Source organism: Thauera sp. 2A1 (genome assembly GCF_009469595.2).
In the GTDB taxonomy this organism is placed as follows: Bacteria; Pseudomonadota; Gammaproteobacteria; order Burkholderiales; family Rhodocyclaceae; genus Thauera.
In genome coordinates, this window is sequence record NZ_SSXV01000006.1 from 115,343 (window position 1) to 170,132 (window position 54,790).

Here is a 54,790-nt window from a genome sequence, read left to right on the forward strand (position 1 = left end):
ATCGCGACGCTCGGCAACTCCAAGCAATCCAAGCACTTCAGCTTCTTGAAGAAGGATCGCTTTTGGGGCAAGACCGGCGAACCCGCACGCCACTTCACCGGAACGCTGACCTGGCGAGACGAAAGCACCGAGTCCAGGCCGTTGAATGAGTCGCCTTCAGAGGAGAAGGCGGAGCTTGTTCGCTACATCCCGCAGGGCTACTTCGAAGAGCTTTGCAATGAGCACGTATCGGGTAAGTCGAATGCATTTGAGAAGGAGCTGAGGTCAGTGATCTTCTCCCATGCGAGCGAAGAAATGAGGCTTGGCGCGCTCGACTTCGATCAATTGACCGAGCAGCAGGAGCAGTCGCTCAGGAATCGATTGGGTGAATACCGCAAGGAATTGGCATCGACCAACGCAGCCATCGTTCGCATCGAGGAGCAGCTTCAACCCATTGAGCTGAAGAAACTCACTGATCTGCTCTTGCTGAAGGGCAAGCAGATCGAGGAACACGATAAGCTGAAGCCTGCGGAGGTCGCGACGCCGACCGAAGCAATGAGCCCCGAGCAAAAACAAGCAGCTGAAGGCTTGGCGGCAGCAAGTCAACAGGCGGAAGTCGCCAGAAAGCGCAGCCAAGAGATCGCTGGCGAGACCACTGATCTGGCCAAACGTCAGAAGGCCATAGGGAATATTCGCGAGCAGTTGAGATTGCTGCAACGTTCTTTTGATCAAGCCGAAAAGACCGTCTCCGATGATCTCAAACTTCTCGGCTTCGCTTGGACCGATCTTGCTGCCATCGACATCAAGACCGCCGTTCTGGACGAGAAATCGACCGAGTTGGCTACGAAGCAAGGCGAGATAAAGATCGAGGCTGAAAAGCTGGCGGAAACCCGATCATCAACCCGGAACTCAACGCGGCGATGTTGGCCGAGGCGCTGGCCAAGCTGGAAGGCTTCACCTACGCGCCATCGGAAACACATTGGTGGCAGCACGGCCACTCCAGCGAGCGCGATTTCATCTACGTCACTACGCAGAACCTGTCCGCCGAACAACTGCAAGCGCTGTCCGATGAGGTCGGCCCGGAGCGGAGCCTGCTGGTGTGCTGCGCCGCTTTCCACGGCCTCGGGACCAATGGGACGACCAAAGCGGCAGAACGCTGGCCCAACCTGACGTTGAAGAAGATTCCTAAGATGGTGCTTGCCCGGTGCGAGTGGGGCCATGACGACTACAGCCTGAACGTAGCCAACCTGCCGATGGCGGAACCGGAACCGGAGCCTGCACCGAAAGCGCCCGCTGCCCGACCCGCTTCGGCACGCGGGAGAGGAAGAGGAACTGCACGCGAACCCGATCTGTTCGACGATGCTGGCGGAGAGGCGTGATGGCGAAGAAATCCATGGCGTCAGAGCCCTTTCCCGTCGGCGAAATGGCGCAGCCATCTGCTGCACAAGTGACCGGGCAAGGCGAGTTCCTGCTTTATCAGACGGAAGATGCGCAGACCCGAGTGCAGGTGCGTTTTCAGGACAGCGGTATCTGGCTTACGCAGGCGCAACTGGCCGAGTTGTACCAATGTTCATCGCAGAACATCACTCAGCATGTCCGCGCCATCTACGAGTCCGGGGAGCTGGTGGAGCAGGCAACCTGTAAGCCGTACTTACAAGTTCGCCAGGAGCGCGGACGGCAGGTTAGTCGCAGCCTCAAGCACTACAACCTCGAGATGGTGCTGGCAGTGGGTTACCGGGCAAAGTCTCATCGAGGCACGCAGTTCCGCCGCTGGGCCACGGAGCAGCTCAAGACCTACCTGTCAAAAGGGGTCTTGCTGGACGACGACCGCTTCAAGCGGGGCGATGACGCCGAGTATTTTGAAGAGCTGCTGGCACGCATCCGTGACATCCGCTCTTCGGAAAAGGTGTTCTGGCGCAAGGTGCTGGACATCTACGCCACCAGCATGGACTACGACCCGAACACGGAAACCTCGAAGCAGTTCTTCGCCACCGTGCAGAACAAGATGCACTGGGCCGCGCACGGCCATACGGCGGCGGAGCTGATCGTGCAGCGGGTGGATGCACAAGCGCCCAACATGGGTTTGACGGACTGGACGGGGGCCAATCGAGGCGCGCCGGTGCGCAAAGCGGATGTGGGCATTGCGAAGAACTACCTCAACGCCGATGAGCTGGACACGCTCAACCGTATCGTCACCGCTTACATCGAAGTGGCGGAGCTACAGGCCCAGGCACGCCAGCCGATGACCATGCGCGATTGGGCGCAGGAACTGGATAACTTCCTGCGCCTGACGCGCAAGGACATTCTGACCCACGCCGGCAAGGTGTCGGCCGAGACGGCGCTGGCGAAGGCGCAGGCGGCGTACGTCGAATACCGGACCCGGGTTCGCGATCTGCCGACACGGGCGGACAAGGATTTTGAGGACGCCATCGCGCAACCGGTCAAGCAGCTTCAGAAGAGCAGGAAGGCATTGCCGAACAAGAAAAAAGGGGAACAAGCATGAACGCCCGCGTACAGAACCACATCACGGGCCGTCTGTCGCTACGCCCGCCGCAGGCCGAGTCGCTTGCCAGGCTGAAAAAATCCCTGGATGCCGCGCCCGAACTCTTGGGCCACGAGCGTGATGTCTCGGCGATTCTCTCGACGCTGAAGGCCGAGTTTCCGACGCTTGCAGACTTCGAGCGCGACTTCCCCTCGTTGTGCTTCGCGCTGGCCACGGGCGTGGGCAAGACGCGCCTGATGGGCGCGTTCATCGCCTACCTGCATCTGGCGCACTGCATCAACAACTTCTTCGTGCTCGCGCCCAATCTCACGATCTACAACAAGCTCATCACGGACTTCACGCGCAATACGTCGAAGTACGTGTTCAAAGGCATTGCCGAGTTCGCGCAGCAACCGCCCCTGATCATCACCGGCGACAACTACGATCAGACCGGCGCGGCGGTGGATGAGCAGTCGATGGGCTTCGCCCACGACGTTCGCATCAACATCTTCAACATCTCCAAGATCAACTCCGAGGTGCGCGGCGGCAAGGAGCCGCGCATCAAGCGCATGAAGGAAGTGCTGGGCGACAGCTACTTCAATCATCTTGCGAATCTTCCCGACCTCGTGCTGCTGATGGACGAATCGCACCGTTACCGGGCCAGCGCCGGCGTGCGCTCCATCAACGAGCTCAAGCCGCTATTCGGCCTGGAGGTGACGGCGACGCCGTTCGTCGAGTCCAGCCGCGGGCCGGTGCCGTTCAAGAACGTGGTGATGGACTACCCGCTGGCGCGGGCGATGGAGGATGGCTTCATCAAGGAGCCGGCCGTGGTCACCCAGCGCAACTTCGACGCCAAGGCGCACACGCCCGAGGAGATCGAGAAGACGAAGCTGGAAGACGGCGTGCGCCTGCACGAAACGACCAAGGTCGAGTTGCTCACTTACGCCCGCGAGAACGGCGTCAAACCGGTCAAGCCTTTCATGCTCGTCATCGCTCGCGATACCACACACGCCGGGCAACTCTTGGCGCTGCTGGAGTCGGAAGCGTTCTACGAGGGGCGCTACCAGGGCAAGGTGATTCAGGTCGATTCCAGCCGCACCGGCGCGGAAGAAGAGGAGATGATCACGCGCCTGTTGGCGGTGGAGAGCGTGGACGAGCCGACCGAGATCGTGATTCACGTCAACATGCTCAAGGAGGGCTGGGACGTGACCAACCTCTACACCATCGTGCCGCTGCGCGCCGCCAATGCCCGCACGCTGATCGAGCAGTCCATCGGGCGCGGCCTGCGTCTGCCTTACGGCAAGCGCACGGGCGTCGCGTCGGTGGATCGCTTGAACATCGTCGCGCACGACAAGTTCCAGGAGATCATCGACGAGGCCAACCGCGGTGACTCGCCGATTCGCCTGAAGCAGGTCATCCTCGATGCGCCGAGCGCCGACGACAAGAAGATCAGCGTACAGGTCGAGTCGGGGGCGGCGGCGCTGCTTGGGCTGACTAAGGGTTTTACGCAAGCACCGGCCGTGATTGCAGGGGCTTCAGCCACTGACGGCGGAGCGGAAGTCCTCGCGCCAAAACCGGTGTTCACCACGGAGGCGGAGAAGCAAGCCGCACGCGTGGTCATGGACGTCATCGGCAAGTACGAGATCAAGCGTGATCTGGTGCCCACCAGCAGCGCGCTGCTAAAGCCTGAGGTGCAAAAGGAGATCCTGGCGGAAGTGGCGGAGCGTTTGAGGCCGCTGCAAGGCGATTTGCTGGCTGGAGTCGACGAATCAGTCCCCGCTCTCGACTTGTCCGTTGTGGTGGCGAAGACCACCGAGATCGTGGTGCAGCAGCACATCGACATCCCACGCATCGCGGTGGTGCCGACCGGCGAGGTAACGACGGGCTTCCACGCCTTCAAGCTGGATGTGAGCCAGCTCCATCTTCAGCCGGGCCAGCGCGAGATCGTCGGTCAGATGCTGCGCACCAACGAGCAGTTCACCCTGGCCGCCGAGGTCGGGCTCAAGGAACAGCGCCCGGAGGATTACATCGTCCACGCGCTTGTGGACTTCGACGACATCGACTACTTCACCCACGCCGATCTGCTCTACGACCTCGCAGGCCAGATGGTGCAGCACCTGCGCGGCTATCTGTCCGAGGACGAGGCCATCAGCGTGCTGGATCGTGACCGCCGCCTGATCGCACGCGAAATCCACGCGCAGATGATGGCCCACTTCTGGGAAGAGGCGACCGAGTACGAGGTGCAGGTCAGTCGCGGCTTCACGGAACTCAAACCGTGCAACTACACCGCCACGGCAGGCCAGACGGCCCACCACTTCCGGGAGACCGTGACCGAGACCAGTCGCATCAAGCAGATGCTATTCGGTGGTTTCGCGCGTTGCCTGTACCCGCTGCAGAAGTTCGATTCGGATACCGAACGTCGCTTCGCCATCATCCTGGAGCGCGATGCGACGAAGTGGCTGAAGCCCGCGAAGGGGCAGTTCCAGATCTACTACAAGCTCGGCACCGAGCAGCCGGAGTACATCCCCGACTTCGTCGCCGAAACGGACGTGACCATCTTCATGGTGGAGACCAAGGCACGTGCCGACATCAACACGCAGGAGGTGCAGGCCAAGGCAGCGGCAGCGGCACGTTGGTGTAAGCACGCGACGACCCACTCGGCGACTGTTGGTACGAAGCAGTGGCAGTACCTCCTCGTTCCTCACGATGAAGTTGTTGAATCGCGCCGCTTGACCGACTTTGCCCGGTTCCAAGTCAAGGTCTGATCGCGATAGGCAGTGCGCGGGTGCGATAGATGCGATCGGTCTGACCTGCGCACACCCTCCTGCGTCGCCCGTTTCAGCCCATCCCCTCCGTATTCCCCAGCCGTCGCGCGATCGCCTCGGCGCAGGCCTTGACGCGGCGGGCGGTGTTGCCGTTCCAGCCGGTGTCGAAGGTGCCGGCGGGGCCCATGGCGGTGAGGGCGAGCGTGAGCTTGCCGCTGTCGTTGAAGACGGGGGCGGAGAAGGCGTTGATGCCGGGGATGGGAAAGCCGAGGGCGCGGGCGAGGCGGTGGCGGCGCACTTCGGCAAGGGCCGCTTCGGTGTCCTCCGTGGGTGCCTGGCCGGAGGCGGCGGCTTCGCGCGCGAGGGCGTCCTGCAGCAGCGGGCGTACGACGCGGCCGGGCAGGAAGGCGGCGAAGCAGCGGCCGGTCGCCGACAGCATGAGCGGCATCATGACGGTGCCGGGGCGCATGTTGACGTGGATCTGCTTGTTGCATTCCTCGATGTGCACCACCGTCGGCCCCATGTTGCCCCATACCGCGATGGCGACGTTGAGCTGGATGTCGTCGGCCAGGCGCGCGACTTCGGGCATGGCGGCCTTCACCGGGTCGAGCGCGTGCAGCGCGGTGAGGCCCATCTGAAGCGAGAAGGGGCCCAGGCCGTAGCGGCCGGTGAGCGGATCCTGCTCGATGAGGCCGAGCTTGCCGAAACTGACGAGATAAGGGTGGGCCTTGGCCGGCGGCATGCCGGCCTCGCGCGCGAGATCCTTCAGCATCATCGGGCCGCCGTTGCGCACCAGCGCCTGCAGCAGCAGGCCGCCCACTTCGATCGACTGGATGCCGCGACGGTCGCTGCGATCGGCCGCGCGGCGGGTGGCGTCCTGCCCGTCGGCTTCGTGCTCGACAGCCGCAGCGGCGGCGCTGCCGTCCGGTCTGCCACGTCCTCGCCGGGTCGGGTCGCCCGGTGCGTCTTCTTCCTGCATGGCATCTCCTTGGTGGGCCGGAATCTTAGCAGCAATGGCGGCGCGGCCGAGGCGGCGGCACGGCGCCTGGATCGTCTAAAATTCAACAATAGAAAATAAATTGACGATAGACAAATTCGTGTCTAGGATTCGCAGCGTCCACCCGAAGCAGCAAATGGAGACCCCATGAACACCAAGAAATTTGCCTCCCAGGCCGACCTCGAAGAGAAGAAGATCAGTTGGGAGAAGCTGTCCGACAACGCCTACGCCTACACCGCCGAAGGCGACCCCAACACCGGCGTGATCATCGGCGACGATGGCGTGATGATCATCGACGCCACCGCCACCCCGGTGGCCGCGCAGGGGGTGATCGCCAAGGTGCGCGAGATCACCGACAAGCCGATCAAGTACGTGGTGCTGACGCACTACCACGCGGTGCGCGTGCTCGGCGCCTCCGGCTACAAGGGCGAGGGCCTGGAGCAGATCATCGCCAGCCAGGACACGTACGACCTGATCGTGGAGCGCGGCCAGCAGGACATGGATTCCGAGATCGGCCGCTTCCCGCGCCTGTTCCAGGCGGTGGAGAGCGTGCCCGGCCTGACCTGGCCGACGCTGACCTTCAGCGGCGAGATTACGCTGTGGATGGGCAAGCTGGAAGTGAAGATCAAGCAGCTCGGCCGCGGCCACACCAAGGGCGACACCATCGTCTATCTGCCGTCGCAGAAGATCTGCTTCTCGGGCGACCTGGTCGAGGCCGACGCCGCCTGCTACACCGGCGACGCCTATCTGGCCGACTGGCCGCAGACGCTCGATAACCTCGCCGCGATGAACTTCGACAAGCTCGTCCCCGGCCGCGGCCCGGCGCTGATGTCGCCGGAGCGTGTGCAGGCGGGCCTGGCCTACACCCGAGACTTCGTATCCACGCTGTATCGCAGCGCACAAGAGGCGGTGGCGCAGGGGCTGGACCTCAAGGGCACGATGGCGCACACGCGCCAGAACATGGACCCGAAGTTCGGCCAGGTCTTCATCTACGAGCACTGCCTGCCGTTCGACGTGACGCGCGCGCACGACGAGGCCAGCGGTATCCGCGACCCGCGCATCTGGACAGCCGAGCGCGATCAGCAGATGTGGCACGCGCTGCAGGAGTGAGCTCGGGCTGGCGGGCTGAAGCCCGCCCTACGGGGTGGTGAGGCTTCATCGTAGGGCCGGCTTCAGCCGGCCAGCAGCGGCAAGCAGGTCCGAGGTTCGGTTGGCGGGCTGAAGCCCGCCCTACGGGGGGAGCCCGTCGTAGGGCGGGCTTCAGCCGACCGGCAGCGACGATCAAACACAAGGAGGAGACACCCGTGCTGAGCACGTTCCAGTATCCGAAGTTCGACTTTTCGCGCCCGCCGCTTGATGACGACCGGCACGCGGGACATTTCCCTGTGGTGATCGTCGGTGCCGGCCCGGTGGGTCTGTCCACCGCGATCGACCTTGCGCAGCAGGGCCAGCGCGTGGTGCTGCTCGACGATGGCGACACGGTGTCGATCGGTTCGCGCGGTGTGTGCTACGCCAAGCGCACGCTCGAGGTGCTCGACCGCCTGGGCTGCGGCGAGCCCATGGTGCAGAAGGGCGTGTCGTGGAACGTGGGCCGCACCTTCTTCCGCGAGGACGAGGTGTTCAGCTTCAACCTCTGCCCCGAACCCGACCATCACCGCCCGGGCATGATCAACCTGCAGCAGTACTACCTCGAGGACGAGCTGGTGAAGCGCGCCCGCGCGCTGCCGAACCTGGAGATGCACTTCCTCAACAAGGTGATCTCGGTGGTGCCGGGCGAGGACGCCGTCACCGTGCGGGTGGAGACCGAAGCCGGCCCCTATTCGCTCACCGCCGGCTGGCTGATCGCCGCCGACGGCGCGCGCAGTCCGATCCGCACCATGCTGGGGCTGGACATCGAAGGCAAGATCTTCATGGACCGCTTCCTCATCGCCGACGTGGTGATGAAGGCGGAATACCCGACCGAGCGCTGGTTCTGGTTCGACCCGCCCTTCCACCCCAACCAGTCGGTGCTGCTGCACCGGCAGGCGGACAACGTGTGGCGCATCGACTTCCAGTTGGGCTGGCAGGCCGATCCGGAAGAGGAGAAGAAGCCCGAGAACGTCATCCCGCGCATCAAGGCGATGCTGGGAGACAACAGGGAATTCGACCTGGAGTGGGTCAGCGTCTACACCTTCCAGTGCCGGCGCATGAACCGCTTCAACCACGGCCGTGTGCTGTTCGTCGGCGATTCGGCGCACCAGGTCTCGCCCTTCGGTGCGCGCGGCGCCAACTCGGGCATCCAGGACGCCGACAACCTGGCGTGGAAGCTCAAGCTGGTGATGGACGGCAAGGCGCCGGCCACGCTGCTCGACACCTATTCTGACGAGCGCGGCTACGCGGCGGACGAGAACATCATGAACTCGACCCGCTCCACCGACTTCATCACGCCCAAGAGCAACGTCAGCAAGACCTTCCGCAACGCGGTGCTGGGGCTGGCCGAGCACTATCCGTTCGCCCGCGCGCTGGTCAATTCCGGCCGCCTGTCGGTGCCGAGCTTTCTCGCCGACTCTCGCCTGAACACCGCCGACGAGGCGGCCTTCGCCGGCAACATGATCCCCGGCGCGCCGATGGATGACGCGCCCATCGAGGCGGCCGGCGGCCTGCATTGGCTGCTCGAGGCGGTGGGCAACCGCTTCCAGGTGCTGCACTACATGGAGGACGCTGCCGCACTGGATGGCGCCACCGCCGCTGTGTTCGCGCGGTTGGCCGATGCGCCCATTCCGGTGGAAGCGATCGTCGTCGCCGCGCGCGGCACCGCGCCGGGCGGGCTGAAGACGCTGACCGATGCCAAGGGCCGCATCCGCGAACGCTACGACCTGCAGCCGGGCACCACCTACCTGCTGCGCCCCGACCAGCATGTGGCGGCGCGCTGGCGCAGCCTCGATGCCGTCAAAGTCCACGCCGCCGTCGCGCGCGCGACCTGCAACGCCTGAGGGAGAGCGCCATGCCGCTGAACACCCAACCCAACCTGTCCGAGCCTGGGAAGCGCTACTTCCGCGCCTTCAGCCCCGGCGACGACTTCTACGAAGCGCTGATCGAGACCCACCGCGACCTCAGCGACGAGCAGAGCGCGATGGTCAACGCGCGCCTGATCCTGCTGCTGGCCAACCACGTCGGCGATATCTCGGTGCTGCGCGAGGCGATGCGGATCGCGCGCGAAGGCGTCTGAGCGAACGCACCGGACAAGGAGACTGCAATGAATCCGATCGTCAAGAAGATCCACCATGTCGCGTACCGCTGCAAGGACGCGCTCGAAACCGCGCGCTGGTACGAGCAGCACCTGGGCATGAAGCTGGTGCTGTCGATCGCCGAGGACGCGGTGCCGTCCACCGGCGAGCCCGATCCCTACATGCACATCTTCATGGATGCGGGCATGGGCAACATCCTCGCCTTCTTCGAGCTGCCCACGCGCGCACCGATGGGCCGCGACGAGAACACGCCGGCCTGGACGCAGCACCTGGCGCTGGAAGTTGATTCGATGGACACGCTGCAGGCGGCCAAGGCGCGCCTGCAGGCTGCGGGCATCGACGTCGTCGGGCCGACCGACCATGCGCTGTTCCAGTCGATCTACTTCTTCGACCCCAACGGCCACCGCCTGGAACTCGCCTGCAACACGCACCGCCCCGGCATGCTGGAGGCGCTCGACAAGGTGAAGTGGGACATGCTGGAAGAGTGGGGGCGGACCAAGAAGGCGCCCAAGCACGCGGCCTGGATGCACGACGGCAGCTACAAGGAGATGTTCAAGTGAAACTCGCCACGCTCAAGCAAGGCGGCCGCGACGGCACGCTGGTGGTCGTCAATCGCGACCTGACCCAATGCCAGGCGGTGCCCGACATCGCCCGCACGCTGCAGGCCGCGCTCGACGACTGGGACACGGCCGCGCCCAAGCTGCGCGAGGTGTACGAGGCGCTCAACAACGGCCACGCCCGCCACGCCCAACCCTTCGACCAGGCTGCCTGTGCCTCCCCCTTGCCGCGCGCTTACCAATGGGCCGACGGTTCGGCCTACATCAATCATGTGGAGCTGGTGCGCAAGGCGCGCAACGCCGAGATGCCACCGTCCTTCTACACCGACCCGCTGATGTACCAGGGCGGATCCGACAGCTTCATCGGCCCGCGCGACGCGGTGGTGGCCGACGAGGCCTGGGGCATCGACTTCGAGGCCGAGGTCACGGTGGTGACGGGTGACGTGCCAATGGGCGCCACGCCCGCAGAGGCGGCGAAGGCGATCCGCCTGGTGATGCTGGTGAACGACGTCAGCCTGCGCAACCTGATCCCCAACGAGCTGGCGAAGGGCTTCGGCTTCTTCCAGAGCAAGCCGGCCTCCGCCTTCAGCCCGGTCGCGGTGACGCCGGACGAACTGGGCGACGCGTGGAAGGAGGCCAAGGTGCATCTGCCGCTGGTGGTGCATCTGAACGGCACGCTGTTCGGCAAGCCGGAGGCCGGCGTGGACATGACCTTCGACTTCGGCCAGCTCGTCGCCCATGTGGCGAAGACGCGCGAGCTGGAAGCGGGCTCAATCATCGGTTCGGGCACGGTGTCGAACAAGCAGGGCGACCTGTGGGGCTCGTCGATCGAGCATGGCGGCGTGGGCTACTGCTGCCTGGCCGAAGTGCGCACCTACGAGACGATCGAGCAGGGCAAGCCGGCCACCCCCTTCATGCGCGACGGCGACGTTGTGCGCATAGAGATGTTCGATCGCGAGGGACGCAACGTCTTCGGCACGATCGAGAACCGGGTGGCGGCGATCAAGGGCTGAGGCGATGAAGCTCTACACCTATTTCCGCAGCTCGGCCGCGTTTCGCGTCCGCATCGCACTGAACCTGAAGGGGCTTGCGTACGACGCGGTGCCGGTGCATCTGGCGCGCGGCGGCGGCGAGCAGCACCAGCCCGGCTACCGGGCGCTGAACCCCGCCGGCCTGGTGCCGGCGCTGGAGGTAGACGGGCAGGTGCTGACGCAGTCGCTGGCGATCATCGAGTACCTGGACGAAACTCACCCGCAGCCGCCGTTGCTGCCCGGTTCGCCGGCCGATCGGGCGCGCATCCGCGCCATCGCCCAGGCCATCGCCTGCGACATCCACCCGATCAACAACCTGCGCGTTTTGCAGTACCTGCAGCGGGAACTCGGGGCGAACGACGCGCAGAAGAACGCCTGGTACCGGCACTGGATCGAGGTCGGGCTTGCGGCGGTGGAAGCGATGCTGGCGGACGATGCGCGCACCGGCGCGTTCTGCCATGGCGACACGCCGACGCTGGCCGATTGCTGCCTGGTGCCGCAGGTGTTCAACGCGCGGCGCTTCGACTGCAGCCTCGAACCGTATCCGACGATCACGCGCATTGCGGCGCGCTGCGAGTCGCTGGAGGCCTTCCGCAAGGCGGCGCCGGCCAATCAGCCGGATGCCGAATAGGGGGAGGGTGGAGCAGGTCGCGCAGGCGAGGGCGCGAAGGGGCGCGAAGGATGCGCTCCCCGCGCCTAGACGCCCCAGGTGACCGGCACGCCTTCCTTCTGCGCCGCCTCGAGCATGTCGAGCAGCGGCCAGGCGCGTTGAGCGAAGCCGACCGGCGCGGCCATGCCGGTGCGCCCGGCTTCGCGGTCGGCGGCCTCGCTGGCTTCGGTGCGCGCGGCCTGGCGGGCGCGGTCTTCGTCGATGGCGGCGCGCAGGCTGGCGATGGCGGCCGGCAACTGCTCGACGGTGACGATGCCCTTGGCGTCCTCAGGGTCCTTGCCGAGGACGGCGATGAGCTTCTTCGCGGTGTCGCCGAACATGATGACGTCGGCGCTGGCAGCGGATTTGAACGTGACCAGCATGTCTCTTCCCCTCACAGTCCTTTCACGGCGTAGATGCCCGGCGCGTTGCGCCAGTAGCCCTTGTAGTCCATGCCACAGCCGAACAGGAAGCGGTCGGCGATGTCCAGGCCGGTGAAGTCGGCGCGCATGCCGGGGTAGGCCTTGCGTCCGTGCTCCTTGTGTACCAGCACCGCGGATAGCACCTCGCGCGCGCCTTCGGCCTTCAGGTAATCGATGATCGCGGCCAGCGTGTGGCCTTCGTCGAGAATGTCGTCCAGCACCAGCACCGTGCGGTCGCGCAGATCCAGCGTCGGGCGCACGCGCCAGTCGAGCATCGCACCCTTGAGCGCGTGGCCGTAGCGGGTGGCATGGAGGTAGCCGACTTCGAGCGGGAAGGGCAGGCGCGGCAGGATGCGGCCGGCAAGGATCAGGCCGCCGTTCATCACCGTATAGACGATGGGGTTGGTGTCGGCGAGGCGCGCGGTGATCTCGCCCGCCATGCGGTCGAGCGCGGCTTCGACGCTCGCGGCATCGGCGAGGCAGTCGGCCTCGGCCAGCGCGCGCTCCACTTCTTCGAGATTGATGGGCATGTCAGCCTTGTTTCCGTGTCCTGGTCGGTTCAGCCCAGCATGGCGCGCAGGCGCCCAAGCAGGCGCAGCAGCACCGAGGCGATGGCGGGATTGAGGGCGGCGCCACGGGCGCCGCGCAGGCGACGCCACAGCAGCCAGCCCACCCACGCGCGCTGGACCAGCCGGAAAGCGCGGCGCGGCCGTGTGGCGAGCAGCACCAGGGCGGCGATCGACAGCATCGGCGCCTTTTCGCGCGCCCATTGCACTCCACTGTGGAAGTGGTCGCGAAGGCGGTCGGCCGTGTCCAGGACGGAATCGACCGTCGCCAGGTGTCGCTGCAGCTCGCTGCGCTCGGCATCTGCCCGCATCTGCAGCCGCTGCTTGCGCAACGCAAGTTCGAGGATGCGCGGGTTCATTCCCTGTGCTGTGCTGCGTCGCGATCACGAGCGAGTTCGGCCAGGCTGGCGGCGAATAGCCGGCTGCCGCGTCGCAGCTCGCGCGCGGCATTGGTCGCCGTCAACAGGCCGCCGCCGAGAAACACTGCGCAGGCCAGCCCGAGCGCGAGCAGGCGGTGCGCTTCCCAGAACAGCACGGTGAGGAACACCGCCACGAAGACAAGGCCGAAGCCCAGCAAAACCGCCGACAACAAGGTGTTGAACAGCAGGCTGACGATGCGCAGCTTTTCTTCCTGCACCTCGACAGAAAGCAACTCGAGCCGGGTCTGCACGGCGTGCAGCCCGGTATCGAGGAGGCCGTGAAGGCTCTCGCTCAGGCGAGGTCTCGGCGCGTCACTCATGCTTGAGTCGGCTCGTGCAGCCGGCAGGGATGCCGCTGGAAAAAATCGAGCAGATCAACGACGGCCGGCCAGCAGGCCGAGCAGGAAGGCAACGCCGGCGGCGACGCCGACCGACTGCCAGGGGTGATCGTGCACATAGTCGTCGGTGGCACGCGCCGCCTTCTTGCTGCGGTCGATCAGCGCGGCCTCGGCGTCGGCGATGCGTTCCTTGGCCACGGCAAGACGATCGCCGAGGCGGCTGCGCACGTCGGTGAGCTTCTCGCCTGCCTGGCCGGCCGTGAGCTTGAGCAGCTCTTCCGCATCGGCGACGACCACTTTCAGGTCGCTGACGAGCTTGTCCCTGGACGGATTGTTGGTTTCACTCATGACATTCTCCATAACCTGGTTTTATGACGTTTGAGCTGCGCGGGCGTTTCAGGTCAACGCTAACCCCATTGGCCCGCGAAGGCAATTCCCGCTCGCCGTGAAGCAGTGGGGGCGGTGGCATGGAAAGGCCGAGGGGAATCCCGGGTGGCGGCGTGAATAAGTTACGATAATTTAATGATTAAATCCTATAATCTCGAAATTCTGGTCCTGCAGCATCGCCCACAAGAAGCGAGTCAGCGGCGACAGAGTTTCGAATACGCATTTCAACACCATCGTTCAACGAGACGAGGAGACAATCCCATGAAGCCCACCAAGCACATCATCGGCGCCACCGCTCTTGCCCTGGCGCTGGGCGCCGCGTTCGGCAGCGCGCAGGCGGACGACAAGGTCAAGGTCGGCCTGATGCTGCCGTCGACCGGAACCTACGCGGCGCTCGGCGCGGCGATCACCAACGGTTTCAAGCAGTTCGTCGCCGAGAACGGCGGCAAGCTGGGCGGCCGCGAGGTGGAGTACTACGCGGTGGACGACGAGTCCGATCCGGCCAAGGCGACGGAGAACGCCAACAAGCTGGTCAAGCGCGACAAGGTCGATGTGCTCGTCGGCACGGTGCATTCCGGCGTGGCGCTGGCCATGGCCAAGGTGGCCCGCGACAACAAGACGCTGATGATCGTGCCCAACGCCGGCGCCGACGAACTCACCGGCCCGCTGTGCGCGCCGACCCTGTTCCGCTCTTCCTTTACCAACTGGCAGCCGGCCTACGCGATGGGCAAGGTCGCGGCGGAGAAGGGGCACAAGAAGGTGGTGACGCTGACCTGGAAGTACGCCGCAGGCCAGCAGTCGACCGACGGCTTCAAGGAAGCGTTCGAGCAGGCGGGCGGCAAGGTCGTCAAGGAAATGACGCTGCCCTTCCCGAACGTCGAGTTCCAGCCTTTCCTGACCGAGATCGCCGCGCTCAAGCCTGACGCGGTGTATGTGTTCTTTGCCGGCGCCGGTGCGGCGAAGTTCGTGCGCGACTACCAGGCGGCGGGTCTGAAGGCCTCCATTCCGCTCTATGGCGCGGGCTTCCTGACCGATGGCACGCTGGAGGCGATGGGCGATGCCGGCAAGGGCTTGCTGACCACGCTGCACTACGCCGACGGTCTCGATAACAAGAAGGACGCGGCCTTCCGCCTGAACTACGCCAAGACCTACAAGATGCAGCCCGACGTCTACGCGGTGCAGGGCTATGACGCCGCCCAGCTCTATCAGGCAGGACTCGCGGCCGCTGGCGGCGACCCTTCGAAGCAGGAGGCCGTCATCAAGGGCATGGAGGCCGCCAAGATCGACAGCCCGCGCGGTGCCTTCACCCTGTCGAAGGCGCACAACCCGGTGCAGGACGTCTATCTGCGCCAGGCCGAGGGAACGCAGAACAAGGTCGTTTCCACCGCGATCAAGGGCCTCGCCGATCCGGCACGCGGCTGCAAGATGTAAGCGCGCCAGCGGCGCCTGCGGGCGCCGCATTCCCTCATTCTGTCCCCCGGCGCGCATGAAGCATGCCTGCCGGCTCGGAGTTCGTGATGGATTTCGCCACTTTCCTGATCCAGACGCTGAACGCGCTGCAATACGGCCTGCTGCTGTTTCTCGTCGCCAGCGGCCTGACGCTCGTGTTCGGCATCATGGGCATCATCAACCTGGCGCACGGCAGCTTCTACATGATCGGCGCCTACCTCGCCTTCGTGCTGACGAGCGCCACCGGCAGCCTGGTGCTGGCGATCGTGCTCGGCATTCCGCTGGCGCTGCTCTTCGGCGCCTTCCTCGAATGGCTGCTGTTTTCGCACCTCTACAAACGCGACCACCTCGAGCAGGTGCTGCTCACCTACGGCCTGATCCTGGTGTTCGAGGAGCTGCGCAGCCTGCTCGTGGGTAACGACGTGCATGGCGTGAACATTCCCGCCTTCCTCGATGCATCGATCCGGCTCACCGAGGTGATGACCTATCCGGTGTATCGGCTGGCCGTGTCGGCAGTGTGCGTCGTGCTGGCCGTGGCGCTCTACTTCGTCATCCAGCGCACCCGTCTGGGGATGATGATCCGCGCCGGCAACGACGACCGCACCATGGTCGAGGCGCTGGGCATCAACATCAACATGATCTACCGCGTCGTGTTCGCGCTTGGCGTCGCGCTCGCCGCGCTCGCCGGCATGCTGGCCGCGCCGATGTCGTCGGTGTTCCCGAACATGGGCAGCCAGGTGCTCATCATCTCCTTCGTGATCGTCGTCATCGGCGGCATCGGCTCGGTGTGGGGCGCGCTGGTGGCCGCGCTCATCGTCGGTTTTGCCGACACTTTCGGCAAGGTGCTGCTGCCGGAGATCTCGGGAATGATCGTGTACCTGGTGATGGCGGTGGTGCTGCTGTGGCGTCCCGAAGGCATCCTGAAGAAGGGCTGAGACGATGAACGCGCAAGCTTCCCTGATCTTCAAGCTGGTGGCGCTGGCCGTCCTGGCCTGCGTGCCGCTGAGTGGCGAATCCTTCTACGTCGAGATGATCTCCAAGATGCTGGTGATGGCGATCTTCGCCATGAGCCTCGACCTGCTGGTGGGTTTCACCGGCCTGGTCAGCTTCGGCCATGCAGCCTACTTCGGCATCGCCGCCTACGCGGCGGCGCTGCTGAGCCCGAAGTACGACGCCGGCAACCTGTGGCTGCTGCTGCCGGGGGCGGTCGGCCTGTCGGCGCTGGCGGCCTTCGTGATCGGGCTCTTCGTGCTGAGGACGAAGGGCATCTACTTCATCATGGTGACGCTCGCCTTCGCCCAGATGGCGTACTTCGTGTTCCACGACACGCCGGTGGGCGGCGGCTCGGACGGCATCTACCTGAACGTGAAGCCGTCGGCGGCGATCGGCGGCTGGGAGCCGTTCGACCTGGGCAACGGCACCCACCAGTACTACTTCATCCTCGCGCTCATGGTGCTGGTCTATCTGTTCCTGCGCCGGGTGCTGCAATCGCCCTTCGGCCGGGTGCTGGTCGGCATCAAGAGCAACGAGCACCGCATGCAGTCGATGGGCTACCTGACCTATCGCTACAAGCTGGGCGCGTTCACGCTGGCCGGTGCGCTGGGCGGCGTGGCGGGCTTCCTGTACGCGGTGCTGTTCGGCTTCGTGACGCCCGAGCTGCTGTCCTGGCACGAGTCGGGCAATGTGCTGCTGATGGTGATCCTGGGCGGCATGGGCAATCTGGTGGGCGCGGTCGTCGGTGCCTTCGCCTTCGAGGGCATGCGCGGCGTGTTCGAGAGCTGGACGGAACACTGGCAGTTGCTGATGGGCGGCGTGATCGTGGCGCTGGTGCTGTTCCTGCCGGGCGGCTTGTCGAGCTTGCCGGCGCGCATCCGCCGCGCGCTGCAGGGAGGAGAGGCGAAATGAGCGCAGCGAAGACCAACGAAGTGCTGCTCGAGGCGAAGAAGCTCACCCGCCGCTTCGGCGGCCTGGTCGCCAACCAGGACATCAGCGTCACCGTCGCGCGCGGCGCGATCCATGTGCTGCTCGGGCCCAACGGCGCCGGCAAGTCCACCTGCATCAACATGCTGTCGGGCGACCTGCCGCCGAGCGAAGGCACGATCACCTTCATGGGCCGCGACATCACCGGCCTGTCTGCCGCGCAGCGTTCGCGGGTGGGCATCGGCCGCAGCTACCAGCGCACCAACATCTTTCCTCAGTTCACCGTGCTGGAGAACGTCCGCCTTGCAGCGCAATCGCGCAACCAGCAACCGTGGCGCATCTTCAGCAAGGCGATGGAGCAGAAGTGGGCGCTGGACAAGGCCCACGCCTGCATCGAGGAAGCCGGCCTGGGCAAGCGCGCGGACTGGGTGTCGGGCGTGCTGAGCCACGGCGAGCAGCGCCAGCTCGAGATCGCCATGGTGCTCGCGACCGATGCGCAGGTGCTGCTGCTCGACGAGCCGCTCGCCGGCATGGGCTCGGACGAGTCGGCGAAGATGGTGGAGCTGCTGAAGAAGCTGCGCGCCACGCGCGGCATCCTGCTCGTCGAGCACGACATGGACGCGGTGTTTGCGGTCGCCGACGTGATCACGGTGATGGTCAATGGCCAGATGCTGGAATCCGGCCCGCCCGCCCAGATCCGGGCGAGCGTGGCGGTGCAGCAGGCTTACCTGGGAACGGAGGAGAGCTTCCATGTCTAACATGCTGCTCGAAGGCAAGGAGCTGCATACCTACTACGGCGCCAGCCACATCCTGCACGGCATCGACTTCCATATCCGCCAGGGCGAGGGCATCGCCCTGATGGGGCGCAACGGCATGGGCAAGTCCACGCTGATCAAGAGCATGCTCGGCCTCGTGCGCCCTCGGCACGGGCGCGTGCTGGTGCGCGGCGACGACTACACGCGCGCGCCCACCTATCGCACCGCGCAGCAGGGCATCGCCTACGTGCCTGAAGGGCGCGGCATCTTCAAGAGCCTGACGGTGCGCGAGAACCTGCTGATGTCGGCGCGTGTCGGCGTGGATGGCCAGCGCAACTGGACCTTCGACCGTGTGATGGAGACCTTCCCGCGGCTGGGCGAGCGCATCAACAATGGCGGCTGGCAGTTGTCGGGCGGCGAGCAGCAGATGCTCACCATCGGCCGCGCGCTGATGACCAATCCCGACCTGCTGATCCTGGACGAGGCCACCGAAGGCCTGGCGCCGCTGATCGCGATGGAGATCTGGCGCATCGTCAAGGAGATCCGCAAGACCGGCATCGCCACGGTGATCGTCGACAAGAACCACACGGCGGTCACCAGCATCTGCGACCGCGCGATGATCCTGGTGAAAGGCGAGGTGGTTTTCGACGGCACCAGCGACGAGATCCGCGCCAACCCCGACCTGATCCAGAAGCACCTTGGCGTGGGGCACTGAGGAGAATCGGCATGAAGAAGTCACTGTCCATCATCCACGATGAACACCGCGCGATCGCGGCCATGATGCACGGCCTGCGCCAGATCGTCGCCGGCATCGAGGCGGGCCGGCTCAAGCCCGACTTTGCGCTGTTCCGCGACATGGTCGAATACATCGACAAGGTGCCGGAGCGGGTGCATCACCCGAAGGAAGACCAGTACCTGTTCGCGCGGCTGCGCACCCGCTGCGCCGACGCGCTGCCGGTGATCGAGGCGCTGGAGGCGGAGCACCGCATCGGCGATGCGCGCATCCGTGCCCTGGAGACCGCGATGCAGCAGTACGAGCAGGCTGGCCAGGCAGGTTTTGCGGGCTTCAAGGCGGCGGTGAACGAATACGTCGAGGCCGAGTGGAAGCACATGAACCGGGAGGAGCACGAGGTCTTCCCGCTCGCCGAAAAGCACCTCGCCGACGAGGACTGGACGGCGATCGACGCGGCCTTCCTGTCCAACCAGAACCCGTGGCAGGGCGAGGCAGGGCAATACCAGAAGCTGTTCTCGAAGATCGTCAACATCGCCCCGGCGCCGGTCGGGCTGGGGCCGAGCTGAGTGCGTGCCGGCCGGGCGCCGCCAGGGCGGCCGGCCGTCAGGTCAGCGACCAGTCGTAATCGACCGTCAGCGGCGCGTGGTCGCTGAAACGCTGCTCCTTGTAGACGCTGGCTGTCTTCGCGCTGTGGCCGATGCCGGGCGTCGCCAGGTGGTAGTCGATGCGCCAGCCGACGTTCTTCGCCCACGCCTGGCCGCGGTTGGACCACCAGGTGTAGCTGTCGCCGCTCGCGTCCGGATAAAGCTGGCGATACACGTCCACCCAGCCCTGGCCATCGAACAGCCCCGACAGCCAGGCGCGCTCCTCGGGCAGGAAGCCCGAGTTCTTCTGGTTGCTCTTCCAGTTCTTGAGGTCGATCTCGCGGTGGGCGATGTTCCAGTCGCCGCAGATCACCACTTCGCGCCCGCTGGCGCGCAGGTCCGCGAGGTGTGGCGCGAAGCGTTCCATGAAGCCGAACTTGATCTGCTGCCGCTCTTCCGAGCTGGAGCCCGACGGCAGGTACAGCGACACCACTGACAGCGGGCCGAAGTCGAGCTGCAGGTAGCGGCCTTCGGCGTCGATGTCGGCGATGCCGAGGCCTTCGACCACCCGGTCGGGTGTGTGCCGGCTGTAGATGCCGACGCCACTGTAGCCTTTCTTCTCGGCGTGATGAAACCAGCCTTCGTAGCCGGCCGGCGCGCGCATCGCCTCGCTCATGTCGCCTGCCTGGGCCTTGAGTTCCTGCACGCAGACGAGGTCAGCGTCCTGCGCCGGCAGCCAGTCGAGGAATCCCTTGGTGGTGGCGGAGCGGATGCCGTTGAGGTTGAGGGAGATGATGCGTAACATGGACGGGTTTCCAATTCTTTGCTGCACTGCAGCCTGAATCGTGGATTTTAGCCGGGATTTCATCGCACTCGCCTGTCGCAAGGGCGTCCTCCGCTTCGGTGCCTTCGTCACCAAGGCCGGGCGCAATTCGCCTTATTTCTTCAATGCGGGCCTGTTCGACGACGGGGAGTCGTTCCGCGAGCTGTGCGGTTTCTACGCGCGCTCCATCCGCGCGTCCGGCGTCGCCTGCGACATGCTGTTCGGGCCGGCATACAAGGGCATTCCGCTGGTGGCGGGCGCCGCCATCCGACTGGCCGAGGACGGCGTGAACCTGCCGTTCGCCTTCAACCGCAAGGAAGCCAAGGACCATGGCGAGGGCGGCACCCTGATCGGCGCGCCGCTGGCCGGCCGCGTCCTGATCCTCGACGACGTCATCTCTGCGGGCACCTCGGTGCGAGAATCGGTCGACATCATCCGCGCCGCGGGCGCCAGCCCAGCGGGCGTGGTGATCGCGCTGGATCGCATGGAGCGCGGCAAGGGGACGCTGTCGGCGGTGCAGGAAGTGGCGGAAACCTTCGGCATTCCAGTCATCGCCGTCGCAACGCTCGAGGATCTGATCTCCTTCCTGGCCGACAGCCCGGAGCTCGCCGCCAACCTCGACGCAGTGAAGGCCTATCGGGAAACCTATGGGATCGCGTCGACTCGCTGACTTCGCGCTTGCCGCCGGCCTCATCCTGCCGCTTGGCTGGGCTCTGCCGGCCGCCGCGCAGGTGACGGCGAAGAGCATCTACTGCTGCGAAGTGGGCGGTCAGCCGATCTGCGGCGACGTGCTGCCGCCGGCCTGCTATGGGCGTGGATACCGCGAGCTCAGCCCGCAGGGCACGATCCGGCGCGAAGTGCAGGCGCCGCTTTCGGCAGACGAAGTCGCGCGGCGCGAGGATGAATTGCGCCGTCGGCGGCTGGCCGACGCCGAGGCGCTCAAGCAGCAGCGCATCGACCGCGCCCTGCTCGAGACCTATCGCAGCCTGGACGATCTGGACGCGCGGCGCGGCCGGGCACTCGCCGAGCTCGACCACTCCATCGAAACCCTGCGCCAGCGCGAAGCCGATCTCATTCAACGCCAGCGTGACCTGATCCGCGAGTCCTCGCTGAGCGACTCGCGCCAGGGGCGGCAGGACATCGCCGAGGACATCCGCAGCCTCGACAGCGAGATCGTCGCGCAGCGCACGGTCATCGACGTCAAGCAGCGCGAGCGCGAGGCGGTGCGAAGCCGCTTCGAGGAGGATCGGCGCCGCTATGTGGAATTGACCCAGCCGTCGTCGCGCTCGGCGACGCCACAGCCGATGCGGCGCTGATCGGCCACTGCAGCGCCGCTTGCCGCGCGCCGCGGCATCCATCCAGAGCCCATTTGCGGAATCGATCGATGAGCATTGCATCGCAAGGCGTGGTCCGCGCCGCCTGCCCGCACGACTGTCCCGACACCTGCGCGATGGAAGTCACCGTGGCCGACGGCCGCGCGGTGAAGATCCGCGGCGCGGCCGACATGCCCTTCACCAACGGCGCGCTGTGCACCAAGGTCGCGCACTATCTCGATCGCGTGTATTCGGACCAGCGCCTGCTGCATCCGATGAAACGTGTCGGACGCAAGGGCGAGGGGCGCTTCGAGCGCATCTCGTGGGACGAGGCGCTCGACACCATTGCCGCCAGGTTCCGCGACATCGCCGCCGATGATCCGCGCGCCATCCTGCCCTACAGCTACGCCGGCACCATGGGCCTGGTGCAGGGCGAGAGCCTGGACCGGCGCTTCTTCCATCGCCTGGGCGCATCGCTCCTCGACCGCACGATCTGCGCCTCGGCCGGCGCGCTGGGCTGGAAAGCGACGATCGGCGCATCCATCGGTACCGACCCCGAGGCGGTGGTCGATGCGAAGCTGATCCTGATCTGGGGCGGCAACCCGGTGGTGTCGAACCTGCACGGCTGGCGCTACCTGCAGGAAGCGAAGCGGCGCGGTGCCAAGCTCGTGTGCATCGATCCGCGCCGCTCGGAAACCGCGGCGAAGTGCGACGTTCATCTGGCGCCGTGGCCGGGAACGGACGGTGCGCTCGCATTGGCGATGATGCAGGTGCTGATCGCCGACGACCTGCTCGATCACGACTACATCGCCCGCCATACGACTGGATTCCCTCAACTCGCCGAGCGGGTGCGCGGCTGCACGCCGGAGTGGGCCGCACCGCTGACCGGCCTGCCGGTCGACGTCATCCGCAGCCTGGCGCGCGAATATGGTGACTGCCGCGGTGCGGCCAGTCCCTCGCTGATCCGGCTCAACTACGGCCTCAACCGCTGCGCCGGCGGTGGCATGGCGGTGCGCAACATCGCCTGCCTGCCGGCGCTGACCGGCGCCTGGCGTCACGCCGCCGGTGGCGCGCTGCTATCGACCTCGGGCAATTTCCCCATCGACCACAAGGCGCTGCAGCGGCCGGACCTGTATCCGCGCCAGGAAGGGCGCCCGCCGCGCACCATCAACATGGCCTTCATCGGCGAGGCGCTGCTCGAGGCACAGGAGCCGCCGATCCGCGCGATCTACGTCTACAACTCCAACCCGGTCGCGGTGGCGCCCGACAGCAACCGGGTGAAGGCGGGCTTCGCGCGCGAGGATCTGTTCTGCGTGGTGCACGAGCTGTTCCAGACCGACACCGCGGATTACGCCGACATCCTGCTGCCGGCTACCAGCCAGCTCGAGCATCGTGACGTCCATGGCACCTACGGTCACCTGTATGCGGTGGCGAATTTTCCGGCGATCGCGCCGCTCGGCGAAGCCAAGCCGAACACCGAAGTCTTCCGCCTGCTCGCCGAGCGCATGGGGTTTACCGAGCCGGCGCTGTTCGAACCCGACGAGAAGATCGCCGCAGCGGCCTTCCGCCTCGGCGACCGCCGTGCACTCGGCGTGACGCCGGCGGCGCTGGCGCAGCGCGGCTGGGGGCGGCTCAACCTGCCGCGGCCCTTCGCGCCCTTCGCCGAAGGTGGTTTCCCGACGCCCTCGGGCAAGTGCGAATTTCATTCCAGTCTGCTCGCCGCGATGGGGCAGGATCCGTTGCCGGCCTGGCATCCGCCGGCGGAGTCGCCGGTCAGCAATCCGGCGCTGGCGGCACGCTACCCGCTGGCGCTGATCACGCCGCCGGCGCGCAACTTCCTCAACACCAGCTTCGCCAACCTGCCGCGTTTTCGCGACGAAGAGGGTGGGCCGAGGCTGCAGATCCATCCCGACGATGCTGCCGCGCGCGGCATCGCCGACGGCGCGCGGCTGCGCATCCACAACGACCGCGGCGAGTTCCAGGCGCAGGCGGAGGTCACCACCGACGTGCGGCGTGGCGTGGTGGTGAGCCCGTCGGTGTGGTGGCAGAAGTTCTCCGGCGACGGCAACAACGCCAACGCGGTGACGTCGTCCGCGCCGACCGACATGGGCGGCGGGCCGATCTTCTACGACTGCCTGGTCGAGGTCGCGCGCGCATGAGGGACGAGGCGCAACTGCGTGCCGCGGCGGCGCTGCTGGCCGACGCGCGGCGCATCCTGTTCATCACCGGCGCCGGCATCTCGGCGGACTCCGGCCTGCCCACCTACCGCGGTATCGGCGGCCTCTACCATGAGCGGCTCACCGACGAAGGCCTGACGATCGAGCAGGCGCTGTCCGGCCAGATGATGGCTGCGCATCCGGAAGTCACCTGGAAATACCTGGCCGAGATCGAGGCCAACTGCCGCGGCGCGCGACCCAACATCGCGCACGACATCATCGCCGCGCTGGAGCGCGAGAAGCCCGGCACCTGGGTGCTGACGCAGAACGTGGACAGCCTTCACCACCTCGCCGGCTCGCGCAACCTGATCGAGATCCACGGCAGCCTGCACCGTCTGCGCTGCACCGAATGCCCGCATTCGCGCAGCATCCCCGACTTTGCCGGCATGCAGATCCCGCCGCTGTGCCCGGCCTGCGGCGGCATCATGCGCCCCAACGTGGTGCTGTTCGGCGAGGAACTGCCCGCGCGCGGCATCGAACGGCTCGAAGGCATCCTCGCCAACGGGCTCGACCTGGTCGTGTCCATCGGCACCACCAGCGTCTTCCCCTATATCGCCGGCCCGGTGGTGTGGGCGCGCCGCACCGGCGTCCCCACCATCGAGATCAATCCCGGCGTGACCGACGTCAGCCACATCGTCACCCACCACCTGCGCATGCGCGCCGCCGATGCGATGCCGGAGCTGTGGCGCCGCATGCATCCGCCGGAGCCGGCGGAAGACTGATACGCGGCAGCCCCTGGGAGAGGCGACTCGGGAGGGGCAGGCGACGCTCCAAGTCGCGCTCAAGCGCGCTCCTACAACACTGCGCCCCGCTGTAGGAGCGCGCTTGAGCGCGATCGCCGGCGATTACAGCAGCACGCGCTCGATACCGCCGTTATTGGCCTTGTTCACATACTCCGGCATCCAGTTCTCGCCCAGCAGGTGCTTTGCCAGTTCGACGACGATGTAGTCGGGCTCCACGCCGCCGGCGTCGTTGGCGTAGCGGTGCATGCCCTGCAGGCAGCTCGGGCAGGAGGTGAGGATCTTCACCTTTGCGTTCGGGTCGTCCTCGCGCAAGTTCGCCGCGCCCTTTTCGATTTCTTCCTGCTTGCGGAAACGCACTTGGGTCGAGATGTCGGGGCGCGCGACCGCCAGGGTGCCGGACTCGCCGCAGCAGCGGTCGGACAGGTCGACGCGCGTGCCCATCAGCTCGTTGGCCACCTTGATGCCCTGGTACTGCTTCATCGGGGTGTGGCAGGGCTCGTGGTACATGTATTTGACGCCCTGCACGCCGTCGAGCTTCACGCCCTTTTCCATCAGGTATTCGTGGATGTCGAGCAGGCGGCAGCCGGGGAAGATCTTCTCGAATTCGTACTTCTGCAACTGGTCCATGCAGGTGCCGCAGGACACGATCACCGTCTTGATGTCTAGATAGTTCAGCGTGTTGGCGACGCGGTGGAACAGCACGCGGTTGTCGGTGGTGATCTTCTGGCCCTTGTCCTCCTCGCCGGCGGCGGTCTGCGGATAGCCGCAGCACAGGTAGCCCGGCGGCAGCACCGTCTGCGCGCCGACGTGGTAGAGCATGGCCTGGGTGGCCAGGCCTACCTGGCTGAACAGGCGCTCGGAGCCGCAGCCGGGGAAGTAGAACACCGCCTCGGACTCGCCGTTGGCCTTCTGCGGGTCGCGGATCACCGGGATGACCTTGTCGTCCTCGATGTCGAGCAGCGCGCGGCTGGTCTTCTTCGGCAGGTTGCCGGGCATCGGCTTGTTGATGAAGTGGATCACCTGTGCCTTGATCGGCGCCTTGCCCAGCGTGGACGGCGGCGTCTTCACCTGCGGCTGAATCAGGCCGAGCTTCTTGCCGAGGTCGTGTGCGAAGCGCTGTGCCTTGTAGCCCCAGTCGATCATGCCGGTGCGGATCAGCTTGATGGTGGCTGGATCCTTGATCGTCAGGAAGGCCATCGCTGCTGCCTTGCCAGGGTTGAACGACTTCTTGCCCTGCTTGCGCAGCAGGTTGCGCATCTTGATCGACACGTCGCCGAAGTCGATGTCCACCGGACAGGGCTTCTCGCACTTGTGGCACACCGTGCAGTGGTCGGCCACGTCCTCGAACTCGGCCCAGTGCGCCAGCGACACGCCGCGGCGGGTCTGCTCCTCGTACAGGAAGGCCTCGATCAGCAGCGAGGTGCTGAGGATCTTGTTGCGCGGGCTGTACAGCAGGTTGGCGCGCGGCACGTGGGTGGAGCACACCGGCTTGCACTTGCCGCAGCGCAGGCAGTCCTTGATGTCGTGCGCGATGTCGCCGACGTCGGTCTGCTCCATGATGAGCGACTCGTGGCCCATCAGGTTGAAGCTGGGGGTGTAGGCGTTGTCGAGATTGCCGCCCTTCATCAGCTTGCCGCGGTTGAAGCGGCCTTCCGGGTCCACCTTCTTCTTGTAGGCCCAGAAGTTGGCCATCTCGTCGTCGCTGAGATAGTCGAGCTTGGTGATGCCGATGCCGTGCTCGCCGGAGATCACGCCATCCAGGCTGCGCGCCAGCGCCATGATGCGATCGACCGCGCGGTTGGCCGTCTGCAGCATCTCGTAGTGGTCGGAGTTCACCGGAATGTTGGTGTGCACGTTGCCGTCGCCGGCGTGCATGTGCAGCGCGACGAAGACGCGGCCGCGCAGCAGCTCGCGGTGGACGTCCTGGATGCGCGCCAGCACTGGCGCGAACACCGCGCCGTCGAAGCTATTCTTCAGCAGCGGGCGCAGCTCCTTCTTCCACGACACGCGGATCGAGTAGTCCTGCAGGCGGTGGAACAGGCGCGGGTTGTCGGCACGGTTGGTCAGCGGGCCGGCCTCGATGCCGTATTGGGCGAACTGCGGCTCGGCTTCGGCCAGCGGCAGGTCGAGGTTGTCGAGCAGCCACTGCCAGCGCGCGCGCACCGCGGCGATCTGCTCCAGCGCCGCCTGGCGGTGGTCGCCGATCAGCTCTTCCTTGGCGACATCGGCATCGCCGGCGTCGAGCGGCAGATCGCCCTGCAGGAACTCGGTGAGCGCGTCGCACAGGTCGATCTTGTTGCGGGTCGACAGCTCGATGTTGATGCGCTCGATGCCATCGCAGTATTCGCCCATGCGTGGCAGCGGGATGACCACGTCCTCGTTGATCTTGAACGCGTTGGTGTGGCGCGAGATCGCCGCCGTCTTGCTGCGCTCGAGCCAGAAGCGCTTGCGCTGCTCGGGGCTGACGGCGATGAAGCCTTCGGCGCCGCGTGCGTTGGTCATGCGCACGACCTCTGAGGCAGCGGCCATCACCGCGTTCTCGTCGTGGCCGACGATGTCGCCGATCAGCACCATCTTGGGACGGCCATGGCGCTTGGCCTTGGTGGCGTAGCCCACCGCCTTCACGTAGCGCTCGTCGAGGTGCTCGAGGCCGGCCAGCAGCACGCCGGCGGCGTTGCCGGCACCGCCCGGCTTGAACCAGTCGGTGATCTCGACGATGGCCGGCACCGCCTCGCGCACCTGGCCGAAGAACTCCAGGCACACGGTGCGGGTGTGCGGCGGCATCTTGTGCAGCACCCAGCGCGCCGCGACGATGAGGCCATCGGTGCCTTCCTTCTGCACGCCCGGCACGCCGCCGAGGAACTTGTCGGTGACGTCCTTGCCCAGGCCGATCTTGCGGCAGCTCGCGCCGGGCAGCGACAGAATTTCCTCGCCCAGCGGCTTGTAGCTCAGGCCGTCGAAGCGGCGCAGGCGGAAACGGACCGTTTCCTGCTCGTGGATCTTGCCGAAGTTGTGGTCGAGGCGCTCGACTTCCAGCCAGTTGCCGTCCGGCGTGACCATCTTCCACCACGCCAGGTTGTCCAGCGCGGTGCCCCATAGCACCGCCTTCTTGCCACCGGCGTTCATCGCGATGTTGCCGCCGATGCAGGACGCGCTGGCCGAGGTCGGGTCCACCGCGAACACGCGGCCTGCAGCAGCAGCCGCTTCGGCGACGCGCTCGGTGACGACGCCGGCGCCGGTGCGGATGGTGGCGTAGGGCTGGGCCATCGGCCCGTCGATGCCGGGCAGCACGATCTCTTCCACCGCGCTCATCGCCAGCAGCTTCTCGGTGTTGATCACCACCGAACTGGCATCCAGCGGAATGGCGCCGCCGGTGTAGCCGGTGCCGCCGCCACGCGGGATGATGGTCAGCCCGAGCGCGATGCATTCGCGCACCAGCGGGGCCATCTCTTCCTCGGTGTCGGGGTAGAGCACGACGAAGGGGTATTCCACGCGCCAGTCGGTGGCATCGGTGACGTGCGACACGCGCGCATGGCCGTCGAAGCAGATGTTGTCGCGCCGCGTGTGACGTGCCAGCGCCTTCAGCGCGGCCTTGCGGCGGCGCGCGGTGGCGTCGAACCAGCGCTCGAACTCGCCGATGGCCTCGCGCGCGCGGGCGATCAGCAGCGCCACGCGGTCGTTGCCCTGGCGGCGGGATTCGATCGCGTTGAGGCGGTGGTTCAGCGCGCCGATCAGCGCCTCGCGCCGCTCGCGGCTGTCGAGCAGGTCGTCTTCCAGGTAGGGGTTGCGGCGCACCACCCAGATGTCGCCCAGCACCTCGTACAGCATGCGCGCCGACCGCCCGGTGATGCGCTCGCCGCGCAGCTCGTCGAGCACCGACCAGGCTTCGGCGCCGAGCAGGCGGATCACGATCTCGCGGTCGGAGAACGAGGTGTAGTTGTAGGGGATTTCTCGCAGGCGTTGCGTCATGGGCGTAGCTGAAACGACGGCTTGGGAACTCCAGATTCTAGCAAACGCAGTGCACCATGCGGGGAAATCAAGACCTTGCACGAAGTAGGGGAGATCCGCGCCGTTCCGCGGTCCGCGGAGGGTTCGGTTGAGGGGTGCAGCGCCACTCGGAGCGGCTCTCTCGAATATTTCTTTGACATTAAAATATGACGAACGCAGAATCTCGGCGTCCCTCTGGACGACATCCACATCAATGGAGACCGAAATGATGAAGAAGGTTCTGTCCGCGGTTGCCGCATCCTGCGCCCTGCTGGCGCTCGCCCCGGCCGACGCCCTCGCCGGCGCGCAGCAGGAAAGGATGAAGCGTTGCAGCCAGGAAGCGCGCGAGCAGACGCTCAAGGGTGATGCGCGCAAGGCGTTCATGAGCACCTGCCTGAAGGGCAAGCATGCGCAGGAGGCCGGTGCGGAAGCGGCGCCGGTGGCCGCCGAGCGCAAGGCCTCGGCGCCCGCGACCGAGGCACAGGCCACGGCTCAAGCCCCGGCGAAGCGCGCCGATACCGCCAAGCGCAAGGCCTGCAACCAGGCCGCCACCGAGCAGACGCTGCGCGGGGCAAAGCGCAAGACCTTCATGGAGGAATGCATGAGCGCGTGAGGTCGCGGCTCGGGGGCGGCGCAGGCCGCCCCTGAAGGAGCCGCGGCGGAGCCGGGGTGCTGAGGACGCACCTTCTCAGGCGGATCTCCGCCAGGTGAATGACGGTTCAGACGATGTCGAAGAACACCAGGTCGCGCTCGATCTCGCCTGCCGAAAAGCCACAGCCGATGCGGCCGGGGCCACGCAGTGGAATCTCGCCGTGCTTGACGCAGGTCTCGCGCGCACCGTCGACCGAAACGTAGGTGCCGTTGGAACTGTCATCGACCAGTATGAAGCCGTCGCGGCGGCGTTCGATGCGGGCGTGCTGGCGCGAGGCCCGCGGATCCATGATGACCACATCGTTGCCGAGTTCGCGCCCGATTAGCAGCACCGGGCGCTGCTCCTCGACGAAGAGGACGTCCTGCTGGTGGCGCAGCCGCAGTCGTTGCGACAGACGCACGGTCGGCGGCAGCGAGGTGACCATGCCCGCGCGCTGCCCCACCGCATGGACGGGCACGCCCAGCGCATCGATTTCAGCGCTGCGGATCTCCTGCGGGTTTGCCGCGTGCCGTGCGGCCGGCGTGAGCAGCAGCACCGCCGGGCCGCTGACCAGGGCCTGTTCGTGCCGCGCGAGCTTGGCCAGCCGCTGCGCCAGCGCGGGGCCGTGGCCCTGGGTGGGATCGGATTCCACCATGCCGTAGTGCAGGCCGATGCAGACCGTCTGCCGCGTGCCGCTCAGGGGCGGCAGGCTGCGCACTCGGTCCAGGATCTCGCAGGCGGCCAGGATGCCACTGTCGCAGCGCTCGAAGCCGGCGAGGACGGAATCGGCGCGACTGTCGATGACGGTGCCGCCATGGCTGTCGATGGATCGCTCGATGCGCCGCATGCAGCGATCCAGCGCGTGTGCGGCCTCGTCCGCACCCAGGCGCGCAGCGAGGCGCGCATCGCTGGGAAGCGTCGCGGCGAGGACACACAGATTCTTGCGCTCGGACATCGGGAGGGCGTCGGTTGGCGTGAAAAGCCTCGGGAAACCGGGGAATGATGATGAAACGCCCCCGCCGATGCAAGGGCTCGCCACGCGCTTCAGTCGTCGCTCGGATGCAGCCCGAAGAAGCGCACCGCTTCGCCCGCCGGGCGCGGGAACTCGGGCGGATCGAAGGCGGTGTCCCCTTCCTCCACCCGCGTCTGCTGCGTCAGGCCGACGAAATCGAACAGTTTCGCGTCGGCGAGGTGGGAGGGCACGACGTTCTTCAGCGAGGTCGCCAGCGATTCGATGCGGCCCGGATAGTCGCGTGCCCAGCCCTGCAGCATTGCCTTGATCTGCTTGCGCTGCGCGTTCTCCTGCGAGCCGCACAGGTTGCAGGGGATGATGGGGTAGTCCATGGCGCGCGCGAAGCGGGCGATGTCGTTCTCGGCACAGTAGGCCAGCGGCCGGATCACGACGTTCTCGCCGTCGTCGCTCACCAGCTTGGGCGGCATGGCCTTGATCTTGCCCCCGAAGAACATGTTCAGGAACAGCGTTTCCAAGATGTCGTCGCGGTGGTGGCCGAGCGCGATGCGGGTGGCGCCGATCTCCTTCGCGGTGCGGTAGATGATGCCGCGGCGCAGGCGCGAGCACAGCGAGCAGGTCGTCTTGCCCTCGGGGATCTTGTCCTTGACGATGGAGTAGGTGTCCTCGGTGACGATGCGGTACTCGACGCCGATCGACTCGAAGTACTGCGGCAGGATGTGATCGGGGAAGCCGGGCTGCTTCTGGTCGAGGTTCATCGCCACGATGCGGAAGTCCACCGGTGCGCGCTCACGCAGCGCCAGCAGGATGGACAGCAGCGTGTAGGAATCCTTGCCGCCCGATACGCAAACCAGCACGGTGTCGCCATCGCCGATCATGTTGTAGTCGGCGATCGCCTCGCCCACATTGCGCTCGAGCTTCTTCTTCAGGCGCAGGAAGGTGTTGGAGTGGCGGTTGCCGGCGGCGTCGGCGGGCTGGGCGGGGGCGAGGGCGACGGTCACGTGCGGGCTCGAGCTGGAAAATGTTGCGGAATTATACATTTACCGCGCCAAACCGCCTCACAGGTGGATGCTGCGGCCACCGTCCACCGCGAGGATCTGGCCGGTGATGTAGGGCGCATCCAGCAGCAGGAAGCGCACCGTGCGGGCGATGTCGGCCGGGCTGCCGGTGCGCTGCAGCAGGGTGTGGGCGACGATGCGCGCGCGCTCCTCGGGCGGAAACTGGCCGTCCTCGGGCCAGTCGATCGGCCCCGGAGACACGCCATTCACCCGCACCTCGGGCGCCAGCTCCAGCGCCAGCGCCCGCGTCAGGCCGGCCAAACCCGACTTGGCGACCGAATACAGCAGGTAGTGGCGCAGCGGCTGCTCGGCATGGATGTCGACGATGTTGACGATGGCGCCCCGCGTTTCCCGCAGCGCCGGCGCCAGGGCCTGGCTCAGGAACAGCGGTCCCTTCAGGTTGGAGCCGATGAGATCGTCCCAGGCGGCGCGGTCGATGCGGCCGACTTCGGTGGGGAAGAAGCTGGAGGCGTTGTTGACGAGGCCGTCGAGGCGGCCGTAGCGCGCCAGCACCGCCTGCGCGACACGCTCCGGCACGCCGTCGACGGCGAGATCGCCGCCCACGGTGAAGGCCGAGCCAGGGCGTGCGATGTCGAGCTCGGCGGCCAGCCGCTCGGCCGCGGTGGCGCTCTGCCGGTAGTGCAGCGCGATGCGGGCGCCGGCCTCATGCAGCGTGCGCACGATTTCTGCGCCAACGCGGCGCGCGCCGCCGGTGACGAGGACGACGGGGGCTTGTACCGGATCTTTCATGTCGGGATGCAAGGCAGGGGCATTCGGTGGAGTTCAGGGTTGCAGCGCGCGCCACGGCATGCGAAGTCCGCGACGCTGGGCATCAGAGCCGGATTATAGGTGCGGGTTCCGTCGCGCCCGCGATCGCCGCGGCCGACGGATCCCCGGCCATCGCATTCGCGCGTGCGCATGCCCGGCGCCGGTACAATGCCGCCTCGCCCAATCCGCCGCCTTGCACCCATGTCCTCGCTGCCCACGCCCTCTCCCGATGCGCTCGAACAGAGCGCCCGCCTGCTCGAACACGTCACGGCGGAGATCGACAGGGCTGGGGGCTGGATTCCGTTCTCGCGCTACATGGAGCTTGCGCTGTATGCGCCCGGCCTCGGCTATTACAGCGGCGGGGCGCGCAAGTTCGGTCCGGGGGGGGATTTCATCACCGCGCCGGAGCTCACGCCGCTGTTCGGGCAGGCGCTGGCGAACCAGGTCGAGCAGGTCATGCGCGCGAGCGCGCCGCAGATCATCGAGGTGGGCGCCGGCACCGGGTTGCTCGCCGCCGATTTGCTGCAGGAGCTGGAGCGGCGCGGCGCGCTGCCGGAACGCTACGACATTCTCGAGCTGTCGGGGGAATTGCGCGAGCGCCAGTTCGACACCCTGGCGCAGAAGGTGCCGCAGCTCGCCTCGCGTGTGCGCTGGCTGGACGCCTTGCCCGACACCTTCTCAGGCGTGGTGGTGGCCAACGAGGTGCTGGACGTGATGCCGGTGCATCTGGTGGTGTCGCGGTCCGAGGGGCTGTTCGAGCGCGGCGTGGTGTTCGCCGCCGATGCAGCCGGCCACAAGGCCCTGCGCTGGGCCGACACGCCGGCTTCTGGCGCGGTGGCCGACGCGGCGCGCGCACTCGACTTGCCGCAGGCGCAGCAGGGCGAATACGTCACCGAGATCAACCTCGCCGGGCGCGCCTGGGTGGCGGCCTGGGCAGAACGGCTGCGACAGGGCGCGCTGCTGCTGATCGACTATGGCTATCCGCGCGCCGAGTACTACCTGCCGTCGCGCTCGAGCGGCACGCTGCTGTGCTACTACCGCCACCACGCGCACGGCGACCCCTTCCTTTGGCCGGGGCTCAACGACATCACCGCCTTCGTCGATTTCACCGCGGTGGCCGAAGCGGCCTTCGAGGCCGGCCTGGACGTGCAGGGCTACACCAGCCAGGCACAGTTCCTGTTCAATTGCGGGGTGCTCGAATGCCTGGAACGGCGGGGCGCGCGCGAAAGTGCCGACTACATCCGCGCTGCGCGCGCGGTGCAGCGGCTGACCACGCCGCAGGAGATGGGCGAGCTGTTCAAGGTGCTCGCGGTGAGCCGCGGCCTGTCCGGCCCGCTGCTCGGTTTTCTGCGCGGCGACCGGCTGCACGCGCTGTAGCGCGCGCTCACTCCTGGTTGCGGTAGATCGCCTGCAGGAAGGCGTCGACGTCTTCCGGCGGCGGCTTGCGTGGTGGATGCGCTGGCGCGACGAGTTCCTCGAGATGCGGGATCAGGCCGGGTGGCAGCCAGCCGGCGTTGAGCACCTCATCGTCATAGCGCTCGTCGTCGTGGCTGGCGATTTCAGTGTCGGGGCTCATGTTCATGGCGATCACCCTGGGGACTTCGCGACCATCGCCGGCATGACCGGCGCCCTTCGATCGCGCCGCTGCAATACGCCTGCAGTGGTGGATCGGGGCGCAGGCTCAAGCGTTCGCCGGCATTGCCGGCACCATCCTGGTGCGCCCTTTTTTCATAATGGAGAACGCGGTCGCCACTGGCCAGGGGAAAACGCACGAATTCGGGTTTTCCCCGACCGTGCGGGCACGATCGCGTCCCTCAGAGGTCGCGCTCGTCGAGCCAGCTCGCGATGCGTGCGGCCGCTGTCTCCCAGCTCTGCTCCAGCATCATGCCATGGCCCATGTCGTCGAGGATTTCCGCCTGCCGGCCGTAGGTGGCCGCGGTCATGTGAACCTGGTCGGGCGGGATGAGGTGGTCATGTTGCGCACCCAGGATCAGCATCGGCGGGCGGTGCATGCGCGCAGGCTGCGGCAGGTTGAACAGCGTCATGTCCCACAGCGCGCGGTGCGATTCGGGCTGGCACAGGCGATAGTAGCGGCGCAGCGCGACGGGATCGACGGGCTGATGGAACAGCGCGTCCTGCAGGCTGCGGATGTCCACGTCGGTGCCGTTCATGATGTTGTTGAGGTCCACCAGCAGCCCCGGCTTCTTGAACATCAGGCCCACCGCCGAGCCCATCAGCCCCTGCGGCGGCACCGACGACATCAGCACGGTGGCCGGCGCGTCGTGCTGTTCCAGGTATTTCTGCACCACGATGCCGCCCATCGAATGGCCGACGAGGATCGGCGGAGCCGAGAGGCGCGCGGCCACTTCGGCGACGTCGCGCACGTAATCGTCCAGCGAGTAGGAATCGAGATGGTCGCGCCGCCTGCTTCCACCGTGCCCCGACAGCGACAGCGCGTAGGCCTCCCAGCCGCGCGCCGCGAACCAGGGCAGGAAATGCTCCGCCCAGCACCAGGCCGACACGTAGGCCCCGTGGATGAACAGGATGGGATGGTCGTGCGTGCGGCATGCCGGTGCGTGGCACAGCACCTCGAGTTCGCCGAAGCGGCTGCGGTTCATCGATGGCTCTCCTGCCCGCATGCGTGCGGGCTGCCCCAGTTCTGTAGGGTGATCATCTTGATGCGTCTTCCTTGGGATTGAGGACCGGGCTTGCCGTTGCCCCGCTTTGCGTCTCTAATCGGCGCTTTGCGAAGGGTTGGACCATGCTCAAGTGGCTGCTCGTCATCGTCCTGATGGTGCTGCTGGCCGGCCTCATGCGGCCCGGTGTGTCGCAGCGCCTGGGATTGGGCCGGCTGCCGGGCGACTTCGCCTTTCGCTACCGGGGGCGAGCATATCATTTCCCCTTCGCCACCACGGTGTTGCTGTCCCTGATCGCCTGGATCATTTTGCGGTCGATCTGAGGCGCGCGTCAGCCGATTCCATCACGGCCTGGCGCATCAGCCGCTTCCTGCTGTGGGCGCGCGAGTGCGCGCACTGCAGCGACCCGCGCCGCATGGACCGCCGCGGGAATCTGCGATTTGTCGGCGCAGGCGCGTGCGATCGCGCCCGCATCCACGGCGCGTATCGCCCCCACCGCGGCGCGCCAGCGCAGCGACGGATGCCAGTCGCGCCGGCTGCCGTCCTGGCCGCCGCGGCCGAGATGGTCGGCGGTGGCCGCCTCCAGCATCAGCAGGAAGCGTTCTGGCCGGCGCAGCGCGTCGCAGCGTTCGAGCACCTTCACCATCGTCTCGGGGCGCAGGATGTCGGCCTGTCCCAGGATGCCGTGCTCGCGCGCGAGCATCACTGCGAGGTCGCGGCAATCGGTGGGGGCGCGCAAGCGCTCGGACACCTCGCGCGCGTGTTCGGCGCTCTTCGCCTCGTGGCCGTAGTGGTGAGGCAGGATGTCGGCCGGCGTGTCGGCCTTGCCCAGGTCGTGCAGCAGACAGGCCCAGCGCGCAGCCAGCGGCAGGCTCATGGACGCGGCCTGGTCGATGACCATCAGCACGTGCTCGCCGGTGTCGATCTCGGGGTGATGCCGCGCCGGTTGCGGCACGCCGAAGAGCCGCTCCAGTTCTGGCAGGATGTGGGCGAGCGCGCCGCATTCGCGCAGCGCCCGGATCATGCGCGACGGGTGCGACTCCATCAGCCCGCGCGCGAACTCCTGCCACACGCGTTCGGCGACGAGGTGATCGACTTCGCCCAGCGCCACCATGTGGCGCATCAGCGCCAGCGTCTCGGGCGCGATATGGAAGTCGGTGAAACGGGCGGCGAAGCGTGCCACGCGCAGGATGCGCAGCGGATCCTCGGCAAAGGCCGGCGACACGTGGCGGAATACCCGCGCCTGCAGGTCGGCGACGCCACCGTACGGGTCGATCAGCGTGCCGTCCTCATCGCGTGCGATGGCGTTGATCGTCAGGTCGCGGCGCGCAAGATCTTCCTCCAGCGTGACCTCCGGCGCCGCGTAGCAGACGAAGCCGGTGTAGCCGTTGCCGCTCTTGCGCTCGGTGCGCGCCAGCGCGTATTCCTCGCCGGTGGCCGGATGCAGGAATACCGGAAAATCCTTGCCCACCGGGCGAAACCCCTGCGCCAGCATGTCCTCGGGCGAGCTGCCGACCACGACCCAGTCGCGGTCCTTGACCGGCAGTCCGAGCAGCGCGTCGCGGACGGCGCCGCCGACGATGTAGGCCCGCATCAGCCGTAGAGATCCTCGGCCGGTATGGACTCGGTTTCCGCCAGCGCGGCCGCTTCCCATTCCTTCATCCACGGATTCGCGAGCATCGTCGCCAGGTATTCGCCCGCCGCGCCGTCGGGCTTCACGCCGTAGGTCTTGAAGCGGAAGCACACCGGCGCGAAGGCCGCGTCCGCCAGCGTGAAGCTGCCGAAGAGATGAGGTCCGGTGCCGCCGAAGCGCTTGCGGCAGTCGTTCCAGATCGCCACCACGCGCGCGATGTCGGCATCCACTTCGGGCGTGTGGCCGTGGCCGGTGTAATCCTTGCGGATGTTCATCGTCATGCGGCTGCGCAGGTTCTGGAAGCCGGAGTGCATCTCGGCCGTCACCGCACGCGCCGTCGCCCGCGCCGCGACATCGGCGGGCAACAGTTGTGGCGCCTTCTCGGCGAGGTATTCGCCGATCGCCAGCGAGTCCCACACCGCCAGTCCATGGTCGATGAGGCAGGGCACCTTGCCCGAGGGCGAGTGCGACAGGATGCGCTCGCGGCTGCCGGGGATGAACAGGGGGATACGGATCTCTTCGAAGGTGAAGCCGCCGGCGCGGGCGGCGATCCACGCGCGCAGCGACCATGAAGAGTAGTTCTTGTTGCCGATGATCAGCTTCATCGCGGGCTCCGTGTCAATTGGGGCGGTAGCGGCATGCGCTCAGCGGCGCGCATGCCGCCGGAAGGGATAGTAGCGTGCGCGGCTGGATTTCGTCCCCAGCCAGGTGGGCACCACAGCTTCCAGCGGCGTCGGGTGCAGGCCGAAGGGCAGTGGCACGCCGCTGGCGATGTTGTCGGCGCGCATCGAGCGCACGTTGTCGCGGCTCATCAGTGGTTGCGGCGCGAACTCCATCAGCGTGGCTTGAACCATCGCCAGCGATTCGGGCAAGGGGATGACCGGCCGCGGGCAGCCGACCTGCGCCGAGACGTACTCCACCAACTGGCGCAGGGTGTAGACGGTGGGCCCGGCGAGCTCGAAGATCTGCCCCGCGGCGCCGGGGTCCTGCAGGCTGCGCCACACCACCTCGGCGACGTCCTCCACATAGACCGGCTGGAAGCGAGCGTTGGCGCCCGCCAGCGGCAGCACCGGGACGCTGCGCGCGAGATCGGCGAAGAGATTGAGGAAGCTGTCGCCGCGGCCGAAGATCACCGACGGACGCAGGATGGTCCACGCCAGATCGGCGCCGGTCGAGCGGATCGCCGCTTCACCGGCCGCCTTCGAGCGCTGGTATTCCGACGGCCCGTTGACGTCGGCGCCCAGTGCGCTGATATGCACCAGCCGGCTGACGCCGGCGGCACGGCAGGCGGCGACGATCTTCTTCGGCAGCTCGACGTGCGCGCGCGCGAAATCCGGGCCGTAGGGGGCGCCTGAACGCGAATGCAGGATGCCTACCAGGCTCACCACCGCGTCGGCGCCGGTGAACAGGCGCTCGAGCGCGGCGGGATCATGCACGTCGGCCTCGACCACCTCGGCGTTCGGTAGCAGCAGCAGGTGGCCGGCGCGGCTGCGCCGCCGCGTGGGAACGAGGACATTGACCCCTTCTTCGCACAACCGGTTGGCGATGGCGCTGCCGACGAAGCCGGAGCCACCGATGAGTACGACACGCTTGGGTTTCATTGCAGGTCCCTGTCGTTGGATGTAGCCACGCCCTCGAGGGTGCGCGGCGCGATGGTGCCGAGGCGGGCCTTCAGCGATTGCGGCCGCTTCTCCAGCATGGCGGCGTAGATGACGGTGTTGGTCATGACCTTGCGCACGTAGTCGCGGGTTTCGTCGAAGGGGATCGTCTCGGCGTAGATGGCGCCTTCCAGCGGCTTGTCGTCGCGCCAGCGGCGCGCGCGGCCGGGGCCGGCGTTGTAGCCGGCGCTGGCGAGCACCGGGTGGTTGTCCAGGCCTTCGAGAATCAGGCGCATGTAGCTGGTGCCCAACAGCACGTTGGTCTCGGGATCGCCCAGCCGCCCCGCGTGGTAGTCGCGCAGGCCGATCTTGTTCGCGACCCACTTGCCGGTGGCCGGCATCACCTGCATCAGGCCCTGCGCGCCGACGCTGGAGCGCGCGGGGATCACGAAGCGGCTCTCCTGTCGCATCAGGCCATACACCCAGCTCATGTCCAGGCCCTGGTTGCGTACCTGCGGCTCGATGATGCCGCGGTAGGGCGTGAGGTAACGCAGCTCGAAATTGGCATTGGGGCTGGAACGCTCGGCGGTGTTGATGGCGCGATCGTAGATGTCGTATTTCAGCGCGATGCGCGCCGCGGCCGCGGCGAAGCCGTCGTCGCGGCCGCGCAGCGCCCAGTTCCACTCGCGCACGCCTTCGGTGCGCATGTCGAGGCGGAACAGCGCCAGCGCGCGTGCGAGCCCCGGATCGCTTTCTGCCTGGCGCACGTGTTCTGCACTGGCGGCATCGCCGGCTGGCGGGGGGGCGAACGCGCGGCCGAGTTCCTCCGCGGCGAGGATGCCGTAGAAGCTCGGCTCGCTAGCGATGCGCGCATACTGGGCTTCGGCTTCCGTGCGCTTGCGCGTGGCGGCCAGCGCGCGTCCCAGCCAGTAGGTCCATTCCGGGAGATCACGCTCGGCTGCGGGCATCGCCTCGATGGCGGTGCGCACCGTGGGCCAGTCGAGCGCGCGCAGTGCGCTGCGCACTCGCCAGGCGCGTTGTTGCGCGCTCATCGGCACGTTGCCTGCGGCGCGGAACCATTCGTTCGCTTCCGGCAGCAGGTCCAGCGCGGCCTGCCAGCCGAGTACGGCGAAGGCGTAGGCGCGGTCGCCAGCCTCGAGGCGATCCTGGATGCGCAGCAAACGCACATAGGCGCCGCGCGCATCGTCGCGTGCCATGCGTGCCAGCGCTGCGAGGGCGACTTCGCGCCCCGCCCGTGTCACCGCGAAGTTGGCCGGCAGACGGTCGAGGTACGGCGCGGGTGAGCGCACCGCCTGATCGAATTCACCCATGGCCGGCATGCCCGACGGCAGCCAGGTCAGCGTGGTGCGGGCCGTCGCTGGCGTGCGTCCCTCGACCTGCCGGCGGACGCGCCACCAGACGTCGTCCTCACCCACCATCCCGAGTTCCACCGCGGCGCGCAAGGTCGGCTCGCAGGCGGCCGGGCTGTCGATCAGCTCCGTCCATTGCGCCGCGACTTCGCTCAGCACGCTGCGATCGCCGCTCATCAACCGGGCGGTGCGGGCGTGGCAGCGCAACTCGGTGTCCGGCACCTGCAGGTCGGGATAGACTTGCATGAAGCCGGTCCAGTCGCCGTCCTTGGCCAGCCGGCGCAGCCAGTCGCCGCGCAGGCGCTCGGCGAGCTGGCTACCCGCCTCGGTGACGAGGAACTCGGCGAGCTCGGCGGCGGGAGGCGATTCCGGGCGCGCCAGTTTGTTCGTCAGCAGCCAGTAACGCACGTAGGGGTCGAGCACGTGGCCGTCCTGCGTGGCGGCAAGCCGCTCCAGGGTGTTGCGGTCGCCGCTGCGCAGCGCGTCGCGCGCGGCCAAGATGCGTGCATCGCCGACCTGTCCGATGGCGCCGCCCGACAGCAGCAGCCCCGCCGCCACGACCGCTGCCCACAGCCTCTTCTTCATGCCTTAACATCCTCGCGAACAGCAACAAAACATACCACAGCAGCCATGTCATTTCCCTACCCGACGTCCGATGCCGATGCCTGCGCCAACGTCGACGCAGCGCGCCGCGCGATGCGCGACCAGGCCCTGAAGGCGCGCCAGGCGCTGAGCGGCGAAGCGCGCGCGGACCTCAACGAGCGCCTCGTCGGCCACCTCGACGGCCTGCTCGTCCGGCTGACGCCGGCAGTGCTGGGCTTCTGCTGGCCCTATCGCGCCGAGCCAGACCTGCGCGCTTGCGTCACCCGCTGGCTGGCACAAGGCGGTGCGCGCATCGCTGCCTTGCCGGTGGTGATCGACAAGGGGCAGGCCATGGCGTTCCGCCCGTGGACGCCGGACTGCGCGATGAAGCCCGATCGCCACGGCATCCCGCATCCGGTCGCGGGCGAATTCGTCGTGCCCGACGTGGTGCTGGTGCCCCTCAACGCCTTCGATGCGGAGGGGTTTCGCCTCGGTTACGGCGGTGGTTACTTCGATCGCACGCTGGCGCGCATGCAGCCGCTCGCCGTCGGGGTGGGCTTCGAGCTGGGGCGCGTGGCGTCGGTCCTCCCGCAGCCACACGACATCGCCATGGACTGGATCGTCACCGAGGCGGGCGTGGCACGGCCGCAGCCGCGCCACACGCCGGCGGATCAGCCGAGGAACAGCCGGTAGGCCGGGTTGTCGGTTTCCGCGACGTAGTCGTAGCCGAGCCGTTTCAGGAAATCGTCGAAGGCGGCCTTGTCCTCGGGCGGCACCTGCATGCCGACGAGCACGCGGCCGAAATCCGAGCCATGGTTGCGGTAGTGGAACATCGAGATGTTCCAGTCGGAGCGCAGCCGCGTCAGGAAGTGCATCAGCGCGCCCGGACGCTCCGGGAACACGAAGCGGTAGACCTGTTCGTGTTCGACCTGCGGCGCGTGGCCACCGACCATGTAGCGCACATGGGATTTGGCAACCTCGTCATCGGTGAGGTCGATGGCCGGCAGCTCGTGGCGTCCGAGCATGTCGACCAGCTTGGTGGCTTCGTTGCGGTTGTGCACCGTGACGCCGACGAAGATGTGCGCCTGCTGCGGGTCCGCGTAGCGGTAGTTGAACTCGGTGATGTTGCGGTTGCCGAGCACGCCGATGAACTTGCGGAACGAGCCGGGTCTTTCCGGGATGGTGACCGCCAGCACGGCTTCGCGCTGTTCGCCCAATTCGGCGCGCTCGGCGACGAAGCGCAGGCGGTCGAAGTTCATGTTGGCGCCGGAGGCGATGGCCACCAGGTGCTTGTCGCGCAGCTTGTGGCGCTTGGCGTATTCCTTGGCGCCGGCCACGGCGAGCGCACCGGCCGGCTCGACGATGGAGCGCGTGTCTTCGAACACATCCTTGATCGCTGCGCAGATTGCGTCGTTGTCGACCACGATCATCTCGTCCACATACTGCTGGCACAGGCGGAAGGTCTCGGCGCCGACTTCCTTCACCGCGGCGCCGTCGGCGAAGATGCCGACCTGGTCCAGCGTGATGCGCTTGCCGGCTGCCAGCGAGCGCGTCATGGCGTCGGCATCGACGGCCTCGACGCCGATGATCTTCGTCTCCGGGCGCAGGCGCTTGATGTAGGCCGCGACGCCGGCGATCAGCCCGCCGCCGCCGACGCAGCAGAACACTGCGTGGATGGGCTGCGGATGGTCGCGCAGGATCTCCATGCCGATGGTGCCCTGGCCGGCGATGACGTCAGCATCGTCGAAGGGATGAACGAAGGTCAGCTTCTCGGCCTTCTCGAGTTCCAGCGCATGGGCATAGGCATCGGAGTAGGACTCGCCCGCCAGCACCACCTCGCCACCGCGCGCCGCCACTGCGTCGATCTTGATCTGCGGTGTGGTGCTCGGCATCACGATCACCGCGCGCACCCCGAGCTTCTGCGCCGACAGCGCCACGCCCTGCGCGTGGTTGCCGGCCGAGGCGCAGATCACGCCGCGCTTGAGGGCCTGCGGCGACATTTTCACCATCTTGTTGTACGCGCCGCGGATCTTGAAGCTGAACACCGGCTGCATGTCTTCCCGCTTCAGGTAGAGGCGGTTGTGGATGCGGGCGGAAAGGTTCGCTGCGAGGTCGAGGGGGGTTTCCTCGGCCACGTCATACACCTGGGCGTTGAGGATGCGTTCCAGGTAGTCCGGTGTGGCGGTCATGGCGGCTGCTGCTCTGCGGTAAAGATTCCGAGGGTATCAGCCGATCCCGCACTGCGGCAAGGCCGCGATCAGTCGCCGACGTCGCCGTCGCCGCGATCGGCACCGTGTTCGAGCGCGCGCGTCTGGCGCTCGATGAAATCCTGGGTCGAGTCGATGCCACGCAACTGAAGGATGGCGGCGCGCACCGCGGTCTCGAGCAGCACCGCGAGGTTGCGTCCCGCGGCCACCGGCAGCACGACGCGCTGCACCGGCACCCCGAGGATGCTCTGGCGTTCTTGCTGCATCGGCAAGCGCAGCGGGTCGTTGGTGCCCGGCTGGCGCCGCTCGAGGTGGGCGACGAGGCGCAAGCGCATCTTGCGCCGGCAGGCCGTCTCGCCGAACACGGTGCGGATGTTGAGGATGCCGAGGCCGCGGACCTCGATGAAATCCTGCAGCATCTCTGGGCAGCGGCCTTCCAGTACGTTCGGTCCGATGCGGGCGAACTCCACCACGTCGTCGGCCACGAGGCCGTGACCACGCGAGATCAGCTCGAGCGCGAGCTCGGATTTGCCGGCCCCGGAATCGCCGGTGATGAGCACGCCGACGCCGAGCACGTCCATGAACACGCCGTGCAGCGAGATGCGTTCGGCGAGCTTGCGCGACAGGAAGAGGCGCAGATGGTCGATGACGCTGGCCGACGCCTGCGGTGTCGTGAGCAGGGCCACGTCGCGCGACTGGCAGGCGGCGAGCACCGAGGGTGGCGGTTCGCAGCCGTCGGCGACGATGATCGCCGGCGGTCGCGCCGACAGGATCTCGGTGAGGTGATGGGTGACCTTGTCGTCCGGCTGGCGGCGTGCCCAGGCGAGCTCCGCGGTGCCGAGGATCTGCAGGCGGGTGGGATGGATCAGGTTCAGGTGGCCGACGAGGTCGGCTCCCCAGATCGACTCGTCGCTGACGGCAAGCTGCGCGTCGAGCCTCCCACTGACATGCTTGAGCTGAAGTCTGTCGCGCTGGGCGTCAAACAGTTGCGCTACGCTGATCCGGCGCATCGGAGCCCCAGTTGGCGAACAGCTCGTGGAGTGCGGTTGCGTCCGGCGCGTCCGTCAGGCTCTCCCGGAAGCTGCGGTCGCTGAACATCTGCGCAAGTTCGGACAACAATTGCAGGTGCGTCTCGTTAGCCTGCTCCGGCACCAGCAGCACGAAGATGAGCCTGACCGGCTTCCCGTCCGGCGCGTCGAACTGGACCGGCGAGGAAAGTCTGAGGAAGGCGCCAGCGGCTTCCTTCAGGCCCTTGATGCGGCCGTGCGGGATCGCAACGCCCTGGCCCAGTCCGGTGGAACCGAGCCGCTCGCGCGCGAACAGGCTGTCGAATACCGTGCTGCGGGCAATACCCTGGTTGTTCTCGAACAGAAGTCCCGCCTGCTCGAAAACGCGCTTCTTGCTGCTCGCGTCGAGATCGGCGACCACGTTGGAAAGTGGCAGTAGTCGGGAAATGAGGCTCATGTCGGGAGGCGCGCACCGTTTTGCATGAACGGGGGCCGCGCAGGGGAGGTAGCGGTTCGGGGCGAGGGCGCGTGCGAAAGACGCGCCGATTATACGCTCACCCCGGAAGGAGGACGGAAGCGCCGGGCCTCAGGCCTCGGGGCTCTGATGCTTCAACGAGTCGTGATGGTGGTCGTTCTGCTTCTGCTTGTATTTCTGGACCTGGCGGTCGAGCTTGTCGGCCATGGCGTCGATCGCTGCGTAAAGGTCGTTGTCCTCGCTCTCGACGAAGATGTCCTTGCCGCGCACATGCACGGTGACTTCAGCCTTCTGCTTCAGTTTCTCGATCGACAGGATCACGCTCACGCTGGTGACGTTGTCGAAGTGACGGACAACGCGGTCCAGCTTGGAGGACACGTAGTCGCGAATGGCCGGGGTGACTTCGATGTGACGTCCGGTGATGTTGAGATTCATGGCAACTCCTCTTGTTGTCAAAGCGTTTTGCGCAGACTGACCGGCGGGATATTGAGGGATTCGCGATACTTGGCGATGGTCCGCCTTGCGACCACGATACCCTGCTGGCCCAATAGTTCGGCAATCTTCGCGTCAGACATGGGTTTCTTCCGGTCTTCGGCATCGACCAACTGGCGAATCAGCGCGCGAATCGCCGTCGAGGATGCCGCTCCGCCGGTGTCGGTGGAGACGTGACTGCCGAAGAAATACTTGAGTTCGAACACACCGCGCGGTGTCGCCATGTACTTCTGCGTGGTCACGCGCGAAACGGTGGATTCGTGCAGCTCGAGCTGGTCTGCGATCTCCCGGAGGGTGAGTGGCCGCATTGCCACGTCCCCATGATCGAAGAACTGTCGCTGCTGGTCAACGATGGCCTGTGACACCCGCAGGATGGTGTCGAAGCGCTGCTGCACGTTCTTGATGAGCCAGCGCGCCTCCTGCAACTGGCCGGTGAGGCCTCCGCCCTGGCCGCGGTGTTGCTGCAGGATGCTGGCGTAGAGCTGGTTGATGCGCAGGCGCGGCATGGCCTCCGGGTTGAGCGACACCGTCCACCGGTTGCGTACCTTGCGCACCACCACGTCGGGCAGCACATAGCGCGTCTCCTCGGTCGAATGCTGCGAACCGGGATGGGGGTCGAGCCGGCTGATCAGGGTCTGCGCAGCGCGCAGCGCATCGTCATCGCAGCCGGTCAGGCGCTTGAGCTTGGCGAAGTTGCGTTCGGCGAGCAGCTCGAGGTGCTTGTCGACGATCTCCAGCGCGAGCCTGCGATCGGGCGAGGGCGGCAGCGCGCGCAACTGCAGCGACAGGCATTCCTGCGGCGTGCGCGCGCCGATGCCGGCGGGCTCGAGGTTCTGTACGTGGCGCAGGGCAATGGCGAGTTCGTCCACGTCCACTTCGAGTTCGGGCGGCAGCAGTTCGAGGAGCTCCTCGAGCGTCTGGTGCAGGTAGCCGTCGTCGTCGAGCGCCTCGATGACGAAGCGCACCAGCGCACGATCGCGATCGCTCAGCGGCGACAGCGCGACCTGCAGGTCCAGGTGATCGCGCAGCGAGATGCCCGCGGCCTGGAATTCCTGGTAGTCGACATCGTCGTCATCGTCGCGGCTCGACGAGCTGCCGCTGCCCACGCTCGACCAGTCCATGCCCTCGTCGAGGCCGGGGGCGGCGTCGCCCTCGGTGCGGCTGTCGCCACTTTCAGGGCTGTCGGTTGTCTCGCTGCTGCGCTCGCTGGTGGCGGCGGTGCTGCCGGCCGGGAGGGCCGCGGGCGCAAAGTCGCTGCCGTCGCCGTCCTCGCGCTCGAGCATGGGATTCTCGAGTAGAAAGCGCTCGATCTCCTGGTTCAGCTCCAGCGTCGACAACTGCAGCAGCTTGATCGACTGCTGCAACTGAGGCGTGAGCGTCAGGTGCTGGGAGAGCTTGAGCTGGAGGCTGGGTTTCATGGACGAGCAGCAGTCAGAGGCGGAAATGCTCGCCCAGATAGACCTGGCGAACCTGTTCGTTCTCGATGATCTCGGCCGGCCGGCCGCTGGCCAGCACGCGGCCCTCGCTGATGATGTAGGCGCGATCGCAGATGCCCAGCGTCTCGCGCACGTTGTGGTCGGTGATCAGCACGCCGATGCCGCGCTCCTTGAGGAAGCGGATGATCTTCTGGATGTCGAGCACCGCGATCGGGTCCACGCCGGCGAAAGGCTCGTCGAGCAGGATCAGCCGCGGGCTGGTCGCCAGCGCGCGCGCGATCTCGCAGCGTCGCCGTTCGCCGCCCGACAGCGAGACCGCGGTGTTGTCGCGCAGGTGGGCGATGCCGAGTTCCTCGAGCAGTTCGTCGAGCCGCTCCTCGATCTTGTCGCGCGACAGGCCCTGCAGTTCCAGCACGGCGCGGATGTTCTCGGCCACGGTGAGCTTGCGGAACACGCTCATTTCCTGCGGCAGGTAGGACAGGCCCAGGCGCGCGCGGGCGTGGATCGGGCGATGGGTCAGGACGCTGTCGTCGAGCAGGATCTCGCCGCCGTCGGCGCGCACCAGGCCAACGATCATGTAGAAGCAGGTGGTCTTGCCGGCGCCGTTGGGGCCGAGCAGGCCGACGACTTCGCCGGCGTCCACCTGGAAGCCGACGTCGTGCACCACGGTGCGCGCCTTGTAGCGCTTTTGCAGGCCGGTGACCTTAAGCAGACTCATCGGGTTGCTCTTTCAGCAGCTTGCGGATCACGTCGGTCGCAAAGCCGCGGGTTTGCAGGAAACGGGCCTGACGGGCCCACTCGCGAGGGTCTGCCGGCGACGCACCGAACTTGGCGCGCCACACCATGCGCGCACGTTCGAGTTCAGATTCTACGCACTCGCCGCAGAGCGCTTCGTCGACCAGTTCGCGTTCCACACCACGTCGCGCCAGTTCGCTGCGCATGCGCGCGGCGCCGAAGCGACCGGCCTTGCTGCGCACCCAGGCTTCGGCAAAACGCCTGTCGGACTGCAGCCCCAGTTCGCCCATGCGGTCGATGATGTCCGCGATCTCCGCGTCGCTGCCGTGGCCCGCCAGCTTGCGCGCCAGCTCGGCGCGCGAGTGATCACGTTGCGCCAGGTAGCGCAACGCGCGTTCGCGCAGGCTGGTGTCGCCCATGCCGGCCTCGGCAGATGCAGGCTTCAGGCGGCGGCTGAAGCCGCTGGCGCCTGGGTGGCGAGCGGCGGCATTTCGGGCAGGCCGACCGCGACGCGCACCTTGTTCTCGATCTCGCGCGCCAGCACCGGGTTGGCGCGCAGGAACTCGCGCGAGTTGTCCTTGCCCTGGCCGATCTTGTCGCCGTTGTAGGCATACCAGGCGCCGGATTTGTCGACGATCTTGTGCTCGACGCCGAGGTCGATGATCTCGCCTTCGCGCGAGATGCCCTCGCCGTACAGGATGTCGAAGTGCGCTTCCTTGAACGGCGGCGACACCTTGTTCTTGACGACCTTGACGCGGGTCTCCGAGCCGATGACCTCGTCGCCCTTCTTGATCGTGCCGGTGCGGCGGATGTCCATGCGCACCGACGCGTAGAACTTGAGCGCGTTGCCGCCGGTGGTGGTTTCCGGGCTGCCGAACATCACGCCGATCTTCATGCGGATCTGGTTGATGAAGATCACCAGCGTGTTGGTGCGCTTGATGTTGGCAGTGAGCTTGCGCAGCGCCTGCGACATCAGGCGGGCCTGCAGGCCGGGCAACTGGTCGCCCATCTCGCCTTCGATTTCGGCCTTGGGCGTGAGCGCCGCCACCGAGTCGATGACGACGATGTCGACGCCGCCCGAGCGCACCAGCATGTCGGCGATCTCGAGTGCCTGTTCGCCGGTGTCGGGCTGCGAGATGAGCAGGTCCTCGATGTTCACGCCGAGCTTTTCGGCATAGCCGACGTCGAGCGCGTGCTCGGCGTCGATGAAGGCCGCGGTGCCGCCCAACTTCTGCATCTCGGCGATGACCTGCAGCGTCAGCGTGGTCTTGCCGGACGATTCCGGGCCATAGATCTCGATCACGCGGCCGCGCGGCAGGCCGCCGAGGCCGAGCGCGATGTCCAGGCCCAGCGAGCCGGTGGAAACCGTCTGGATGTCGCGTTCGACGTTGCCGTCGCCCATGCGCATGATCGAGCCCTTGCCGAACTGCTTTTCGATCTGCGAGAGCGCGGCGGCGAGGGCCTTGGCCTTGTTGTCGTCCATGAGAGTCGTTCCTGAGTGATGTCCGGATTATGGCACAGAGATTGCAGGGATGCTGTCACCGATCCCTGATGCGCGCAGTGTAAGACCTGTTAATTCTTACAGCAATCCCGCGCGACGAGCGGCGATGCGGCCATCAGCGCGCAAGCCCGATCAGCTCGCGCAGCGCATGCTCCACCGTCTGGCGGCGCACGGCCTCGCGGTCGCCGGCAAACTGCATCGTCACCGCCCGCGGCGGCAGGTCGCGCCGCGCCCAGGCGAGGCACACCATGCCCACGGGCTTCTGCGCGCTGCCGCCGGCCGGACCGGCGACGCCCGATACCGCCACCGATACGTCGGCGCGGCTGCGCTCGAGGGCGCCGGAGGCCATCTCGCACACCGTTGGCTCGCTGACCGCGCCATGTTGCGCGAGCGTTGCGGGAGACACGCCCAGCATCTCGATCTTGGCCTCGTTCGAGTAGGTGACGAAGCCGCGGTCGAACCAGCCGGAGCTGCCCGCCGTCGCCGTCACCGCCTCGGCGATCCAGCCGCCGGTGCAGGACTCTGCGGTGGCGAGCATCCAGCCGCGCGCGGCCAGCGCCTCGCCCAGCGCGACCGACAGGGCGTCGAGTGTGGACGTCATCATCAGCGGAAGATCGACACGAGGACGGCGAGCGCGAGCAGCGTGTAGCCGGCGGCGACGAGGTCGTCGAACATCACGCCGAAGCCGCCCTTGAAGCTGCGGTCGGCCCAGCGCACCGGCGGCGGCTTGACGATGTCGAAGAAGCGGAACAGCGCCACCGCGATGCCCTGCCACAGCAGCGTCTTGGGGGCGAACACCAGCACCAGCCAGGTCGCGACCATCTCGTCCCACACGATGCCGCCGTGGTCCGGCACGCCCAGCGCGCGGCCGGTGCGCTCGGCGGCGAGGATGCCTGCAGCGAACAGGCTGGCGAGCAGCGCGAGGAAGACGAACTCCGACAGCGGCGTGCGGATCAGCGGATACAGCAGCCACGCCAGCAACGTGCCCATCGTGCCGGGTGCCCACGACGACAGGCCCGAGCCGAAGCCGAGCGAGATGAAATGAGCCGGGTGGCTCAGCATGAAGCGGGCAGTGGGGCGCATGGGCAGGTTCGGGGCGGACGTTGGGGTGGGCGCGGCGCTCAGCCGAAGTGATCGTAGCCGGCGGCGGCGCCCGGGTGAAGGGTGCCATCCGACTCGCGCAGCAGCAGGACGCCCGTGTCGCCGGTGAGGCTGCCGATGCGGTGCAGCGGCAGGGCGAGTCGGCGTGCCATCTCCTGGATCACTTCACGTCGTGCAGGTGGCGCAGAGAACAGCAGTTCGTAGTCGTCGCCGCCCGACAGCAGGCAGCGCCGCGCCGTGGTGGCTGCGGCGCCGGTGGCGAGCAAGGGGGCGAGGGGCAGCGCGGCGATGTCGACGATGGCGCCGACGTGCGAGCGCTCGAGGATGTGGCCGAGGTCACCGAGCAGCCCGTCGGAAACGTCCAGCATCGCGCTCGCGACGCCGCGCAGCGCGAGGCCGAGCGCGACGCGGGGCTGTGGCCGGTGCAGGGCGTCGAGGCAACGGCGGCGGCCTTCGTCGTTCAGGCTCGCTTCGCCCTGCAGCGCGGCCAGCCCCAGCGCGGCCTGCCCGGGCTGGCCCGACACCCAAAGGTCGTCGCCTGCCCGGCCACCATCGCGGGTGATCGCTTGCCCGGCCGGCACTTCGCCGATGATGGTCACCGTCATGTTGAGCGGTCCGCGGGTGGTGTCGCCACCGACCAGATCCACCGCGTAAGCGCGTGCGCAATCGAACAGGCCGCCGGCAAAGGCGGCGATCCAGGCCTCGTCGGCCGCCGGCAGCGCGATCGCCAGCAGGGCCCAGCGCGGCAAGGCACCCATCGCCGCGATGTCCGACACATTGACAGCGAGCGTCTTCCATCCCAGCAGGGCAGGATCGGCGTCGGCGAAGAAGTGCGTACCGGCGACCAGCATGTCGGTGGACACCGCCAGTTGCATGCCCGGGCTGGGCCGCATCAGCGCGGCATCGTCGCCGACCGCGAGGTCGCAGTGCGTCGCCGCGCGGTCGAAGTGGCGCCGGATCAGGTCGAATTCCGAAGGCATGGCAGGCGGTGCGGCAGGCAGCCACGAGGATGTGGGGCCAAAAGCTTACCGCAGAGTCCTGATTCACGCCCGCGATCGCGGTCAGGCCCGCTCCCCGGGACGGGGTCCAGCGTTCGATTCAGCCCCCGCGCCGGCCGGTGAGCTTCGCCTTCAGCGCATCCCAGTCGACCGCATCCAGCGTGTTCTTCACCAGCAGCCCCAGGTCGGTGTCGCCTTCCATGCGCAGGCGGCGGCTGAAGAACAGGGTGTCGGGATCTTCCTCGCGCAGTGCCAGCGCCAGGTAGTCGCGCGTGGTGGCCGAGATGATCAGGTCCGGGCGCACGCCGGCGGCCGCCTTGGCGCGGCGGAAGCCATTGTCGGCGAGGGTGAAGTCCAGCGTCAGGCCGGCGTCCAGCACGCGCATCTGCAGATGGCGGCCGGTGAGCGGTGACAGCGTGTCGCGCGGCAGGATGCGGTCGAGCGCAAGGTTGAGCGCCAGCGTCAGCGCATGGGTCGGCGGCTGCTGCGGCAGGCGCGCGACCAGGCGGGCGACCGGGCGCGGCACGGTGAACGCCGGAATGCGGGCGTTCTGCAGGCGTTCGGCAACGCGCTGGCGCAGGTTGCCGGGCAGCAGCTCGGACAGCGCAGGCAAGCGGGGCAAGGCGGGCAGGGCAGGCATGTTCGTTCTCCGTTCCATCAAGCGGCGACGTATTGCTCCACGCCGGCGCGGCCGTGCCAGAAGCCGTTGCACGGCGCTTCCACCATCAGCGGGCGACAGTCGTCCAGCGCTGCGGTCGGGGTGCGAGCACCGGCGAGCACGGCGCGGAACAGTTCGACGATGGCGCGCGTGTGCGAGCCTTGCGGGCTGATGCGCAGCAGCTCGGCCTTGCCCTGCACGCCGGCGAGGTCGCCCAGCAGGTTGTGCACCCGCGCCGACTGGGTCTGCACGCCGTTCAGCGTCAGGAAGGGCTCGCCCTCGCGCGTGCGCAGCGTGATGCCGTCGTTGATCGCGAGGCAGCGGAACTCGCAGGTGTCCTTCTGCAGGTTGAAGTGGCGCGCGGTGAAGCAGCGCGCCGAGTGCGCCAGCGGCAGCCGGCCGTAGGCGAACACTTCGGTCTCGATCGGCGCGGCGAGCGCGGCGCGCACCTCCGCCAGCGCCGCGCCGGAGATCTCCGGCGCCACCGCCCAGCGCGTCGCGCCGGCGTCGATCATCATCTGCAGCGTCGTCGGGTTGAAGATGTTCAGCGTCGGCCCCGCCACCCAGTCGCGCACGCCGGCCTCGCCGAGCAGGCGCACCGCGCCCATGTCGTTGGCCTCGACGCGGAACCCGGGCTCGCCGTCGGCGCACTGGCGCACGATGCGGCGCAGGGTCTTGAGATCGGATTCCGATTCCACCAGGCCCTGGCTGCTCATCACCACTTCCTTGCCGGCGGCGGCGAGCACCTTGCCGACCTCGAGCCAGTCTTCCAGCCGCAGCTCATGGCGGCGGGAACACACGGTTTCGCCCAGATACACGCTGTCGATGGGGCTGTCGGCGATGTCGGCGTAGAAGTCGAGCACGCTCTGGCGCGGCCAGTAGTAGAGCAGGGGGCCGAGGGCGAGTTTCATGCAGAGGTTCTCACGAGAAATTGACGGAGCGCGGCCGGCGACGGGGTCACTTCCATGGCCGGTAGTAGGCGCCCAGCGTGTGGCTCTGGCCTTCCGAGACCTTGTTCAGCTCGGCCATCCAGGCCGGCGTCACCTGGAAGGCGTCGGGCGCGGCCTGCAGCCTGTCGAGCGCAGCGCGCCACACCCTGGTGACCTGGGCGACATAGGCCGGGCTGCGCTGGCGGCCTTCGATCTTGATCGCGCGGATGCCGATGCGCGCGAGCTCGGGCAGCAGCTCCAGCGTGTTGAGGCTGGTCGGCTCTTCCAGCGCGTAGTAGGTCTCGTCGTTGACGTCGAAGCGGCCCTTGCACAGCGTCGGGTAGCCGGCGCGCTCGCCGTCGGCGAAGCGATCGATCAGGATGCCGTTGAGCCGCGTCTCCATGCCGCGCGGCGTGTCTTCCCAGCGCACATGCTTGCCCGGCGAGCAGGCGCCGTTGCAGTTGGGCGATTCGCCGGTGGCGTAGGCGGACAGCGCGCAGCGGCCTTCGACCATCACGCACAGGCCGCCGAAGCCGAACACTTCGATCTCCACCGGCGTGTTGGCGATGACCTGCTCGACCTGCGCCATCGACAGCACCCGCGGCAGCACCGCGCGCTGGATGCCGAAGCGCTCGCGGTAGAAGTTGATCGCCTCGTAGCTGGTGGCCGAGCCCTGCACCGACAGATGCAGGCGCAGTTGCGGATGGTTCTGCGCCGCGTAGGCCATCAGCCCGGGGTCGGCGAGGATCACCGCATCGACGCCGTATTCTGCGGCGCGGTCGATGGCCGCCGTCCATGACGGCCAGTTCGAGGCCTGCGGATAGGTGTTGAGCGCCAGCAGCACCTTGCGTCCGCGCGCATGGGCGTAGGCGATGCCTTCGCGTACCTGCGCAGGGTCGAAGTTGAGGCCGCTGAAATTGCGCGCGTTGGTCGCGTCCTTGAAGCCGAGATAGACGCAGTCGGCGCCGTGGTCCACGGCGGTCTTGAGGGCGGGCAGGCTACCCGCGGGGCAGACGAGTTCGATCCGGTGCATGGCTTCCCGCCGCGTGCTGAGCAAACGGGAAGGATAGTCGAGCGGTCTGGCGGGAGCTTTGACGGGTGTCAAAGCGGTCCGCCTGCCGCGACGCTCCTCAGCGCCCCGGGTGCTCCGGCTGGATCTGCAGGTGGGCGGTGTGGCCGTGGCTCGGGCGGGCGAGCTTCTGCGGCAGCAGCGAGCCCAGCACCATCGCCGCGACCCCCGCCAGCATGCCGGCAAAGTGCGGCGGCACGTCCGCCTCGGGCGTGAGGATCTCGAGCACCACCCATACCACCAGGCCGACGAAGATGGATGCCAGCGCGCCCTGGGTGGTGGCGCGCTTCCAGTAGAGGCCGAAGGCGAGCGGTACGAAGGCGGTGGCGAGCGTCACCTTGTAGGCGTTCTCCACCATGCCGTGGATGCTTTCGTCGGTGTGCGTGGCGTACCAGGTCACCAGCAGCGAGAAGCCGACCACCACGAAGCGCGTCAGCCACAGGAACTGGTGGTCGCTCATGCGGCGGAAGGTGCTGCGCAGGATGTTCTCGGAGAAGGTCACCGACGGCGCCAGCAGCGTGCCCGAGGCGGTGCTCATGATCGCTGACAGCAGCGCGCCGAAGAACATCACCTGCGCGAACATCGGCGTGTGCTGCAGGATCAGCTGCGGCAGGATCTGCTGACTGTCGCTCTGCTGGTACTTCGCGACGAGCTCCGGGTCGATCAGCGTGGCCGAATAGGCGATGAACAGCGGCACGAACGCGAACAGGAAATAGCCCGACCCGCCCAGCAGCGTGCCGGTGACCGCGGTGCGCTCGTTGCGCGCCGAGTTCACGCGCTGGAACACGTCCTGCTGCGGGATGGAGCCGAAGCCCATGGTCAGGATGCCGGCCAGGAAGGCGACGATGTCCTTCGCGTCCAGCGCCGGCAGGAAGTTGAGCTTGCCGGCAGCGTTCGCATGGTTCACCACCGTGCCCACGCCGCCGGCCATGTCGCCGACCAGCCAGGCGATGTAGATGAGGCCGATGATGATGATCGTCATCTGCATGAAGTCGGTCAGCGCCACCGACCACATGCCGCCAAACAGCGTATACACCAGCACGATGCCGGCGCCGATCAGCATGCCGGCGTTGTTCGAGATGGCGCCGTCCGACAGGATGTTGAACACCAGCCCGAGCGCGGTGATCTGCGCCGACACCCAGCCGAGGTAGGAGATCACGATGGCGATCGAGCACAGCACTTCCACCGTGCGGCCATAGCGGATGCGGTAGTAGTCGCCCAGGGTCAGCAGGTTCATGCGGTACAGCGGACGGGCGAAGAACAGGCCGACGAGGATCAGGCACAGTGAGGCGCCGAAGGGGTCGGACCACAGCCCGCGCAGCCCCTTGTCGATGAAGGTGGCCGAGATGCCGAGCACGGTCTCCGAGCCGAACCAGGTCGCGAACACCGTCGCGGTGACGATGTACAGCGGCAGGTGGCGGCCGGCGGCGACGTAGTCGGTGGAGTTCTTCACCCGCGTGGCCGCGTACAGGCCGACGCCGATGGAAACGAGGAGATAGGCGATGACGAAGCCGATCAGCATGGCGCGGGCAGTCCTCGGGCAGACGCAGGGGCAATACGGGCGGCCTCGCTTGCCGCCCACCGGGTTGGCGGCTGTTTTGCTGCACAGCCGCAGGGCGCGAATATTGCCCCATCGCGCAGCGCTGCGAAAGGTGCGCAACGCCGCCTAAGGTGTTCAGGGGAAGGGGAAATTATTCTCGACCGGCGTGCGCACCGGCCGTGCGGCGATTCACTTCGAGGTCGACAGCCAGGACGGCAGGCGCCAGTCAAAGGCCACCGACAGCAGCCGCGACCCTGTCGCGGTGGCAATGCCGATGAGGCTGGCGCTCTCGGCGCTCATGCCCAACGAATGCATGGCGAGGAACGCGCCGCAGCCGGCCAGCGCGCACAGCGTGTAGGGCTGATGGTCGCGATACACCTTGGGGATCTCGTTGCACAGCACGTCGCGCGATACGCCGCCGAAGACGGCGGTGATCGCGCCCATCAACAGGGCGACCAGCGGCGGCATGCCGGCGGCGGTGGCGATTGAGGTGCCGGATATCGCGAACAGCCCCAGGCCGAAGGCATCGGCCAGCTCCATCAGCCAGCCGCCCAGCTTGTGCCGCAGGGTCATCAGCCACAGCGGCGCCGACAGCACCAGCAGCAGCACCAGCCAGAGATAGACCTCGTGCTGGATCCAGAACAGCGGCCGGCGGTCGAGCAGGACGTCCCGCACCGTACCGCCGCCGAACGCGCTGACGAAGGCGACCGAAAACACGCCGACGATGTCCATGCGCTTGCGCGTGGCTTCGAGCAGGCCGGACATCGCAAAGGCCAGGGTGCCGCCGACTTCGATGGCGATGAACAGGGCGGAAAGTTTCATGTGCGCGCGGTGCCGGCGCCGGTCGCCGGTGGTTCTTACTTGAGGAAATGCTCGGTTAGCGCAACCCAGTAGGCCGCGCCGATGGGCAGGTTGCGGTCGTCGAAATCGTATTCCGGATGATGCACCATCGGCGTGTCGCCGTTGCCGATGAAGCAGTAGGTTCCGGGCTTGTGCTGCGCATAGTAGGCGAAGTCCTCGCTGCCCATGAAGGTCGGTCCGGGCATCACCACCT

Annotated in this window: 57 protein-coding genes (2 of these 57 cut by a window edge); 23 read left to right on the plus strand and 34 right to left on the minus strand. The window is 67.1% G+C overall.

Translation table 11 applies throughout. From position 1 onward, the window contains the following. From GH664_RS07785 to GH664_RS07795, 3 genes are all read left to right on the plus strand, one after another. A protein-coding gene (locus tag GH664_RS07785) for a TrlF family AAA-like ATPase (RefSeq protein WP_228111427.1) crosses the window boundary here: on the plus strand, positions 1 to 1,149 show its final stretch. It extends 1,164 nt beyond the left edge of the window; the window shows 1,149 of its 2,313 coding nt (coding positions 1,165-2,313); its start codon lies beyond the left edge, outside the window; it ends in the stop codon at positions 1,147 to 1,149. Between the two features lie 208 nt (positions 1,150 to 1,357). After that, positions 1,358 to 2,482, plus strand: a complete 1,125-nt coding sequence (locus GH664_RS07790) for a virulence RhuM family protein (protein WP_228111428.1) — start codon at positions 1,358 to 1,360, stop codon at positions 2,480 to 2,482. Continuing rightward, positions 2,479 to 5,226 carry a DEAD/DEAH box helicase gene (locus tag GH664_RS07795; protein ID WP_153167485.1) on the plus strand — a complete coding sequence of 916 codons (2,748 nt, stop codon included), beginning with the start codon at positions 2,479 to 2,481 and terminating at the stop codon, positions 5,224 to 5,226. The genes GH664_RS07790 and GH664_RS07795 overlap by 4 nt, the downstream gene beginning before the upstream one ends. Positions 5,227 to 5,299: 73 nt before the next feature. Here GH664_RS07795 and GH664_RS07800 read toward each other — a convergent pair whose 3' ends face one another. Further along, positions 5,300 to 6,205 carry an IclR family transcriptional regulator gene (locus GH664_RS07800; RefSeq protein WP_153167486.1) on the minus strand — a complete coding sequence of 302 codons (906 nt, stop codon included), beginning with the start codon at positions 6,203 to 6,205 and terminating at the stop codon, positions 5,300 to 5,302. 165 nt (positions 6,206 to 6,370) lie between these two features. Between GH664_RS07800 and GH664_RS07805 the strand changes: the two genes are divergently transcribed. The 6 genes from GH664_RS07805 to maiA all read left to right on the plus strand — a co-directional run bounded on the left by GH664_RS07805 (position 6,371) and on the right by maiA (position 11,669). Next, on the plus strand, positions 6,371 to 7,333 hold the full coding sequence (locus tag GH664_RS07805) for an MBL fold metallo-hydrolase (protein ID WP_153167487.1): 963 nt from the start codon (positions 6,371 to 6,373) through the stop codon (positions 7,331 to 7,333). A 194-nt stretch (positions 7,334 to 7,527) separates the two neighbouring features. After that, positions 7,528 to 9,195, plus strand: coding sequence for an FAD-dependent oxidoreductase (locus GH664_RS07810; protein WP_153167488.1), 1,668 nt, complete (start codon positions 7,528 to 7,530; stop codon positions 9,193 to 9,195). A gap of 11 nt (positions 9,196 to 9,206) precedes the next feature. Next, positions 9,207 to 9,431, plus strand: coding sequence for a DUF2783 domain-containing protein (locus GH664_RS07815; protein ID WP_153167489.1), 225 nt, complete (start codon positions 9,207 to 9,209; stop codon positions 9,429 to 9,431). 27 nt (positions 9,432 to 9,458) lie between these two features. Next, positions 9,459 to 10,010 carry a VOC family protein gene (locus tag GH664_RS07820; RefSeq protein WP_153167490.1) on the plus strand — a complete coding sequence of 184 codons (552 nt, stop codon included), beginning with the start codon at positions 9,459 to 9,461 and terminating at the stop codon, positions 10,008 to 10,010. Beyond that, positions 10,007 to 11,020, plus strand: a complete 1,014-nt coding sequence (locus tag GH664_RS07825; RefSeq protein ID WP_153167491.1) for a fumarylacetoacetate hydrolase family protein — start codon at positions 10,007 to 10,009, stop codon at positions 11,018 to 11,020. The genes GH664_RS07820 and GH664_RS07825 overlap by 4 nt, the downstream gene beginning before the upstream one ends. Before the next feature lie 4 nt (positions 11,021 to 11,024). After that, positions 11,025 to 11,669 (plus strand): maleylacetoacetate isomerase, encoded by a 645-nt coding sequence (gene maiA, locus GH664_RS07830; RefSeq protein ID WP_153167492.1) that lies wholly within the window; start codon positions 11,025 to 11,027, stop codon positions 11,667 to 11,669. A 65-nt stretch (positions 11,670 to 11,734) separates the two neighbouring features. Here the strand turns inward: maiA and GH664_RS07835 are convergent, their stop codons facing one another. The 5 genes from GH664_RS07835 to GH664_RS07855 are packed head-to-tail and all read right to left on the minus strand — an operon-like array spanning position 11,735 to position 13,780. After that, entirely contained in the window at positions 11,735 to 12,070 is a 336-nt protein-coding gene (locus GH664_RS07835; protein ID WP_153167493.1) for a DUF1840 domain-containing protein, read from the minus strand. An 11-nt stretch (positions 12,071 to 12,081) separates the two neighbouring features. Further along, positions 12,082 to 12,639: a hypoxanthine-guanine phosphoribosyltransferase gene (locus tag GH664_RS07840; protein WP_153167494.1), complete on the minus strand. Its 558-nt coding sequence runs from the start codon at positions 12,637 to 12,639 to the stop codon at positions 12,082 to 12,084. Between the two features lie 29 nt (positions 12,640 to 12,668). Continuing rightward, positions 12,669 to 13,034 carry a YqjK family protein gene (locus GH664_RS07845; protein WP_153167495.1) on the minus strand — a complete coding sequence of 122 codons (366 nt, stop codon included), beginning with the start codon at positions 13,032 to 13,034 and terminating at the stop codon, positions 12,669 to 12,671. After that, the gene (locus tag GH664_RS07850) at positions 13,031 to 13,414 is read right to left on the minus strand and encodes a phage holin family protein (RefSeq protein ID WP_153167496.1); all 384 of its coding nucleotides are present in this window, start codon (positions 13,412 to 13,414) and stop codon (positions 13,031 to 13,033) included. The genes GH664_RS07845 and GH664_RS07850 overlap by 4 nt, the downstream gene beginning before the upstream one ends. 54 nt (positions 13,415 to 13,468) lie before the next feature. Continuing rightward, positions 13,469 to 13,780, minus strand: a complete 312-nt coding sequence (locus GH664_RS07855) for a YqjD family protein (RefSeq protein WP_153167497.1) — start codon at positions 13,778 to 13,780, stop codon at positions 13,469 to 13,471. 300 nt (positions 13,781 to 14,080) lie between these two features. Here GH664_RS07855 and GH664_RS07860 point away from each other — a divergent pair, with 300 nt between their 5' ends. From GH664_RS07860 to GH664_RS07885, 6 genes are all read left to right on the plus strand, one after another. After that, on the plus strand, positions 14,081 to 15,250 hold the full coding sequence (locus tag GH664_RS07860) for an ABC transporter substrate-binding protein (RefSeq protein WP_153167498.1): 1,170 nt from the start codon (positions 14,081 to 14,083) through the stop codon (positions 15,248 to 15,250). An 86-nt stretch (positions 15,251 to 15,336) separates the two neighbouring features. Then, entirely contained in the window at positions 15,337 to 16,203 is an 867-nt protein-coding gene (locus tag GH664_RS07865) for a branched-chain amino acid ABC transporter permease (RefSeq protein ID WP_153167499.1), read from the plus strand. A 4-nt stretch (positions 16,204 to 16,207) separates the two neighbouring features. Then, positions 16,208 to 17,173, plus strand: a complete 966-nt coding sequence (locus GH664_RS07870; RefSeq protein ID WP_153167500.1) for a branched-chain amino acid ABC transporter permease — start codon at positions 16,208 to 16,210, stop codon at positions 17,171 to 17,173. After that, complete coding sequence (locus GH664_RS07875; protein WP_153167501.1) at positions 17,170 to 17,946, plus strand: ABC transporter ATP-binding protein; 777 nt, start codon at positions 17,170 to 17,172, stop codon at positions 17,944 to 17,946. The genes GH664_RS07870 and GH664_RS07875 overlap by 4 nt, the downstream gene beginning before the upstream one ends. After that, on the plus strand, positions 17,939 to 18,658 hold the full coding sequence (locus tag GH664_RS07880; protein WP_153167502.1) for an ABC transporter ATP-binding protein: 720 nt from the start codon (positions 17,939 to 17,941) through the stop codon (positions 18,656 to 18,658). Before GH664_RS07875 ends, GH664_RS07880 begins: the two co-directional genes overlap by 8 nt. Positions 18,659 to 18,669: 11 nt before the next feature. Continuing rightward, entirely contained in the window at positions 18,670 to 19,242 is a 573-nt protein-coding gene (locus tag GH664_RS07885; RefSeq protein WP_153167503.1) for a hemerythrin domain-containing protein, read from the plus strand. Positions 19,243 to 19,279: 37 nt separating this feature from the next. On the opposite strand, the gene GH664_RS07890 is transcribed toward GH664_RS07885, so the two are convergent. Continuing rightward, a complete protein-coding gene (locus GH664_RS07890; RefSeq protein WP_153167504.1) occupies positions 19,280 to 20,065 on the minus strand; it encodes an exodeoxyribonuclease III in 786 nt (261 codons plus the stop codon). A gap of 37 nt (positions 20,066 to 20,102) precedes the next feature. On the opposite strand from GH664_RS07890, the gene pyrE reads away from it, so the two are divergent. From pyrE to GH664_RS07910, 4 genes are all read left to right on the plus strand, one after another. After that, positions 20,103 to 20,753, plus strand: coding sequence for an orotate phosphoribosyltransferase (gene pyrE, locus GH664_RS07895; RefSeq protein WP_368857351.1), 651 nt, complete (start codon positions 20,103 to 20,105; stop codon positions 20,751 to 20,753). Beyond that, positions 20,731 to 21,399, plus strand: a complete 669-nt coding sequence (locus GH664_RS07900; RefSeq protein ID WP_153167506.1) for a hypothetical protein — start codon at positions 20,731 to 20,733, stop codon at positions 21,397 to 21,399. Before pyrE ends, GH664_RS07900 begins: the two co-directional genes overlap by 23 nt. A gap of 68 nt (positions 21,400 to 21,467) precedes the next feature. Then, positions 21,468 to 23,555, plus strand: a complete 2,088-nt coding sequence (locus GH664_RS07905; RefSeq protein ID WP_153167507.1) for a molybdopterin-dependent oxidoreductase — start codon at positions 21,468 to 21,470, stop codon at positions 23,553 to 23,555. Beyond that, positions 23,552 to 24,334, plus strand: coding sequence for an NAD-dependent deacylase (locus tag GH664_RS07910; RefSeq protein WP_153167508.1), 783 nt, complete (start codon positions 23,552 to 23,554; stop codon positions 24,332 to 24,334). The genes GH664_RS07905 and GH664_RS07910 overlap by 4 nt, the downstream gene beginning before the upstream one ends. A 123-nt stretch (positions 24,335 to 24,457) precedes the next feature. Here GH664_RS07910 and GH664_RS07915 read toward each other — a convergent pair whose 3' ends face one another. Further along, a complete protein-coding gene (locus GH664_RS07915; RefSeq protein WP_153167509.1) occupies positions 24,458 to 28,324 on the minus strand; it encodes a DUF3683 domain-containing protein in 3,867 nt (1,288 codons plus the stop codon). 244 nt (positions 28,325 to 28,568) lie between these two features. On the opposite strand from GH664_RS07915, the gene GH664_RS07920 reads away from it, so the two are divergent. Then, entirely contained in the window at positions 28,569 to 28,955 is a 387-nt protein-coding gene (locus GH664_RS07920) for a PsiF family protein (RefSeq protein WP_228111429.1), read from the plus strand. 106 nt (positions 28,956 to 29,061) lie between these two features. Here the strand turns inward: GH664_RS07920 and GH664_RS07925 are convergent, their stop codons facing one another. From GH664_RS07925 to GH664_RS07935, 3 genes are all read right to left on the minus strand, one after another. Then, a complete protein-coding gene (locus GH664_RS07925; protein WP_153167510.1) occupies positions 29,062 to 29,928 on the minus strand; it encodes an FHA domain-containing protein in 867 nt (288 codons plus the stop codon). Between the two features lie 89 nt (positions 29,929 to 30,017). Continuing rightward, on the minus strand, positions 30,018 to 30,944 hold the full coding sequence (gene ttcA, locus GH664_RS07930) for a tRNA 2-thiocytidine(32) synthetase TtcA (protein WP_153167511.1): 927 nt from the start codon (positions 30,942 to 30,944) through the stop codon (positions 30,018 to 30,020). Positions 30,945 to 31,001: 57 nt separating this feature from the next. Continuing rightward, positions 31,002 to 31,751, minus strand: coding sequence for a pteridine reductase (locus GH664_RS07935; RefSeq protein ID WP_153167512.1), 750 nt, complete (start codon positions 31,749 to 31,751; stop codon positions 31,002 to 31,004). Positions 31,752 to 31,970: 219 nt separating this feature from the next. Between GH664_RS07935 and GH664_RS07940 the strand changes: the two genes are divergently transcribed. Further along, positions 31,971 to 33,146, plus strand: a complete 1,176-nt coding sequence (locus GH664_RS07940) for a class I SAM-dependent methyltransferase (RefSeq protein WP_153167596.1) — start codon at positions 31,971 to 31,973, stop codon at positions 33,144 to 33,146. A gap of 7 nt (positions 33,147 to 33,153) precedes the next feature. Here the strand turns inward: GH664_RS07940 and GH664_RS07945 are convergent, their stop codons facing one another. Together GH664_RS07945 and GH664_RS07950 are read right to left on the minus strand one after the other, a co-directional pair. Further along, positions 33,154 to 33,351, minus strand: coding sequence for a hypothetical protein (locus tag GH664_RS07945; protein WP_153167513.1), 198 nt, complete (start codon positions 33,349 to 33,351; stop codon positions 33,154 to 33,156). A 232-nt stretch (positions 33,352 to 33,583) separates the two neighbouring features. Next, on the minus strand, positions 33,584 to 34,387 hold the full coding sequence (locus tag GH664_RS07950) for an alpha/beta hydrolase (protein WP_153167514.1): 804 nt from the start codon (positions 34,385 to 34,387) through the stop codon (positions 33,584 to 33,586). Positions 34,388 to 34,530: 143 nt separating this feature from the next. Between GH664_RS07950 and GH664_RS07955 the strand changes: the two genes are divergently transcribed. Next, on the plus strand, positions 34,531 to 34,728 hold the full coding sequence (locus tag GH664_RS07955; RefSeq protein ID WP_153167515.1) for a DUF2905 domain-containing protein: 198 nt from the start codon (positions 34,531 to 34,533) through the stop codon (positions 34,726 to 34,728). An 8-nt stretch (positions 34,729 to 34,736) separates the two neighbouring features. On the opposite strand, the gene GH664_RS07960 is transcribed toward GH664_RS07955, so the two are convergent. The 4 genes from GH664_RS07960 to GH664_RS07975 are packed head-to-tail and all read right to left on the minus strand — an operon-like array spanning position 34,737 to position 39,591. Next, positions 34,737 to 35,999 carry a multifunctional CCA addition/repair protein gene (locus GH664_RS07960; protein ID WP_153167516.1) on the minus strand — a complete coding sequence of 421 codons (1,263 nt, stop codon included), beginning with the start codon at positions 35,997 to 35,999 and terminating at the stop codon, positions 34,737 to 34,739. Then, complete coding sequence (locus tag GH664_RS07965) at positions 35,999 to 36,643, minus strand: glutathione S-transferase family protein (RefSeq protein ID WP_153167517.1); 645 nt, start codon at positions 36,641 to 36,643, stop codon at positions 35,999 to 36,001. The genes GH664_RS07960 and GH664_RS07965 overlap by 1 nt, the downstream gene beginning before the upstream one ends. A gap of 39 nt (positions 36,644 to 36,682) precedes the next feature. Further along, complete coding sequence (locus GH664_RS07970; protein ID WP_153167518.1) at positions 36,683 to 37,639, minus strand: complex I NDUFA9 subunit family protein; 957 nt, start codon at positions 37,637 to 37,639, stop codon at positions 36,683 to 36,685. After that, the gene (locus GH664_RS07975; RefSeq protein WP_153167519.1) at positions 37,636 to 39,591 is read right to left on the minus strand and encodes a lytic transglycosylase domain-containing protein; all 1,956 of its coding nucleotides are present in this window, start codon (positions 39,589 to 39,591) and stop codon (positions 37,636 to 37,638) included. Before GH664_RS07975 ends, GH664_RS07970 begins: the two co-directional genes overlap by 4 nt. 45 nt (positions 39,592 to 39,636) lie before the next feature. Here GH664_RS07975 and GH664_RS07980 point away from each other — a divergent pair, with 45 nt between their 5' ends. After that, the gene (locus tag GH664_RS07980) at positions 39,637 to 40,281 is read left to right on the plus strand and encodes a 5-formyltetrahydrofolate cyclo-ligase (protein ID WP_228111430.1); all 645 of its coding nucleotides are present in this window, start codon (positions 39,637 to 39,639) and stop codon (positions 40,279 to 40,281) included. Here GH664_RS07980 and ilvA read toward each other — a convergent pair. From ilvA to GH664_RS08065, 17 genes are all read right to left on the minus strand, one after another. Beyond that, positions 40,260 to 41,777, minus strand: a complete 1,518-nt coding sequence (gene ilvA / locus GH664_RS07985; RefSeq protein ID WP_153167520.1) for a threonine ammonia-lyase, biosynthetic — start codon at positions 41,775 to 41,777, stop codon at positions 40,260 to 40,262. The genes GH664_RS07980 and ilvA overlap by 22 nt on opposite strands. A 68-nt stretch (positions 41,778 to 41,845) precedes the next feature. Continuing rightward, complete coding sequence (gene hprK, locus GH664_RS07990) at positions 41,846 to 42,805, minus strand: HPr(Ser) kinase/phosphatase (RefSeq protein WP_153167521.1); 960 nt, start codon at positions 42,803 to 42,805, stop codon at positions 41,846 to 41,848. Then, entirely contained in the window at positions 42,774 to 43,259 is a 486-nt protein-coding gene (ptsN, locus tag GH664_RS07995) for a PTS IIA-like nitrogen regulatory protein PtsN (RefSeq protein ID WP_153167522.1), read from the minus strand. The genes hprK and ptsN overlap by 32 nt, the downstream gene beginning before the upstream one ends. 129 nt (positions 43,260 to 43,388) lie before the next feature. Beyond that, positions 43,389 to 43,712, minus strand: coding sequence for a ribosome-associated translation inhibitor RaiA (raiA, locus tag GH664_RS08000; protein ID WP_153167523.1), 324 nt, complete (start codon positions 43,710 to 43,712; stop codon positions 43,389 to 43,391). Positions 43,713 to 43,729: 17 nt separating this feature from the next. After that, a complete protein-coding gene (locus tag GH664_RS08005) occupies positions 43,730 to 45,187 on the minus strand; it encodes an RNA polymerase factor sigma-54 (protein ID WP_153167524.1) in 1,458 nt (485 codons plus the stop codon). A 13-nt stretch (positions 45,188 to 45,200) separates the two neighbouring features. Next, positions 45,201 to 45,923 carry an LPS export ABC transporter ATP-binding protein gene (lptB, locus tag GH664_RS08010; protein WP_153167525.1) on the minus strand — a complete coding sequence of 241 codons (723 nt, stop codon included), beginning with the start codon at positions 45,921 to 45,923 and terminating at the stop codon, positions 45,201 to 45,203. Further along, positions 45,910 to 46,359 (minus strand): recombination regulator RecX, encoded by a 450-nt coding sequence (recX, locus tag GH664_RS08015; RefSeq protein ID WP_153167526.1) that lies wholly within the window; start codon positions 46,357 to 46,359, stop codon positions 45,910 to 45,912. The genes lptB and recX overlap by 14 nt, the downstream gene beginning before the upstream one ends. 23 nt (positions 46,360 to 46,382) lie before the next feature. Next, positions 46,383 to 47,423: a recombinase RecA gene (gene recA, locus GH664_RS08020; RefSeq protein WP_153167527.1), complete on the minus strand. Its 1,041-nt coding sequence runs from the start codon at positions 47,421 to 47,423 to the stop codon at positions 46,383 to 46,385. Between the two features lie 133 nt (positions 47,424 to 47,556). Next, the gene (locus GH664_RS08025) at positions 47,557 to 48,042 is read right to left on the minus strand and encodes a CinA family protein (RefSeq protein ID WP_153167599.1); all 486 of its coding nucleotides are present in this window, start codon (positions 48,040 to 48,042) and stop codon (positions 47,557 to 47,559) included. A gap of 2 nt (positions 48,043 to 48,044) precedes the next feature. Next, positions 48,045 to 48,524, minus strand: a complete 480-nt coding sequence (locus GH664_RS08030; protein WP_194270354.1) for a phosphatidylglycerophosphatase A — start codon at positions 48,522 to 48,524, stop codon at positions 48,045 to 48,047. A gap of 38 nt (positions 48,525 to 48,562) precedes the next feature. After that, positions 48,563 to 49,522: a thiamine-phosphate kinase gene (thiL, locus tag GH664_RS08035; protein ID WP_153167528.1), complete on the minus strand. Its 960-nt coding sequence runs from the start codon at positions 49,520 to 49,522 to the stop codon at positions 48,563 to 48,565. Between the two features lie 118 nt (positions 49,523 to 49,640). Then, positions 49,641 to 50,180: an SCP2 domain-containing protein gene (locus tag GH664_RS08040; RefSeq protein ID WP_153167529.1), complete on the minus strand. Its 540-nt coding sequence runs from the start codon at positions 50,178 to 50,180 to the stop codon at positions 49,641 to 49,643. 17 nt (positions 50,181 to 50,197) lie between these two features. After that, on the minus strand, positions 50,198 to 51,109 hold the full coding sequence (locus GH664_RS08045) for a U32 family peptidase (RefSeq protein ID WP_153167530.1): 912 nt from the start codon (positions 51,107 to 51,109) through the stop codon (positions 50,198 to 50,200). A gap of 46 nt (positions 51,110 to 51,155) precedes the next feature. Beyond that, the gene (locus GH664_RS08050; RefSeq protein WP_153167531.1) at positions 51,156 to 52,160 is read right to left on the minus strand and encodes a peptidase U32 family protein; all 1,005 of its coding nucleotides are present in this window, start codon (positions 52,158 to 52,160) and stop codon (positions 51,156 to 51,158) included. A gap of 97 nt (positions 52,161 to 52,257) precedes the next feature. Then, positions 52,258 to 53,718, minus strand: coding sequence for a sodium:solute symporter family protein (locus GH664_RS08055; protein ID WP_153167532.1), 1,461 nt, complete (start codon positions 53,716 to 53,718; stop codon positions 52,258 to 52,260). A 207-nt stretch (positions 53,719 to 53,925) separates the two neighbouring features. Continuing rightward, positions 53,926 to 54,558, minus strand: coding sequence for a trimeric intracellular cation channel family protein (locus tag GH664_RS08060; protein ID WP_153167533.1), 633 nt, complete (start codon positions 54,556 to 54,558; stop codon positions 53,926 to 53,928). 35 nt (positions 54,559 to 54,593) lie between these two features. After that, positions 54,594 to 54,790 carry the 3' end of a M20 aminoacylase family protein gene (locus GH664_RS08065; protein ID WP_153167534.1) on the minus strand. It continues 961 nt past the right edge of the window, so 197 of the gene's 1,158 nt are visible here — the last part of the coding sequence; the start codon falls outside the window, past its right edge — the gene reads right to left on this strand; the stop codon is at positions 54,594 to 54,596.

Coding starts and splice junctions, on each gene's coding strand:
- GH664_RS07790 (WP_228111428.1), top strand. CDS start 1,358: ATGGCGAAGAAATCCATGGCGTCAGAGCCCTTTCCCGTCGGCGAAATG.
- GH664_RS07795 (WP_153167485.1), top strand. CDS start 2,479: ATGAACGCCCGCGTACAGAACCACATCACGGGCCGTCTGTCGCTACGC.
- GH664_RS07800 (WP_153167486.1), bottom strand. CDS start 6,205: ATGCAGGAAGAAGACGCACCGGGCGACCCGACCCGGCGAGGACGTGGC.
- GH664_RS07805 (WP_153167487.1), top strand. CDS start 6,371: ATGAACACCAAGAAATTTGCCTCCCAGGCCGACCTCGAAGAGAAGAAG.
- GH664_RS07815 (WP_153167489.1), top strand. CDS start 9,207: ATGCCGCTGAACACCCAACCCAACCTGTCCGAGCCTGGGAAGCGCTAC.
- GH664_RS07820 (WP_153167490.1), top strand. CDS start 9,459: ATGAATCCGATCGTCAAGAAGATCCACCATGTCGCGTACCGCTGCAAG.
- maiA (WP_153167492.1), top strand. CDS start 11,025: ATGAAGCTCTACACCTATTTCCGCAGCTCGGCCGCGTTTCGCGTCCGC.
- GH664_RS07835 (WP_153167493.1), bottom strand. CDS start 12,070: ATGCTGGTCACGTTCAAATCCGCTGCCAGCGCCGACGTCATCATGTTC.
- GH664_RS07840 (WP_153167494.1), bottom strand. CDS start 12,639: ATGCCCATCAATCTCGAAGAAGTGGAGCGCGCGCTGGCCGAGGCCGAC.
- GH664_RS07845 (WP_153167495.1), bottom strand. CDS start 13,034: ATGAACCCGCGCATCCTCGAACTTGCGTTGCGCAAGCAGCGGCTGCAG.
- GH664_RS07850 (WP_153167496.1), bottom strand. CDS start 13,414: ATGAGTGACGCGCCGAGACCTCGCCTGAGCGAGAGCCTTCACGGCCTC.
- GH664_RS07855 (WP_153167497.1), bottom strand. CDS start 13,780: ATGAGTGAAACCAACAATCCGTCCAGGGACAAGCTCGTCAGCGACCTG.
- GH664_RS07860 (WP_153167498.1), top strand. CDS start 14,081: ATGAAGCCCACCAAGCACATCATCGGCGCCACCGCTCTTGCCCTGGCG.
- GH664_RS07865 (WP_153167499.1), top strand. CDS start 15,337: ATGGATTTCGCCACTTTCCTGATCCAGACGCTGAACGCGCTGCAATAC.
- GH664_RS07870 (WP_153167500.1), top strand. CDS start 16,208: ATGAACGCGCAAGCTTCCCTGATCTTCAAGCTGGTGGCGCTGGCCGTC.
- GH664_RS07875 (WP_153167501.1), top strand. CDS start 17,170: ATGAGCGCAGCGAAGACCAACGAAGTGCTGCTCGAGGCGAAGAAGCTC.
- GH664_RS07880 (WP_153167502.1), top strand. CDS start 17,939: ATGTCTAACATGCTGCTCGAAGGCAAGGAGCTGCATACCTACTACGGC.
- GH664_RS07885 (WP_153167503.1), top strand. CDS start 18,670: ATGAAGAAGTCACTGTCCATCATCCACGATGAACACCGCGCGATCGCG.
- GH664_RS07890 (WP_153167504.1), bottom strand. CDS start 20,065: ATGTTACGCATCATCTCCCTCAACCTCAACGGCATCCGCTCCGCCACC.
- GH664_RS07900 (WP_153167506.1), top strand. CDS start 20,731: ATGGGATCGCGTCGACTCGCTGACTTCGCGCTTGCCGCCGGCCTCATC.
- GH664_RS07905 (WP_153167507.1), top strand. CDS start 21,468: ATGAGCATTGCATCGCAAGGCGTGGTCCGCGCCGCCTGCCCGCACGAC.
- GH664_RS07910 (WP_153167508.1), top strand. CDS start 23,552: ATGAGGGACGAGGCGCAACTGCGTGCCGCGGCGGCGCTGCTGGCCGAC.
- GH664_RS07915 (WP_153167509.1), bottom strand. CDS start 28,324: ATGACGCAACGCCTGCGAGAAATCCCCTACAACTACACCTCGTTCTCC.
- GH664_RS07920 (WP_228111429.1), top strand. CDS start 28,569: ATGATGAAGAAGGTTCTGTCCGCGGTTGCCGCATCCTGCGCCCTGCTG.
- GH664_RS07925 (WP_153167510.1), bottom strand. CDS start 29,928: ATGTCCGAGCGCAAGAATCTGTGTGTCCTCGCCGCGACGCTTCCCAGC.
- GH664_RS07935 (WP_153167512.1), bottom strand. CDS start 31,751: ATGAAAGATCCGGTACAAGCCCCCGTCGTCCTCGTCACCGGCGGCGCG.
- GH664_RS07940 (WP_153167596.1), top strand. CDS start 31,971: ATGTCCTCGCTGCCCACGCCCTCTCCCGATGCGCTCGAACAGAGCGCC.
- GH664_RS07945 (WP_153167513.1), bottom strand. CDS start 33,351: ATGAACATGAGCCCCGACACTGAAATCGCCAGCCACGACGACGAGCGC.
- GH664_RS07950 (WP_153167514.1), bottom strand. CDS start 34,387: ATGAACCGCAGCCGCTTCGGCGAACTCGAGGTGCTGTGCCACGCACCG.
- GH664_RS07955 (WP_153167515.1), top strand. CDS start 34,531: ATGCTCAAGTGGCTGCTCGTCATCGTCCTGATGGTGCTGCTGGCCGGC.
- GH664_RS07960 (WP_153167516.1), bottom strand. CDS start 35,999: ATGCGGGCCTACATCGTCGGCGGCGCCGTCCGCGACGCGCTGCTCGGA.
- GH664_RS07965 (WP_153167517.1), bottom strand. CDS start 36,643: ATGAAGCTGATCATCGGCAACAAGAACTACTCTTCATGGTCGCTGCGC.
- GH664_RS07970 (WP_153167518.1), bottom strand. CDS start 37,639: ATGAAACCCAAGCGTGTCGTACTCATCGGTGGCTCCGGCTTCGTCGGC.
- GH664_RS07975 (WP_153167519.1), bottom strand. CDS start 39,591: ATGAAGAAGAGGCTGTGGGCAGCGGTCGTGGCGGCGGGGCTGCTGCTG.
- GH664_RS07980 (WP_228111430.1), top strand. CDS start 39,637: ATGTCATTTCCCTACCCGACGTCCGATGCCGATGCCTGCGCCAACGTC.
- ilvA (WP_153167520.1), bottom strand. CDS start 41,777: ATGACCGCCACACCGGACTACCTGGAACGCATCCTCAACGCCCAGGTG.
- hprK (WP_153167521.1), bottom strand. CDS start 42,805: ATGCGCCGGATCAGCGTAGCGCAACTGTTTGACGCCCAGCGCGACAGA.
- ptsN (WP_153167522.1), bottom strand. CDS start 43,259: ATGAGCCTCATTTCCCGACTACTGCCACTTTCCAACGTGGTCGCCGAT.
- raiA (WP_153167523.1), bottom strand. CDS start 43,712: ATGAATCTCAACATCACCGGACGTCACATCGAAGTCACCCCGGCCATT.
- GH664_RS08005 (WP_153167524.1), bottom strand. CDS start 45,187: ATGAAACCCAGCCTCCAGCTCAAGCTCTCCCAGCACCTGACGCTCACG.
- lptB (WP_153167525.1), bottom strand. CDS start 45,923: ATGAGTCTGCTTAAGGTCACCGGCCTGCAAAAGCGCTACAAGGCGCGC.
- recX (WP_153167526.1), bottom strand. CDS start 46,359: ATGGGCGACACCAGCCTGCGCGAACGCGCGTTGCGCTACCTGGCGCAA.
- recA (WP_153167527.1), bottom strand. CDS start 47,423: ATGGACGACAACAAGGCCAAGGCCCTCGCCGCCGCGCTCTCGCAGATC.
- GH664_RS08025 (WP_153167599.1), bottom strand. CDS start 48,042: ATGACGTCCACACTCGACGCCCTGTCGGTCGCGCTGGGCGAGGCGCTG.
- GH664_RS08030 (WP_194270354.1), bottom strand. CDS start 48,524: ATGCGCCCCACTGCCCGCTTCATGCTGAGCCACCCGGCTCATTTCATC.
- thiL (WP_153167528.1), bottom strand. CDS start 49,522: ATGCCTTCGGAATTCGACCTGATCCGGCGCCACTTCGACCGCGCGGCG.
- GH664_RS08040 (WP_153167529.1), bottom strand. CDS start 50,180: ATGCCTGCCCTGCCCGCCTTGCCCCGCTTGCCTGCGCTGTCCGAGCTG.
- GH664_RS08045 (WP_153167530.1), bottom strand. CDS start 51,109: ATGAAACTCGCCCTCGGCCCCCTGCTCTACTACTGGCCGCGCCAGAGC.
- GH664_RS08050 (WP_153167531.1), bottom strand. CDS start 52,160: ATGCACCGGATCGAACTCGTCTGCCCCGCGGGTAGCCTGCCCGCCCTC.
- GH664_RS08055 (WP_153167532.1), bottom strand. CDS start 53,718: ATGCTGATCGGCTTCGTCATCGCCTATCTCCTCGTTTCCATCGGCGTC.
- GH664_RS08060 (WP_153167533.1), bottom strand. CDS start 54,558: ATGAAACTTTCCGCCCTGTTCATCGCCATCGAAGTCGGCGGCACCCTG.